The sequence below is a fragment of the Acidovorax sp. GW460-11-11-14-LB4 genome, assembly GCF_059423685.1.
This window is the reverse complement of the sequence record NZ_JBWKYJ010000040.1, coordinates 1-41,236: the sequence shown is the minus strand read 5'-3', so window position 1 is coordinate 41,236 and position 41,236 is coordinate 1. Positions and strand designations below refer to the sequence as shown.

37 protein-coding genes are annotated in these 41,236 nt (G+C 66.2%); 19 read left to right on the top strand and 18 right to left on the bottom strand.

Translation table 11 applies throughout. The annotated features are described in order from the left end of the window. The 10 genes from AC07X4_RS14990 to AC07X4_RS14945 all read left to right on the top strand — a co-directional run. The coding region (locus tag AC07X4_RS14990) for a carbon-phosphorus lyase complex subunit PhnI (RefSeq protein WP_494740525.1) at window positions 1-593 on the top strand (593 nt) is incomplete at its 5' end. Continuing rightward, window positions 590-1,510, top strand: a complete 921-nt coding sequence (locus AC07X4_RS14985) for an alpha-D-ribose 1-methylphosphonate 5-phosphate C-P-lyase PhnJ (RefSeq protein ID WP_146870138.1) — start codon at window positions 590-592, stop codon at window positions 1,508-1,510. The genes AC07X4_RS14990 and AC07X4_RS14985, both read left to right, overlap by 4 nt. Then, window positions 1,507-1,968 (top strand): GNAT family N-acetyltransferase, encoded by a 462-nt coding sequence (locus tag AC07X4_RS14980; protein ID WP_494740524.1) that lies wholly within the window; start codon window positions 1,507-1,509, stop codon window positions 1,966-1,968. The genes AC07X4_RS14985 and AC07X4_RS14980 overlap by 4 nt, the downstream gene beginning before the upstream one ends. Further along, window positions 1,965-2,753 carry a phosphonate C-P lyase system protein PhnK gene (phnK, locus tag AC07X4_RS14975; RefSeq protein ID WP_494740523.1) on the top strand — a complete coding sequence of 263 codons (789 nt, stop codon included), beginning with the start codon at window positions 1,965-1,967 and terminating at the stop codon, window positions 2,751-2,753. Before AC07X4_RS14980 ends, phnK begins: the two co-directional genes overlap by 4 nt. After that, window positions 2,750-3,484 carry a phosphonate C-P lyase system protein PhnL gene (gene phnL / locus AC07X4_RS14970; RefSeq protein ID WP_494740522.1) on the top strand — a complete coding sequence of 245 codons (735 nt, stop codon included), beginning with the start codon at window positions 2,750-2,752 and terminating at the stop codon, window positions 3,482-3,484. Before phnK ends, phnL begins: the two co-directional genes overlap by 4 nt. Then, the gene (locus AC07X4_RS14965) at window positions 3,481-4,635 is read left to right on the top strand and encodes an alpha-D-ribose 1-methylphosphonate 5-triphosphate diphosphatase (protein ID WP_494740521.1); all 1,155 of its coding nucleotides are present in this window, start codon (window positions 3,481-3,483) and stop codon (window positions 4,633-4,635) included. The genes phnL and AC07X4_RS14965 overlap by 4 nt, the downstream gene beginning before the upstream one ends. 216 nt (window positions 4,636-4,851) lie before the next feature. Then, window positions 4,852-5,712, top strand: coding sequence for a phosphonate ABC transporter ATP-binding protein (phnC, locus tag AC07X4_RS14960; RefSeq protein WP_494740520.1), 861 nt, complete (start codon window positions 4,852-4,854; stop codon window positions 5,710-5,712). A gap of 45 nt (window positions 5,713-5,757) precedes the next feature. Further along, complete coding sequence (gene phnD, locus AC07X4_RS14955) at window positions 5,758-6,705, top strand: phosphonate ABC transporter substrate-binding protein (RefSeq protein WP_056059741.1); 948 nt, start codon at window positions 5,758-5,760, stop codon at window positions 6,703-6,705. Between the two features lie 34 nt (window positions 6,706-6,739). Beyond that, window positions 6,740-7,546 (top strand): phosphonate ABC transporter, permease protein PhnE, encoded by an 807-nt coding sequence (gene phnE, locus AC07X4_RS14950; protein WP_494740519.1) that lies wholly within the window; start codon window positions 6,740-6,742, stop codon window positions 7,544-7,546. 13 nt (window positions 7,547-7,559) lie between these two features. Next, the gene (locus AC07X4_RS14945; protein ID WP_494740518.1) at window positions 7,560-8,144 is read left to right on the top strand and encodes a phosphonate degradation HD-domain oxygenase; all 585 of its coding nucleotides are present in this window, start codon (window positions 7,560-7,562) and stop codon (window positions 8,142-8,144) included. Between the two features lie 36 nt (window positions 8,145-8,180). Here the strand turns inward: AC07X4_RS14945 and AC07X4_RS14940 are convergent, their stop codons facing one another. Further along, window positions 8,181-8,642 (bottom strand): Lrp/AsnC family transcriptional regulator, encoded by a 462-nt coding sequence (locus tag AC07X4_RS14940; protein ID WP_056059735.1) that lies wholly within the window; start codon window positions 8,640-8,642, stop codon window positions 8,181-8,183. 97 nt (window positions 8,643-8,739) lie between these two features. On the opposite strand from AC07X4_RS14940, the gene AC07X4_RS14935 reads away from it, so the two are divergent. Further along, window positions 8,740-9,708, top strand: a complete 969-nt coding sequence (locus AC07X4_RS14935) for an EamA family transporter (protein WP_494740517.1) — start codon at window positions 8,740-8,742, stop codon at window positions 9,706-9,708. On the opposite strand, the gene AC07X4_RS14930 is transcribed toward AC07X4_RS14935, so the two are convergent. Genes AC07X4_RS14930 through AC07X4_RS14905 form a run of 6 tightly spaced genes read right to left on the bottom strand, consistent with a single transcriptional unit; the run spans window position 9,653 to window position 16,626 of the window. Continuing rightward, window positions 9,653-10,051 carry a RidA family protein gene (locus AC07X4_RS14930; protein WP_055400021.1) on the bottom strand — a complete coding sequence of 133 codons (399 nt, stop codon included), beginning with the start codon at window positions 10,049-10,051 and terminating at the stop codon, window positions 9,653-9,655. The two genes, AC07X4_RS14935 and AC07X4_RS14930, sit on opposite strands and share 56 nt — an antisense overlap. A gap of 2 nt (window positions 10,052-10,053) precedes the next feature. After that, window positions 10,054-11,721, bottom strand: a complete 1,668-nt coding sequence (locus AC07X4_RS14925; protein ID WP_494740516.1) for an AMP-binding protein — start codon at window positions 11,719-11,721, stop codon at window positions 10,054-10,056. Window positions 11,722-11,725: 4 nt separating this feature from the next. Beyond that, entirely contained in the window at window positions 11,726-12,922 is a 1,197-nt protein-coding gene (locus tag AC07X4_RS14920; protein WP_494740515.1) for an acyl-CoA dehydrogenase family protein, read from the bottom strand. Window positions 12,923-12,925: 3 nt separating this feature from the next. Further along, the gene (locus AC07X4_RS14915; protein ID WP_015012340.1) at window positions 12,926-13,780 is read right to left on the bottom strand and encodes an enoyl-CoA hydratase family protein; all 855 of its coding nucleotides are present in this window, start codon (window positions 13,778-13,780) and stop codon (window positions 12,926-12,928) included. Continuing rightward, entirely contained in the window at window positions 13,777-14,268 is a 492-nt protein-coding gene (locus tag AC07X4_RS14910) for a MarR family winged helix-turn-helix transcriptional regulator (RefSeq protein WP_228897525.1), read from the bottom strand. The genes AC07X4_RS14915 and AC07X4_RS14910 overlap by 4 nt, the downstream gene beginning before the upstream one ends. A 6-nt stretch (window positions 14,269-14,274) precedes the next feature. Continuing rightward, window positions 14,275-16,626: a bifunctional salicylyl-CoA 5-hydroxylase/oxidoreductase gene (locus AC07X4_RS14905; protein WP_494740514.1), complete on the bottom strand. Its 2,352-nt coding sequence runs from the start codon at window positions 16,624-16,626 to the stop codon at window positions 14,275-14,277. A gap of 113 nt (window positions 16,627-16,739) precedes the next feature. Between AC07X4_RS14905 and AC07X4_RS14900 the strand changes: the two genes are divergently transcribed. Together AC07X4_RS14900 and AC07X4_RS14895 are read left to right on the top strand one after the other, a co-directional pair. Beyond that, window positions 16,740-18,026: a class I SAM-dependent methyltransferase gene (locus tag AC07X4_RS14900; RefSeq protein WP_494740513.1), complete on the top strand. Its 1,287-nt coding sequence runs from the start codon at window positions 16,740-16,742 to the stop codon at window positions 18,024-18,026. Between the two features lie 9 nt (window positions 18,027-18,035). Next, window positions 18,036-18,350, top strand: coding sequence for a DUF1840 domain-containing protein (locus AC07X4_RS14895; protein WP_056059719.1), 315 nt, complete (start codon window positions 18,036-18,038; stop codon window positions 18,348-18,350). 112 nt (window positions 18,351-18,462) lie between these two features. On the opposite strand, the gene AC07X4_RS14890 is transcribed toward AC07X4_RS14895, so the two are convergent. The 9 genes from AC07X4_RS14890 to AC07X4_RS14850 all read right to left on the bottom strand — a co-directional run bounded on the left by AC07X4_RS14890 (window position 18,463) and on the right by AC07X4_RS14850 (window position 29,892). Continuing rightward, window positions 18,463-19,536, bottom strand: a complete 1,074-nt coding sequence (locus AC07X4_RS14890; protein ID WP_369804342.1) for a Bug family tripartite tricarboxylate transporter substrate binding protein — start codon at window positions 19,534-19,536, stop codon at window positions 18,463-18,465. 247 nt (window positions 19,537-19,783) lie between these two features. Next, a complete protein-coding gene (locus AC07X4_RS14885; RefSeq protein WP_056059714.1) occupies window positions 19,784-20,770 on the bottom strand; it encodes a tripartite tricarboxylate transporter substrate-binding protein in 987 nt (328 codons plus the stop codon). A 347-nt stretch (window positions 20,771-21,117) separates the two neighbouring features. Continuing rightward, entirely contained in the window at window positions 21,118-22,365 is a 1,248-nt protein-coding gene (locus AC07X4_RS14880) for a phenylacetate--CoA ligase family protein (protein ID WP_494740512.1), read from the bottom strand. A 223-nt stretch (window positions 22,366-22,588) separates the two neighbouring features. Further along, window positions 22,589-23,401, bottom strand: a complete 813-nt coding sequence (locus tag AC07X4_RS14875) for an ABC transporter ATP-binding protein (RefSeq protein WP_056060067.1) — start codon at window positions 23,399-23,401, stop codon at window positions 22,589-22,591. Between the two features lie 221 nt (window positions 23,402-23,622). Further along, window positions 23,623-24,951, bottom strand: a complete 1,329-nt coding sequence (locus AC07X4_RS14870; RefSeq protein ID WP_056059709.1) for an ABC transporter substrate-binding protein — start codon at window positions 24,949-24,951, stop codon at window positions 23,623-23,625. Window positions 24,952-25,077: 126 nt separating this feature from the next. Next, a complete protein-coding gene (locus tag AC07X4_RS14865) occupies window positions 25,078-26,154 on the bottom strand; it encodes a branched-chain amino acid ABC transporter permease (protein WP_056059708.1) in 1,077 nt (358 codons plus the stop codon). 25 nt (window positions 26,155-26,179) lie between these two features. Continuing rightward, the gene (locus tag AC07X4_RS14860) at window positions 26,180-27,109 is read right to left on the bottom strand and encodes a branched-chain amino acid ABC transporter permease (RefSeq protein WP_494740511.1); all 930 of its coding nucleotides are present in this window, start codon (window positions 27,107-27,109) and stop codon (window positions 26,180-26,182) included. 15 nt (window positions 27,110-27,124) lie between these two features. After that, entirely contained in the window at window positions 27,125-27,910 is a 786-nt protein-coding gene (locus AC07X4_RS14855; protein WP_056060064.1) for an ABC transporter ATP-binding protein, read from the bottom strand. A 35-nt stretch (window positions 27,911-27,945) separates the two neighbouring features. Beyond that, complete coding sequence (locus tag AC07X4_RS14850) at window positions 27,946-29,892, bottom strand: AMP-dependent synthetase/ligase (protein ID WP_494740510.1); 1,947 nt, start codon at window positions 29,890-29,892, stop codon at window positions 27,946-27,948. 181 nt (window positions 29,893-30,073) lie between these two features. On the opposite strand from AC07X4_RS14850, the gene AC07X4_RS14845 reads away from it, so the two are divergent. Beyond that, the gene (locus AC07X4_RS14845) at window positions 30,074-31,816 is read left to right on the top strand and encodes an ExeA family protein (protein WP_494740509.1); all 1,743 of its coding nucleotides are present in this window, start codon (window positions 30,074-30,076) and stop codon (window positions 31,814-31,816) included. A gap of 5 nt (window positions 31,817-31,821) precedes the next feature. After that, the gene (locus AC07X4_RS14840; RefSeq protein WP_494740508.1) at window positions 31,822-32,637 is read left to right on the top strand and encodes a general secretion pathway protein GspB; all 816 of its coding nucleotides are present in this window, start codon (window positions 31,822-31,824) and stop codon (window positions 32,635-32,637) included. A 134-nt stretch (window positions 32,638-32,771) separates the two neighbouring features. Here AC07X4_RS14840 and AC07X4_RS14835 read toward each other — a convergent pair whose 3' ends face one another. Continuing rightward, window positions 32,772-33,983 carry an ABC transporter substrate-binding protein gene (locus AC07X4_RS14835; protein WP_494740507.1) on the bottom strand — a complete coding sequence of 404 codons (1,212 nt, stop codon included), beginning with the start codon at window positions 33,981-33,983 and terminating at the stop codon, window positions 32,772-32,774. A 166-nt stretch (window positions 33,984-34,149) separates the two neighbouring features. Between AC07X4_RS14835 and AC07X4_RS14830 the strand changes: the two genes are divergently transcribed. Then, window positions 34,150-34,875: a Crp/Fnr family transcriptional regulator gene (locus tag AC07X4_RS14830; RefSeq protein ID WP_056059696.1), complete on the top strand. Its 726-nt coding sequence runs from the start codon at window positions 34,150-34,152 to the stop codon at window positions 34,873-34,875. Between the two features lie 98 nt (window positions 34,876-34,973). Here the strand turns inward: AC07X4_RS14830 and AC07X4_RS14825 are convergent, their stop codons facing one another. Further along, window positions 34,974-36,689: a methyl-accepting chemotaxis protein gene (locus AC07X4_RS14825; protein ID WP_494740506.1), complete on the bottom strand. Its 1,716-nt coding sequence runs from the start codon at window positions 36,687-36,689 to the stop codon at window positions 34,974-34,976. Between the two features lie 405 nt (window positions 36,690-37,094). Here AC07X4_RS14825 and AC07X4_RS14820 point away from each other — a divergent pair, with 405 nt between their 5' ends. From AC07X4_RS14820 to AC07X4_RS14810, 3 genes are read left to right on the top strand one after another with little or no spacing between them, the layout of a single operon-like run. Continuing rightward, on the top strand, window positions 37,095-37,988 hold the full coding sequence (locus tag AC07X4_RS14820) for a DUF4394 domain-containing protein (RefSeq protein WP_494740505.1): 894 nt from the start codon (window positions 37,095-37,097) through the stop codon (window positions 37,986-37,988). Window positions 37,989-38,047: 59 nt separating this feature from the next. Continuing rightward, the gene (locus tag AC07X4_RS14815) at window positions 38,048-38,656 is read left to right on the top strand and encodes a methylamine utilization protein (protein WP_056060061.1); all 609 of its coding nucleotides are present in this window, start codon (window positions 38,048-38,050) and stop codon (window positions 38,654-38,656) included. Further along, window positions 38,653-40,989 carry a putative bifunctional diguanylate cyclase/phosphodiesterase gene (locus tag AC07X4_RS14810; RefSeq protein WP_494740504.1) on the top strand — a complete coding sequence of 779 codons (2,337 nt, stop codon included), beginning with the start codon at window positions 38,653-38,655 and terminating at the stop codon, window positions 40,987-40,989. Before AC07X4_RS14815 ends, AC07X4_RS14810 begins: the two co-directional genes overlap by 4 nt. The last annotated feature ends 247 nt before the right edge of the window (window positions 40,990-41,236 follow it).

Sequence of the window (41,236 nt, the reverse complement as noted above, 5' to 3'; positions counted from 1 at the left end):
CCGTGCCCCCGGGCGACCCCGCGCCCACGGACCTGACCCGCGAGCCGCTGCGCTTCCCCGCCAACCGGGCCACGCGCCTGCAAAACCTGGCGCGCGGCGACGAGGGCTTCCTGCTCGCCATGGCGTATTCCACGCAGCGCGGCTATTCGCACTCGCACCCGTTTGTGGGTGAGGTGCGCTTGGGCACGGTAGCGGTGGAGGTCGTACCCGAAGAGCTGGGCTTTGCCATCGAGATCGGTGACATCGAGATCACCGAATGCGAGATGGTGAACCAGTTTGCGGGCAGCAAGAGCCAGCCCCCGCAGTTCACGCGCGGCTACGGTCTGGCTTTTGGCCACAGCGAGCGCAAGGCGATGGCCATGAGCTTGGTGGACCGAGCCCTACGTGCCGATGAGCTGGGTGAACCGGTGGAGTCGCCCGCGCAGATGCAGGAATTTGTGCTGGGCCACAGCGACAGCCTGGAGGCGTCTGGCTTCGTGCAGCACCTGAAGTTGCCGCACTACGTGGACTTTCAGTCCGAGCTGGAGCTGGTGCGCAAGATGCGCGCCGCTGCCGCCCACCCCACCACCCCCGCCGAGGAGGATGCCGCATGAACGCGCCCATGGAACCCGCCGTGATGGGCTTGCCCGCCGACGCCGCACCGGTGGACGGCCACTTCAACTTTGCCTACCTGGACGAGCGCACCAAGCGCATGATCCGCCGCGCCATCCTCAAGGCCGTGGCCATCCCCGGCTACCAGGTGCCGTTTGGCTCCCGCGAAATGCCGCTGCCCTATGGCTGGGGCACGGGCGGCATCCAGGTCACCGCGTCCATCATCGGCCCGCAGGACTGCCTCAAGGTCATCGACCAGGGATCGGACGACACGGTCAACGCGGTCAACATCCGCCGCTTCTTCGAGCGCACCACGGCCGTGGCGACCACCACCCGCACGCGCGAGGCCACGCTGATCCAGACGCGCCACCGCATCCCCGAGACACCGCTGGCCGAAGGCCAGGTCATCGTCTACCAGGTGCCAGTGCCCGAGCCCATGCAGCGCCTGGAGCCGCGGGAGACCGAAACGCGCACTCTGCATGGCCTGGCCGAGTACGGGCTCATGCACGTCAAGCTCTACGAAGACATCGCGCGCTACGGCCACATTGCCACCACCTACGACTACCCCGTGCTGGTCAACGGCCGCTATGTGATGGCGCCGTCGCCCATCCCCAAGTTCGACAACCCCAAGATGCACATGAACCCCGCGCTGCAGCTGTTTGGCGCGGGCCGCGAAAAGCGCATCTACGCCGTGCCGCCCTATACACCGGTGGAGAGCCTGGGTTTTGAGGACCACCCGTTCGAGGTGCAGCGCTGGGATGCTGCCTGCGCGCTGTGCGGCGCCACCGACAGCTTTCTCGACGAGGTCATCACCGACGACCAGGGCGGGCGCATGCATGTCTGTTCCGATTCGGACTACTGCCACGAGCGCCAGGCGCAGCAGGCCGAAACGGCGCAGGTGGAAGGCGGCGCGGCATGAGCGCCGTGCACATTCGCGAAGCCCGGCAGGCCGACCTGGAGAGCGTGCTGGTGCTGTATGCCGCCATTGAAGACAGCCCGGCCGACGTGCTGACCCTGGAAGAAGCCCAGGCCGTGTGGGCCCAGTTCGCACGTTACCCCAGCTACCGCCTGTGGGTGGCCTGCGACCCCGCGCAGCACGGCGCTGTGGTGGGCACCTATGCGCTGCTCGTCATGCACAACCTGGCGCACCGGGGCACGCCCTCGGCCATCGTCGAAGACGTGGTGGTGGCACAGGACCAGCAGGGCCGAGGCATTGGCCGCCAGATGATGGCCCACGCCATGCAGCAGGCGCGCGACGCGGGCTGCTACAAGCTCGCGCTCTCGTCCAACGCCCGCCGCAAGGGCGCGCATGCCTTCTATGAATCCCTGGGCTTTGCGCAGCACGGCCTGAGCTTTGTTGTCGAGACTCTCACATGAATCACCCCGAACCTTCTGCGCCGCTGCTGAGCGTGCGCAACGTCAGCAAGCGCTATGGCGACCGCGTGGCGCTGCAAGGCGCGTCCTTTGACCTGTGGCCCGGCGAGGTACTCGCCGTGGTGGGCGAGTCGGGCTCCGGCAAGTCCACGCTGCTCAACGCCATTGCGGCGCGCAGCGCCCCGGACGAAGGCTCGGTGCAGTTCCGCCAGCGCAGCGGAGAGCTGCAGGACATCTATGCCATGACCGAAGCGCAGCAGCGTCTGCTGGCGCGCACCGACTGGGGCTTTGTGCACCAGAACGCGGCAGACGGCCTGCGCATGGATGTGTCCGCCGGTGCCAACGTGGGCGAGCGCCTCATGGGCCTGGGCGAGCGCCACTACGGCCGCCTGCGCGCCACGGCCATGGAGTGGCTGCAGCGCGTGGAGATTGATGCCGCGCGCATCGACGACGCGCCGCGCACGTTCTCGGGCGGCATGCGCCAGCGCCTGCAGATTGCGCGCAACCTGGTCACCCAGCCCCGCCTGGTGTTCATGGACGAACCCACCTCGGGCCTCGATGTATCGGTGCAGGCGCGCCTGCTGGACCTGCTGCGCCAGCTCACGCGGCAGATGCAGTTGGCGGCCATTGTGGTCACGCACGACCTGGCCGTGGCACGCCTGCTGGCCCACCGCATGGTGGTCATGCAACGCGGCCGCGTGGTGGAGGCGGGCCTGACCGACCAGGTGCTCGACGACCCGCAACACCCTTACACCCAGCTCCTCGTTTCTTCGGTACTGCAGCCATGAACCAGCCCCCTTCCATTGCGCCCATTCTCCAGATGCAAGGGGTGGCCAAGCGCTTCACCCTGCACCACCAGAACGGCATCGAACTGCCCGTGCTCGCCCAGGTGGACCTGGCCGTGCAGCCCGGTGAATGTGTGGTGCTGGACGGCCCCTCGGGCATGGGCAAGAGCACGCTGCTCAAGATGATCTACGCCAACTACCGGGTCAATGCAGGGAGCATCACCGTGCGCTCGGCCGATGGCGCCGTGGTGGATGTGACGCAGGCCACGCCGCGTGCGCTGGTGCAGCTGCGGCGCGACACCGTGGGCTATGTGAGCCAGTTCCTGCGGGTCATCCCACGGGTGTCGGCCCTGGATGTGGTGGCCGAGCCACTGGCTGAAGACGCGGGCGGCGACCCTGCGGGCATCGAGGCCGCGCGCGAGGCCGCCCGGCAGTGGCTGACCCGCCTGCGCATCCCCGAGCGGCTGTGGCACCTTCCGCCCGCCACCTTCTCGGGCGGGGAGCAGCAGCGCATCAACATTGCCCGCAACATGATCAAGCCCAAGCCGTTGCTGTTGCTGGACGAGCCCACCGCATCGCTCGATGCGGCCAACACCGAGACCGTGATCGCCATGATCCGCGAGGCGGTGGCGCGCGGGGCGGCCCTGGTGGGCATTTTTCACGACGCGCAGGTGGGCGCCGCGGTGGCCACGCGCCGCGTGAATGTGGGCGACTTTCGGGGAGCATCGGCATGACCGCGACCGTGTTCAAGAACGCCCGTATGGTGCTGCCAGGCGAAGTGGTGTTGGGCAGCCTGCAGGTGGATGGCGGGCGCATTGCGTCGCTGGATAGTGGGGGCACTGCGGCCTTGCAAGGCATCGACCTGGGGGGCGACTACCTGCTGCCGGGCTTGGTCGAAATCCACACCGACAACTTCGAGCGCCACCTGATGCCGCGACCCAAGGTGCAATGGGCCGAGATGCCCGCACTGCTGGCGCACGACGCCGAGATCGCGGCCGCAGGCATCACCACGGTGCTGGATGCGCTGGGCGTGGGCGAGGCCGATGTGGACAGCCTGCGTGGCAGCGCCTGGAACCGCGTGCTCGACACCATCGACACCTGCACCGAGCGCAAACTGCTGCGGGCCGACCACCACCTGCATGTGCGCTGCGAGCTGCCTGCGCCCAACACCATCGACCTGTTCGAACCGTTCCACGGGCACCCGCGCCTGTCGTTGATCTCGCTGATGGACCACACCCCAGGTCAGCGCCAGTGGGAGAACATCGAGCAGGCGCGCACCTACTACACCGGCAAGAAGGGCTGGAGCGCCGAGAAATTCGAGCTCCAGGTGGCGCACGCGGCCACGCTGCAGGCGCAGTACGCCGAGCCACACCGTGCGTATTTTGTGGATTACTGCCGCACACACGGCATCTCGCTGGCCAGCCACGATGACACCACGGTGGCCCATGTGGAGCAGGCCCATGCCGAAGGGGCCGCGATGTCGGAGTTCCCGACCACACTGGCCGCAGCCCAGGCTGCGCACGAGCGTGGCTTGCTCACCGTGATGGGCGGGCCCAACGTGGTGCGTGGCGGTTCGCACTCGGGCAATGTAGCGGCGGCCGACTTGGCGCGCCGGGGGCTCTTGGACATCCTCTCGTCCGACTACGTGCCCGGCAGCCTGCTGAGCGCGGTGATGCGGCTGGTGCAGGACGACATCCTGCCCCTGCCACAGGCTGTGGCCACCGTCACCTGCAACCCCGCCAAGGCCGCGGGCATGGCCGACCGGGGCGCGCTGGCGCCCGGCCTGCGCGGCGACCTGGTGCAGGTGCACATGGCCGAGCTGCCCGATGGCGGTCGCCAGGCCGTGGTGCGTGGGGTGTGGCGTGAAGGGCAGCGGGTGCTGTAAGAGCGGCTAAAAAACTCCCCTGCCGTCGTTGTATCGCCTTGTCGTACTACTTGTACTGCCTGCGGCGAAACGCCTAGCCAGGGCCGCTTCGCTGAGTTTTGTTAGCCGCTCTAAATCGGCCTCTGACATCCAAACTTCTCCCAACTGTCAAAGCACTGTCACGCCCGGCAACCACACTCCGGTTGTCTAGACGACTTAACCCATCAGGAGGCTGCCATGACTGCCGCACTGCACATCCACCAACTCAACAAGCACTTCGCCAACGGCAAACACGCTCTGCGCGACATCAACCTCACCGTGCAGCGCGGCGAGATGGTGGCGCTGATTGGTGCCTCGGGCTCGGGCAAGTCCACCCTGCTGCGTCATGTGGCGGGCCTGGTGGTGGCCGATGCGTCCAGCGATTCGCTGATCGAGGTGGACGGCCGCTGCGTGCAGCAGGGCGGGCGCATCCACAGCGACATCCGCAAGGTGCGTTCGCAGGTGGGCTTTGTGTTCCAGCAGTTCAATCTGGTGGACCGCTTGCCGGTGTTGATGAACGTGCTGGTGGGCCTGCTGCACCGCACGCCCTGGTGGCGCGGCTGGCTGCGCATGTTCAAGCCGCAGGAGCGCGCGCTGGCGCTGGAAGCGCTCCACCGCGTGGGCATTGCCGAATGCCATGCACAACGTGCTTCCACCCTGTCCGGCGGGCAGCAGCAGCGCGCGGCCATTGCCCGCACGCTGGTGCAGGGTGCCAAGGTGGTGCTGGCCGACGAGCCCATCGCCTCGCTCGACCCGGAGTCCTCGCGCAAGGTCATGGACATCCTGGCGCGCATCAACCGCGAGGACCGCTGCACCGTCATCGTGTCGCTGCACCAGGTGGATGTGGCCATCAAATACTGCCCCCGCGTGGTGGCCTTGCACCACGGCCAGGTGGTGTACGACGGCCCCTCGGCGGCCCTCACGCCCGCACTGCTGCGCAGCCTGTATGGCGTGCACGCCGACGAAATTCTGTCGGATGCAGCGGGTGCCCCACCCGCACCCGTGCATGCCCCAACACCCGTCCCACAGTGGGCGCCCGCCATGGTCCAGGCCGCCTGAACGGCCTTTTGTTTCTTTTCAATTCCTTTCTCTGGAGTTTTCAACATGTTCAAGAAACTGTGTGCCGCCCTGACGATCGGGCTGGGTTTGACCACGGGCGCGTTGGCCCAGGACATCAACTTCGGCATGATCTCGACCGAGGCCTCGCAAAACCTCAAGGCCGACTGGCAGCCCCTGCTGGATGACATGGCCAAGCAGACCGGTCTGAAGATCAATGCCTTCTTTGCATCCGACTACGCAGGCCTCATCGAAGCCATGCGCTTCAACAAGATGCAGGTGGCTTGGCTGGGCAACAAGTCGGCCATGGAAGCCGTGGACCGCGCCAACGGCGAAGTCTTTGCACAAATGGTGAATGCCGACGGCACCCAGGGCTACTACTCGCACCTGATCGTGCACAAGGACAGCCCCCTGGCCACCCTGGATGACGTGCTCAAGAACGGCAAGTCGCTGAGCTTTGGCAACGGCGACCCCAACTCCACCTCGGGCTTCCTGGTACCCGGCTACTACGCCTTTGCACAGAACAAGATCGACGCGAAGACGCACTTCAAGATCACGCGCAGTGCCAACCACGAGACCAACGCGCTGGCCGTGGCCAACAAGCAGGTGGATGTGGCCACCAACAACAGCGAGAACCTGGAGAAGATCAAGGAGCGCCAGCCCGAGAAGTTCAAGGACATCAAGATCGTCTGGACCTCGCCCCTGATTCCTCTGGACCCGCTGGTGATGCGCAAGGACTTGCCCGAGGCCACCAAGACCAAGATCCGCGACTTCTTCTACAACTACGCCAAGACCGATGCGCGCGAGAAGGAGATCGTGATGAAGATCTCCAAGCTCTCGGGCTTCAAACCATCGACCAATGCCCAGCTCACCCCCATCCGCCAGCTAGACCTCTTCGGCAAGCGCAACAAGATCGAGGCCGACGCGACGCTGGCTGATTCTGACAAGAAGACCCGCCTGGCCGAGATCGACCAGCAGCTGGCGTCGTTGAAGTAATTCGTAGGTTTCTTGTTGCGGCCCGGGTGTCTCCATGTCCTCTGCTTTGAATCCCTCGCTGGCCACACTGGCCAGCACCTCGTCGCCCAAGCGCAGCCTGGCCTGGTACCTGTCGTGGGGCATCCTGCTGGTGTTGCTGGCGGCGTCCTGGAAGGGCGCCGACATGCGCCCGCTCGATCTGTGGAACGACTCGGGCAACATGGTCAGCTACGCGGCAGAGTTCTTTCCGCCCAATTTCTCGCAGTGGCAGATCTATGTGCAGGAGATGCTGGTCACCCTGCAGATCGCTTTGTGGGGCACGGCTCTGGCAGTGCTCACCGCCGTGCCGCTGGCACTGCTGGCCTCGTCCAACATCGTGCCCTGGTGGGTGTACCAACCAGTGCGCCGCGTGCTGGACGCGTGCCGCGCCATCAACGAAATGGTGTTTGCCATGCTGTTTGTGGTGGCCGTGGGCCTGGGGCCTTTTGCGGGCGTGCTGGCGCTGTGGATCCACACCTCGGGCACCTTGGCCAAGCTGTTCTCCGAAGCCGTGGAGGCGATTGACCCACAGCCGGTGGAAGGCATCCGTTCCACCGGTGCGAGCGCACTGCACGAAATCATCTACGGCGTGATTCCGCAGGTCATGCCGCTGTGGATCTCGTACACGCTGTACCGCTTTGAAGCCAACGTGCGTTCGGCTTCGGTGGTGGGCATGGTGGGCGCTGGAGGCATTGGGGTGGTGCTGTGGGAAATCATCCGGGGCTTCCAGTACGCCGAGACCTGCGCGGTCATGCTCATCATCGTGGTCACGGTGAGCGTGATCGACCTGGTGTCGGCCCGCATCCGCAAGGCACTGGTCTGACAAGGAGCACACCATGGCATTGAGCCTTGAAGACATTGCCCACCTGCTCGCTACCCGGGGCGTGAACCAGTACGGCCGCGAGGCGGTCAGCCAGCTCGAGCACGCTCTGCAGTGCGCGCAGTGGGCCGAAAAATCGGGTGAAACCCCGGCCACTGTCGTCGCTGCCCTGCTGCACGACCTGGGCCACCTGCTGGCGCCCGGGGGCGACACGGCCGAGCAAGACGACCTGCACCAGTACATGGCCATCCCGTTCTTGCGGGGCCTGCTGCCCGACGCGGTGCTGGAGCCCATACGCCTGCATGTGGATGCCAAGCGCTACCTGTGCACGATGGAGCCGGGGTACTGGGAGACACTGTCGCCCGCATCGCAGCACAGCCTGGTGCTGCAGGGCGGGCCCTTCACGCCCAAAGAGGCGATGCAGTTTGCGGCCCAGCCCTTTGCGCAGGAGGCCATCCGCCTGCGCCGCTATGACGACCATGCCAAGGTGCCGGGGTTGGTCACGCCCCCGCTGGGCTACTACATGGCGCTGGTGCAGCGGCTGGCGCCAGTTCCAGCGGCGGTTGCCGCTGCGGCTGAACTCGCCCCGGTGGCTGCGTAAACAGCCGCGCGACCAAGCCGAGGCCGCCCCTACGCATCAACCTCCCTTGTCGCCATTCACCCAGCCCAGGTCCAGCGGCCGGTCTTCAAACTCGGTATTCAGGACCACGGTGCTCGTGGTGCGCGCCACGCCGGGAATCGCCTTGATCTGGTAGAGCACGTCCTCCAGCCCGCGCGCGTGCGTGGTGCGGATCTTGGCCAGGAAGTCGTGCTCGCCAGCCACGCTGTGCAACTCCTCCACCTGGGGGATACCGCGCAGGCGCGGCGCAATGTCGCGGCAGTGCGCGCCGCCATCGTTGCGGATCGCCACAAACGCGGTGAAGTTCAGCCCCACACGCTCCGGGTCCACGCTGATCGAGAAGCGGCGGATCACGCCCTTGTCCAGCAGCTTCTTCACGCGCTCGTGCACGGCAGCGGTGGACAGTCCCACCTCGGCCCCTACATCGGCGTACGAACGTCGGCCATCTGCGCCCAGTGCCGAAATAATTCTGGCGTCCATGTCATCTGTCTGAATATTTGCTTGCATAGCCGCTTGTTTTTGGTAAAAATTCCGAAAACCTTGCGGTTTCCATAAATTATTCGGTCAGGTGGAGAATATGCCGACAATTTTCAATGCGCAAGCCCGCGCACAACGCAACGGGGCGGTGGCCATGGCACTGCTGCTGGTCTACATCGTCTGGGGCACTACCTATTTCGCCATTGGTATTGCGCTGCAGAGCATGCCGCCACTGCTGATGAATGCCATCCGTTTTTTGTGCGCCGGTAGCGTGATGCTGGTGATTGCGTTGTGGCAAGGCCATGAATTGCCCACGAGGGTGCAATGGCGCAACTCGGCGGTGGTGGGCGGCTGCATGGTGTTTTTGGCCATGAATTTGATGGGCTTTGCGCAAAAGCTCGGCATCGGCTCGGGCCTGATGGCCACGGTGGTCACCACCATGCCCATGTGGTTGGCGCTGTGGTCGCGCTGGGGCGGCGAGCGCGTGCCGTTCACCAGTTGGATTGGCCTGGCGCTGGGCGTGGTGGGCGCACTGCTGCTGGCGCGGGAGGGCGATTTTTCAGCCACCTGGCTCGGTGCGCTGCTGGCCTTTGGTGCTCCGCTGTGCTGGAGCGTGGGCTCGTATGCATCGCGCAAGCTGTCGCTACCCGCGCCCGCCATGGCATCGGCCGCGCAGTGGTTTGCGGGGGGCGCCATGGGGCTGGTGGTGGCGTTGTGGTTTGAGCCTTTGAGCGCCCTGGGCCAGGTCACTGCCAAGTCGTGGGTGGCATGGGTGTACCTGCTGGTGTTTGGCACCTTGGTGGCGCTCAATGCATATCTATGGCTGCTGCAGAACACGTCGGCCGCACTGGCGGGCAGCTATTCGTTTGTGAACCCTGCGGTGGCTTTACTGGTGGGCGTGGCGCTGGGGGGCGAGCTGCTCACGGGCTGGGTGTTTGCCGCGCTGCCGTTGATTGGGGCGGCGCTGGCGTTCATTCTGTACGGGCAAGCGCTGCAGCGGTGGCTGGAAAAGCTCAGTCCGGGATTACAGCGGTTGCTTCAATCTCGATCTTCGCGCGCTCTTCCATAAGCCCCGCCACCTGCACACACGCCATGGCCGGAAAGTTCTTGCCCAGCACCTCACGGTAGACCGCCCCCAGCTCCTTCAAGCGGCTGTTGTATTCGTTGCGGTCGGTCACGTACCAGGTCAGGCGCACCAGGTGCTCGGGGCCCGCGCCGCCAGCCTCCAGCACCGCCCGCACGTTCAGCAGCGTCTGCCTCGTCTGGTCGATGAAGTCGTCGCTCTCAAACTGCTGCTGCGCGTTCCAGCCGATCTGGCCGCCGGTAAAGACCATGGTGCCGCGCGCGGCCACGCCGTTGGCGTAGCCTTTGGGGGTGACCCAGCCTTCGGGCTGCAAAAGGGTGTTTTTCATCGTCATGTTGTTTTTGTGGAAGTGGGCGACGCGGCGGAGGGTGATGCGGCCGCACACTGGCGCAGCTTGAAACGCTGCAGCTTGCCGGTTTCGGTGCGGGGCAGGGCCGTGACGAACTCCACCACGCGCGGGTATTTGAACGGGGCGATGGTGGCTTTCACATGGTCCTGCAGCGTCTTGACCATGGCGGCATCGCCTGTGTGGCCGGGCTTCAAGACGCAGATGGCTTTGACCACCATGCCGCGCTCCTCGTCGGGCACGCCGATCACGCCGCACTCGGCCACGGCCGGGTGGCGCAGCAGGGCGTCTTCCACCTCAGGGCCGCCCACGTTGTAGCCGGCGGTGATGATCATGTCGTCATCGCGTGCCTGGTAGAAAAAGTAGCCGTCAGCGTCTTGCGTGAACGCATCGCCCGGGTAGTTCCAGCCGTCCTTCACGTACTTGGCCTGGCGCGGGTCGTCGAGGTACTTGCAGCCCGTGGGGCCGATCACCGCGAGCTTGCCCACGGTGCCGCGTGGCACTTCACGGCCGTCGTCGTCCACCACCTTGGCGGTGTAGCCGGGCACCACCTTGCCGATGGCGCCGCGCCGGCTCTCACCGCCGGGCGAGGAAATGAAGATGTGGAACATTTCGGTGGCGCCAATGCCGTCCGTCATGTCGAGGCCGGTCGCGTCTTTCCACAGCTGGCGCGTCGCGTCCGGCAGGCCTTCGCCCGCGCTCACGCTGGTGCGCAGCTGGGGCAGGCCGATCTGCTTGGCAAAGGGGGCCATCTGCCGGTAGAAAGTGGGCGCGGTGTAGCAGATGGTCACGCCCGCATCGCGCATCAGGCGCACCATGGTTTCGGGCGTGTAGGGCTGGTCGGGGAAGTACACGCTGGCGCCGGCCCACATCGGAAACACCAGCAAGCCGCCCAGCCCAAAGGTGAACGCCAGCGGTGGCGAGCCCGCCACGATGTCATCGGGCGTGGCCTGGAGTACATGGCGCGGCCAGGCCTCGCAGCCTGCCAGCACATCGCGGTGCGTGTGCACGGCCGCCTTGGGGGAGCCTGTGGTGCCCGAGGTGAACGCCATCAGCGCGATGTCGTCCGCCGACGTGGGGCATGGCGGCGTGGTGCCGGGCTTGCCCTGCGCACGCTGCAGCAGGTCGGCCGCATCGGGCGCGGTGTGAAACGGCACGACGATAGCCAGCACCGGGTGCTGTGTTTGCGCCGTCTGCAGTTCGGCCAGCAGGCGGCCGTCGCACAGCGCCAGCGTAGGCTGGGCGCGGTCGATGATGCTGCCCAGCTCCACCGCGCGCAGCAGCGGCATGGTGGCCACCGCGATCAGCCCCGCGTAGACGGTGCCCAGCCAGGCCAGCGCCATCTCCACCGTGTTGCCGCCGCGCAGCAGCACGCGGTTGCCAGGCACCAGGCCGTGGTCCTGCGTCAGCACCTCGGCAATGCGCGCGGCCTCGGTGCGGGCGTCGCGGTAGGTGTAGGTGCGGTGCGGGCCGCGCAGCAGGGGGCGGTCGATGTGGCCCGCACGTTCGGCCTGGTCGAACAGCGCCTGCACCAGATTGGCCTGGTTGGCGATCTGCAGCTCCGGCAGGTCGTAGCGCAGCGTGGGCCAGGCCTCGGGCGGCGGCAGGCGGTCGTGCACGAAATGGTCGGGCTGGGCGGAGGGGGCTTTCATGCGTTTACTCCTGCAGAACGGCCTTGCCGATGATCAGTTGCTGCACCTCGGTCGCGCCTTCGTAAATGCGCAGCGAGCGGATGTCGCGGTACAGCGATTCGACCTTGCTGCCCACTTCCACGCCGCGCCCGCCGTGCAGCTGCAGCGCCATGTCGATGACGCGCTGGGCGTTTTCAGTGGCGGTCATCTTGGCCATCGCGGCTTCGGCAGTCACGCGCGCCTGGCCCGTGTCGCGCAGCCAGGCCGCGCGGTAGGTGAGCAGCGCGGCGCTGTCCACCAGCGCGGCCATCTCGCCGATCTTGGCTTGGGTGAGCTGGAAGTCCGCCAGCGTCTGGCCGAACATGCGGCGCTGGCGGGCGTGGTGCACGGCCTCGGCCAGTGCGCGGCGCGCCATGCCCAGTGCGGCGGCGGCCACCGATGCGCGGAAGATGTCGAGCGTGCGCATGGCCAGCTTGAAGCCGCCGTTCTCGTCGCCCAGCAGCGCGGTGGCGGGCACGTTGCAGTTGGTGAACTGCAGCGTGGCCAGCGGGTGGGGCGCCATCACATGGATATGGCGCGAGGCGTCCAGGCCCGGCGTGTTCGCATCGACGATGAAGGCGCTGATGCCTCGCGTGCCGCCGCTCGGGTTGGTCTTGGCGAACACGCAGTAGAAGTCGGCGATGCCGCCGTTGCTGATCCAGGTTTTGGTGCCGTTCAAGCAAAAAGTGCCTGTAGCGCTAGTCGAATCTGTGCTGGCAGCTATGGTTTGCATAGCGCCCACATCTGACCCCGCCTCGGGCTCGCTCAGCGCAAACGCTGCAATCAGTTCGCCACGCGCCACGCCTTGCAGGTAGTGCGCCTGCTGCGCGGGGCTACCCGCCAGCGTGATCGCACCGCTGCCCAGTCCTTGCATCGCAAACGCAAAGTCCGCCAGCGGCGAGTGGTAGGCCAGCGTCTCGCGCAGCAGCACCAGCGCGCGCGAGTCGAGCGCCGGCAGCGCGCCGCCGTGCGCGGCGGGCACGCAGTAGCGCAGCCAGCCGCCCGCGCCCAGGCGCTTCACCCAGTCGCGGCAAGCGGCGCGGTCGTCGGTTTCATCGACCTCTTGCGTGGCCGCCCAGGGCACCAGGCCCTCGGCCAGCGCGCGGTGGGCGTCGTCAAAAAAAGGCAGAGCCAGGTGCGCCGTGGAGGGCGGGCAAGGGGCGGGGGGCGTGGCGACATGCATGCATCAATCTCCCTGGAACACGGGCTTTTGCTTGGCGGCGAAGGCCTCGTACGCGCGTCGGAAGTCCTCCGTTTGCATGCAGATAGCCTGCGCCTGTGCCTCGGCCTCGATGGCCTGTTCGATGGTCATGCTCCACTCCTGGCTCAGCATGGTCTTGGTCATGCCATGGGCAAAGGTGGGGCCGTCGGCCAGTGCCCGCGCCGTGGCCTGCACGTTGGCCAGCAGGTCGGCGCTTTCATACAGGTCGTTGAAGAAGCCCCAGGCCAGGCCTTCGTGCGCGGTCATCGCGCGGCCGGTGAACAGCAGTTCGCTGGCGCGACCCTGGCCGATCATGCGGGGCAGCAGCGCGCAGGCGCCCATGTCGGCACCGGCCAGGCCCACGCGGGTGAACAGGAACGCGGTCTTGGTGGCCTCGGTGCCGTAGCGCATGTCGCAGGCCAGCGCCATCATTGCGCCCGCACCGGCGCAGATGCCGTCGATGGCGCCCAGCACGGGCTGTGGGCAGGCGCGCATGGCCTTCACCAGGTCGCCCGTCATGCGCGTGAACTCCAGCAGTTCGGGCATGGTCATGGTGGTCAGCGGGCCGATGATCTCGTGTACATCGCCGCCCGAGCAAAAGTTGCCGCCCGCGCCGGTGACCACGATGGCCTTCACATCGGTGGCAAAGCGCAGCGCGTAGAAGAAGTCGCGCAGCTCGGCATAGCTTTGGAAGGTGAGCGGGTTCTTGCGGTCTGGCCGGTTGAGCGTGACGGTGCCCACGCCATCGGCAAAGCTCCAGGCAAAGTGCTCAGCCACGTAGCTGGCCTGCGGGTTGAACTGCTCGCGCATGGGGTTGCTCGCCCCGATGTAGTGCTTCATTCCGTTGTCTCCAGAGAATTATTTTGTGTGTGTTCCTTGACCTTGCCCAGCAGGCGGTACAAGGTGGCGATGTCGCGCTCGCCCAGCGTGGCGAAGGCTTCGACGATCCATTGCTCGTGCTGGCGCGCCATGGTGTTGAACTGCTCGCGGCCTTGGGGTGTGAGGCGCACCAGGTACGCACGGCGGTCGCCCTCCACGTCCATGCGCTCAACCAGCCCTTCGGCCACCAGCTGGTCGGTGATGCCGGTGATGTTGCCGCTCGTCACCATCATGCGGCGCGAGAGTTCTTTCATCTTCATGCCGTCCGGTGCACGCTCCAGCTGCGCCATCAGGTCGAAGCGCGGCAGCGTGGTGTCGAACTGCGCGCGCAGGTGGCTGCGCACCTGCTTTTCGATGAGCTGGGTGCAGGTGAGCAGGCGCAGCCACAGGCGCAGGGCCTCGGGGTGTTCGCTGGGTGCAGCGCCGTGCAGGCGGGCTTCGAGGTCCATGGTGGCTTACTCGATGGCTGCGGGTTTGCTGGATTCCTGCGCCGGTGCGGCCAGTGCAGCCATCTGCTTTTGCTTGGCGATCTCGCGCAGCATCTGGTCGCGGCCGCTGTGGTATTGCGCGGGCCAGTCGGTGTGCGCTGCGGCCACGGGGCCCAGTTGCGCGGCGGCGTGCAGCGTCCAGGCCGGGTCGGCCAGGTGGGGGCGCGCGATGGCACACAGGTCGGCACGGCCGGCGGCGATGATGCTGTTGGCGTGGTCAGCCTCGGTGATCGCGCCCACCGCCATGGTGGCAATGCCCACCTCGTTGCGGATGCGGTCGGCAAACGGCGTCTGGTACATGCGTCCATACACCGGGCGCGAGTCGCGTGTGGTCTGGCCGGAGGACACGTCGATCAGGTCTGCGCCTGCCGCCTTGAAGAGGCGCGCAATGGCGATGGCGTCGTCGGCAGTATTTCCGTCAGGGAGCCAGTCGTGCGCAGAGATACGCACGCTCAGCGGCTTGTCGGCCGGCCACACGGCGCGCAGCGCGGTCAGCACCTCCAGCGGGTAGCGGCAGCGGTTCTCCAGGCTGCCGCCGTATGCATCGGTACGCTGGTTGGTGGCGGGGCTCAAAAAGCTGGCCAGCAGGTAGCCGTGGGCGCAGTGCAGCTCCAGCCAGTCAAAGCCGCAGGCCACGGCGCGGCGGGCGCTGTCCGCAAAGGCGGCAGTCACGCGGTCCATGTCGGCGCGGGTCATGGCGGCAGGTGTCTGGTTTTGCGCGCCATAGGCGATGGGGCTGGCGGCCAGCAGGGGCCAGTTGCCCGCCTCCAGCGGCTCGTCCGTGCCCTCCCAGCCCACGCGGGTGGAACCCTTGGGGCCGCTGTGGCCGAGCTGCAGGCCGATCTTGGCCGTGCTGCTGCCGTGCACAAAGTTGACAACGCGCGCAAAGGCGGCTTGCTGTGCGTCGTTCCACAGGCCGGGGCAGGCGGGGGTGATGCGACCCTCGGGTGTGGGGCTGGTCATCTCCACCATCACCAGCGCCGCGCCGCCGAGGGCGCGCGCGCCCAGGTGCACCAGGTGAAAGTCCTGCGGCACGCCCTCGACTGCGCTGTAGGTGGCCATGGGCGAGACAACGATGCGGTTCTTGAGCGTGAGGCCTTTGAGCGTGAAGGGCGTGAGCATGGGCGGAATCGCGGCCTTGCCACCCGCGAGCCAGGCCTCGTAGCCCTCCAGCCACGCGGCATCGCGCAGCCGCAGGTTCTCGTGGCTGATGCGCTGGCTGCGCGTGAGCAGCGAGTACGTGAACTGCTCCACGGGCATGCCGGCGTAGCGCGCCACGTTCTCAAACCACTCGGTGCTGTTGCGCGCGGCGTTCTGGATCTTGAGCACCTCCACGCTGCGGCGCGCTTCATAGTGCTGCAGCACTTCGTCGATGGGCAGGCCGGTGGCGAACTCGTTAGCGAGGTCGATGGCGTCTTCCAGTGCGAGCTTGGTGCCGCTGCCAATCGAGAAATGCGCCGTGTGCGCTGCGTCGCCCATCAGCACGATGGGCACCTGCTTGCTGTCGATGGCTTCGCGGTGCACCCAGGTGTTGCAGATCACACGCGGAAAACGGATCCAGTTGGCCGAGCCGCGCAGGTGCGTGGCGTTGCTGATGAGCGCGTTGCCTTCCAAGTATTGGGCAAACAGCTTTTCGCAGAATGCAATGGCCTCGGGCTGCTCCATCTGGTCCAGGCCGTGGGCCTTCCACACGGCCTCGGGCGTTTCGACGATGAAGGTGGAGGTGTCGGCGTCAAACTGGTAGGCGTGGGCCTGGAACCAGCCATGCTCGGTCTGCTCGAAAGCAAACGTAAAAGCGTCGAACTTTTTCTTGGTGCCCAGCCATACGAAGCGGCACTGGCGCAGATCGATGTCTGGCTGGTAGGTGGCTGCGTAGCGGGTGCGGATGCGGCTGTTGAGGCCGTCGCTGGCGATGACCAGGTCGGCGTTGTACTGCGCAGCCAGCGCCTGGTCGTCGACCACGTCGGTTTCGAACACCAGCTCCACGCCCACCGCCAGGCACCGGTCCTGCAGGATGTTGAGCAGGCGCTTGCGGCCAATGCCGCAGAAGCCGTGGCCGGTGGAGCGCACGCTGCGCCCCTTGAAGAACACCTCGATATCGTCCCAGTGGTTGAACGCGTCGCCGATCAGGGCTGCCGTGGGCGCGTCGGCCGCCTGCAGGTTGGCCAGCGTCTGGTCCGACAGCACCACCCCCCATCCGAAGGTGTCGAACGGCCGGTTGCGTTCGACCACCGTGACGCGGTGCGCGGGGGTTTGCTGCTTCATGAGCAGGGCGAAGTAGAGACCGGCGGGCCCACCGCCAATGCAGAGGATGTTCATGCCAAAATAGTTTAGGCTTAAACAAAAAGCTGTCAATGGGGCCTTCCCGGCGAAACCCCTGATGCCATTGCGGGGTGTTGACGCAGTGCAGCAAATTTTTCAAGATGCGCCGCATGAAGCACTTGCTGCACACCTTGGAGGGGCGGCTGGCGGCCTTGCCGGTGCCGATGGCAGTCCAGTTGCCTGCGGGCCAGCAACTGGGCGCGCCCGAGCCCGCCGTCACCTTGCGCTTTCGTGACCGCATGGCACTGGTGGCGCTGGCCACGGGCGAGATCGGCAATGTGGGGGCTGCCATCGTCGAGGGGCGCGTGGCGCTGGAAGGCGGCATGCGCGACCTGATGGCCGCCGCTGCAGGCCTGCTGACCCGCGACCCGGCCCGCGACCAGCACCATGGTTGGTGGCAGAGGGTGCTGGCAAGGGCGCGGTCCATGGCTGCGCATACGCTGGCGCACGACGCGCGCCATGTGCAGTTTCACTACGACCTGTCGGACGACTTCTACGCGCTGTGGCTGGATCCGCGCCGCGTCTACTCGTGCGCCTATTACCGTTCACCGGACCTGACGCTCGCCCAGGCCCAGGAGGCCAAGCTCGACCACATCTGCCGCAAGCTGCAGCTGCAGCCCGGCGACCGGTTCCTGGACATTGGCGCGGGCTGGGGTGGCCTGCTGTTGTGGGCGGCCGAACACTACGGCGTGGATGCCACAGGCATCACGCTGTCGCGCAACCAGCATGCGCATGTGCAGCAGCGCATTGAAGAGCGTGGGCTGCAGGGGCGCGTGCGCATGCAATTGGTGGATTACCGCGAGCTGCAGGTGGAGCAGCCCTTCGACAAGATCGCGTCGGTGGGCATGTTCGAGCATGTGGGCCGCGCACAGATGCTGCGTTACTTTGAAACCGTGGCCCGCCTGCTGCGCCCGGGCGGGCTGGTGCTGAACCACGGCATCACGGCCGGGGGCGCAGACAACGCGCAGCTGGGCGCAGGCATGGGTGACTTTATCGAGCAGTACATCTTCCCCGGCGGCGAGCTTTTGCATGTGAGCGCGGTGTTGCACGACATGGCGCGCGCGGGCCTGGAGATGGTGGACACCGAGAACCTGCGCCCGCACTATGCGCGCACGCTGTGGGCGTGGTCCGACGGGCTCGAAGCCCGATTGCCTGCAGCCCGTGAGGTGCTGGTCGCACAAGGAGGGGAGGAGCAGGGTGATAAGGTCTTGCGTGCGTACCGCCTGTACCTTGCGGGCAGCGCCCTGGGTTTTGAACGTGGCTGGATGGCGCTGCACCAGATGCTGGCCATCAAGCCGGATGGCGACACGGCCAGAGGCCTTTTGTCCGGCGCACAATCGAGCTATCCGTTCACCCGCGACTACATGTATGCGGACCCTGGCAACCTCTTCCGATAGGCCTTGACCATGCTCTACAAATTCAAATCCCGCGCCACCGCCGACCTGATCATGCTCGAACCCCAGGGGCGCCAGATCGTGACCATCATCGGCAAGACACCCGGCGCCAGCGGCATCGTGACCGCTGCCCAGATTCCCGGCGCCATTGCCGCGCTGGAGGCGGCCGTGATCGCCGACGAAGCCCAGCCCGAAGCCCAGGAAAACGATGAGGCCGCGGCTGAAGAAATCAACGAGGCCGTGCGCCTGCGCCAGCGTGCTGCGCCGTTCATCGAGATGCTCAAGCGCAGTGCTGCGGCGGACGTGGATGTGGTGTGGGGTGTGTGACCTGATCGCAGGTGCGTCTGCCGCTCACCAGCCGTTGTCATGCTTGGCTGCGTGCGGTCCGCAGGCGCCGCAGTCCATGCTCGTGCCACGGCTGATGCGGTGGCGCCAACCATCAATCCACCTTGGCCCCCGACGTCTTCACCACCTGCGCCCACTTCTTGTGCTCGTTGTCGATGTGCTTGGCAAATTCGGCCGGGGTGTTGCCGCCGGGGATGGCGCCTTGCGCCAGCAGCCGCTCCTTCATGGCGGGCGTGGCCAGTGACTTGGCGACCTCCTGCTGGATGCGGTTGACGATGTCGGCGGGTGTGCCCGCCGGGGCCAGCAGACCGAACCAGGAGCTGGCCTCGTAGCCCTTGAGTGTGGGGCCGCCCGCTTGCTCCACGGTGGGCACATCGGGCAGTGCGCCCGAGCGCTCGGAGCTGGTCACGGCCAGCGCGGTGAGCTTGCCGGCCTTGATCTGTGCCATGGACGAGGGCAGGTTGTCGAACATCACGTCCGCATTGCCCGCCACCATGTCCATGAGCGCAGGGCCCGAGCCACGGTAGGGCAGGTGCAGCATGAAGGTGCCGGTCATGCTCTTGAACAGCTCGCCGGCCAGATGGATCGACGTGCCGTTGCCGCTGGAGGCCATGTTCATCTTGCCGGGGTTGGCCTTGGCCACCCGGATGAAATCCTGCACGTTGTGAATGCCCTGGGCCTTGGCCTTGTCGGCATTCATCACCATCACATTGGGAACAGCCGCCACCATGGTGATGGGCACAAAGTCCTTGATGGGGTCGTACGGCAGCTTCGCGTACAGCGCACGGTTGATGCCGTGGGTGCCCACGGTGCCCATCAACAGCGTGTAGCCGTCGCCGGGCGACTTGGCGACGATCTCCGCGCCCACATTGCCGCCGGCGCCGGCACGGTTGTCCACGATGAACTGCTGGCCGAAGGCCTTGGACAGCTCGGGCGCCATGGCGCGGGCCAGGATGTCGGTCGTGCCACCGGGCGCAAAGGGCACGACGATGCGCACCGGCTTGGTGGGCCATGCCCCCTGGGCGCGCGCCATGGTGGGCAGCAGCGCCGCCGCGCAGGCCAGTGCCAGCGCACTGGCCGCCAGGGTCAGCGCCTGGCGACGTCGCGCACGAAGTGGGTGCACGGCGACTGTCGCTCCGGATGGGCGAGTGGGGGCGTGGAGGGGAATGCGTGCCATGGAGATCAATCCTTGATGTCGGGGAGAGGAGAAAGGTCTGCCCTGGTTCTACGCGCGTTGGCGCAGTGGGGGCAGATGGATAACCCCAATCCTGTCGGCGCATGGGATTTGCCAGGCGCTATGTCTTGCGCATGGTGCGAGTAACACCCCACCACACACCCATGAAAAAAGCCGCAACGCGGCGGCTTTTTTGGGGGCTGACAGGGCTGCGTTCAGAGCCCTGCCGGGTGCGGGAGCATCAGTCCGCGTAGGTGCCAGCGGCCTTGATGACGGCGCCCCACTTGTCGATCTCAGCCGCCACAAACTTCTTGTGTTCCGGGCCATCGATGCGCTTGTCGGTGATGACCACAGCGCCCAGGGCTTCCTGCTTCTTGATGAACTCAGGGTCCTTCAGCGCGACCTTGAGGGCTTCGTTGATCTTCTTCTGCACATCGGCTGGCGTGCCCTTGGGGGCGTACAGGCCGTGCCAGATGCTCACGTTGAAGTCCTTCAGACCGGATTCGGCCAGGGTGGGCAGGTCCTTGAGCGCGGGCGTGGTCAGGCGCTTGGCGGTGGTCACGGCATAGGCCTTGACCTTCTTGCCTTCGATCTGGCTGGTGGTGTTGGTGGTCTGGTCGCACAGCAGGTCGATCTGGCCGCCGATCAGGTCGGTGATGGCAGGGGCCGTGCCCTTGTAAGGCACATCCGTCATGTCCGTCTGCAGGGCGGACTTGAACATCAGTCCGCACAGGTGCGAGGCCGCGCCCAGGCCCGCGTTGCCCAGGTTGATCTTGCCCTTGTTCTGCTGGATCCAGGCGGTCAACTCCTTGAAGTTGTTGGCGGGCATGGTGGGGCGAGCGATCAGCGTCATGGGCACTTCGTTGACCATGCCCAGGTATTCAAAGTCGTTGGGTACGCTGAACGACAGCTTGCGGTACAGCGCAGGCATGGTGGACATGCCGATGTGGTTGAGCAGCAGCGTGTAGCCATCGGGTGTGGCGCGGGCTACACGGGCGGCACCGATCGAGCTGCCTGCGCCGGCGGTGTTGTCCACCACAACGGTCGCGCCCAAAGGCTTGCGCAGCGCCTCGGCCAGGTCGCGCGCCACGCGGTCGGTGGGGCCACCCGCCGCAAAGGGCACCACCAGGGTGACTGTCTTGTCCTTGGCGGGGAAATCCTGCGCATGGGCGCCAAAGGCGGCCACTGCAGCGGCAGCGACGAGGGCGAGTTTCAGCGTTGTTTTCATGGGGGCTCCTGTAAATGACGGGCCATGATAGCGAGGGGTATTTCCGGCAACATTGCGGATAGTACGTAGCACACAAGCCATATGGTCTTTAAGCCAAAGAGGCCTGTAGCGTAGATATTTATTGGTTTAAATGCTATTCAAAAGATAGCATTTGTAAGGGTAAACACTGCGGTACCCCGGCGCGCAAAGTGGACATGTTTTGCGCTGTCGCAAGGGCTGGCGCGATGTCCTGGCCATTGATGTGCATGCACATCTTTTGGGCGCCAGCATGCGTTGCCGGCGCTGCCAGCACCGGCTCACGCAGCGCTCCTGCGGCCCCTGCGAGAACGTCAGCGGGCTCTCAGGGGCTACTTGTAGCTGCGCGCGTCTTCGATGACCTTGCCATCGTTGGGCAGTGTGCCCGGGGGCACCATCTGCACCTCGCCGCGCAGCTTGGTCACTTCGCGGATGGCGTCGCTGAGCTGGTGGGCCAGGCCCTCGGCGGTTTCGGTGGTCTCCACCTGCAGCACCATCTGGTCGTTGGCCATCTCGCCGCTGACCACGAGCCGAGCGCGCTGCACCTGTGGAAACCGCCGCGCGATGGTGGCGATCTGGCCGGGGTGCACGAACATGCCGCGCACCTTGGTGGTCTGGTCGGCCCGGCCCATCCAGCCCTTGATGCGGGTGTTGGTGCGACCGGTGGGGCACTGGCCCGGCAGCACCGCTGACAGGTCGCCAGTACCAAAGCGGATCAGCGGGTAGTCAGGGTTGAGCGTGGTGATGACCAGCTCGCCCACCTCACCCTCGGGCACGGGGTCGCCCGTGCCGGGACGCACGATCTCGACGATCACGCCTTCATCCAGCACCAGGCCTTCGCGGGCCGAGGTTTCATACGCAATCAGGCCCAGGTCGGCGGTGGCATAGCACTGGTAGCCCGCGATGCCACGCTCGGCAAACCAGTCGCGCAGCGAGGGCGGAAAGGCCTCGCCCGACACCAGGGCCTTGGTGACGGTGGGCAGCGCCACGCCCATCTCTGCAGCCTTCTCGACGATGATTTTCAGAAAACTGGGCGTGCCGATGTAGCCCGCAGGCTTCAGCTCGGCCATGGCCTGCACTTGCTGCTCGGTCTGGCCCGTGCCACCGGGGAAGACGGTGCAGCCCAGCGCGTGGGCGCCAGTTTCCATCATCGAACCCGCAGGCACAAAGTGATAGCTGAAGCTGTTGTGGATCAACTCGCCGCTGCGAAAGCCCGCTGCGTGGATCGCCCGCGCCATGCGCCAGTAGTCCCGACGCGTGCCCTCGGGCTCGTAAATGGTGCCGGGGCTGGCAAAAACCCGGGTCATACCCGGCCCGAAGCCCAGCGCACTGAACCCGCCAAACACGTTGGCCGCACGGCCTGCCTGCTGGCGCTCCAGCAGCTCGTACTTGCGCGTGACGGGCAGCTGCGCCAGGGCTGCGCGGCCGGTGATGGTGGTGGCATCCACACCAGACAGGATGCCGGCAAAAGCGGGCGATGCCTTTTGGGCATGGGCGATCTGCTGCGGCAGCGCAGCCATCAGCGCCGCTTCGCGCTTTGCGGGGCTGCGTGTTTCCAGGGCGTCATAGAACGTGCTCATGCCTGGGTTTCCTTGTGAGGTTGTTTGAGTGAAATATGCCTCTAGCGCTTTTCGATCAAGCGTAAGCAGCTATGAAATTGAGAGTGATTCCGTTCGAGGTCTGAAAAGGAACACGGCCCTGGTCGCCCGCGCTAACCCACCAGCGCACCCGTGGAACTGGCTTTGCCAAGCCACCGGGTGCGTCCCCCTGAGGGGGAAGGCGCGCAGCGCCACAGGGGGCTCCTCAAGCCAACCAGCGCTTGCGCCGCTTGTAGCTTTTGACATCCTTGAAACTCTTGCGCTCGCCGCCGCCCACGCCCAGGTAGAACTCCTTGACGTCCTCGTTGTTGGCCAGGTCGCTTGCGGCGCCGTCCATCACCACGCGGCCGCTTTCCATGATGTAGCCGTAGTCCGAATACTTGAGGGCCATGTTGGTGTTCTGCTCGGCCAGCAGGAAGGTGACCTTCTCCTTGGTGTTCAGGTCTTTCACGATGTTGAACACTTCTTCCACGATCTGTGGGGCCAGGCCCATGGAGGGTTCGTCCAGCAACACCATGCTGGGGTTGGCCATGAGCGCGCGGCCGATGGCGCACATCTGCTGCTCGCCGCCCGAGGTGTAGGCCGCCTGCGAGGTGCGGCGCGTCTTGAGACGTGGGAAGTAGTTGTAGACCTTCTCCAGGTTGGCCGCGATTTCGGCCTTGCTGGTGCGGGTGTAGGAGCCTGTCATCAGGTTCTCTTCGATCGTCAGGTGGGCAAAGCAGTGCCGCCCCTCCATCACCTGCACCACGCCACGCTGCACCAGGTCGGCGGGCGACAGGTTCTCGATGCGCTCGCCACGCAGCTCGATGGAGCCCTTGGTGACCGCGCCGCGCTCCCCCTGCAGCAGGTTGGAGATGGCCCGCAGTGTGGTGGTCTTGCCTGCGCCATTGCCGCCCAGAATGGCCACGATGGAGCCCTCGCGCACCTGCAGCGAGACGCCCTTGAGCACCAGGATCACGTGGTTGTAGATGACCTCGATGCCGTTGACGTTGAGAACGATATTGCTGTTGGAGTCCATGGTGTTGCCTTCCTGTACCAATCCAAAGGGTTGTTGCACAACCCTTTGGATTGGCGGCTGCCAAAGAGGCAACCGCTGTTCATTAGCCCTTAAGACGGTCGCTGACCCGGCCAGTGCCACCGCGCAAGGGCCGCCCCGCCGCGCTGGTGGCGTCCCCCTTCCCGCAGCGCGCAGCGCTAAGAGAGAAGGGGGAAACGGCAAAGCCGCTCAGGGGGATGTGCTTAGCTCTGGCAATCCGCCGCATCCCGGCGCGTCATCTTCTTGTCGGCCAGGTACTTGTCCGCACCTGCCTTGACCATGGGCTTGAGGATCTGCTCATCGGCCTGGTACCAGTCGGACGAGAAGTTCCACTTGCTGCCATCCCAGGTGTGCACGCGCGCCCAGGTGGAGCCCATGTGGTCGGCGCAGCTGGTGGACAGCGGACGCATCACGCCGCCAAAGCCCAGCGCGTCCAGCTTCTTCTGGTCCAGGGCCAGGTTTTCCATGCCCCAGCGCACTTGTTCGCCAGTCATGACCTTGCCCTTGCCAAAACGCTCCTGCGCGCGGCGCACCGATTCAACGGCCAGCATCTGGATGATCACGCCACGGGTGTACAACACCGAGCCCACTTCGTCCTTGGGTCCCGTGCCCTGGCCCTTGTCGTGCACGTTCTTCAGGATGTCCTGGATCACCTTGGGCTGCTGGCCCGAGGTGTTCAGGGCCAGCGCGTTGTAGCCCTTGGCGCCTTCACCCACGTCACGCACATCGGGCTCGGCACCAGCCCACCACACGCCATACATCTTGTCACGGGGGTAGCCGGTGGCCTGGGCTTCCTTCAGGGCGGTGGAGTTCATCACGCCCCAGCCCCACAGCAGCACGTAGTCGGGGCGGCTCTGGCGCACTTGCAGCCAGGTGGCCTTCTGTTCCACGCCAGGGGCTGTCACAGGCAGCATCTGCAGCTCAAAGCCGTGCATCTTGGCGCGCTCCTGCAGCAGCGGGATAGGCTCCTTGCCAAACGGGCTGTCGTGGTACACCAGCGCAATCTTCTTGCCCTTGAGCTTGTCCAGACCGCCGTTGGCCTTGCCAATGTGCTGGATCAGGATGTCGGCGCCGGTCCAGTAGCTGCCCATGAACGGGAAGTTCCACTTGAATGCCTGGCCGTCCTGCGCCACCGACAGGCCGTAGCCCAGCGTCATCAGCGGAATCTTGTCCACGGGGGCTTTTTCGGTCAGCGCAAACGTGATGCCGGTGGCTTGGGGGTCGAACAGCGACACGCCAGGGCGGCTCTTGAGGCGCTCATAGCATTCCACGCCACGGTCCGTGGCGTAGCCCGTCTCACATTCTTCAAAAGTCAGCTTCACACCATTGATGCCGCCGTCGCGGGCATTGATCATCTTGATGTAATCCTGCTTGCCGTTGGCCCATGGCACGCCGTTGGGCGCATAGGGGCCGGTGCGGTACGACAGCAGCGGGAAGAACTGCTCCTTGGCTTGTGCGAAAGCGCTCGTCGCGATGGACGATGCACCGGCAGCAACCACCGCAGCGGCGATCACGATTTTCGAAAGCTTCATGGATGTCTCCTTTGGATGAATGTGTTGAAGCACGGGAAAAAACAGGACAGATAGACAGTTAACGCGGCAATGCGACAGGCACGTATCGGGACTTGCGAGTAAGGGGTTTCCTGCAATGCCGTCCGGTCAATGGGGGAAGGGCCACAGGCGCAGCTTCTGCTTGGCGGTGGACCACAGCTTGGCCAGGCCGTGGGGCTCGACGATGAGGAACCACACGATCAGCGCACCGAAGATCATCAGCTCGGCATGCGAGACGCCCGCCGTGGACACCTCGATGCCAAAGAGCCCCATGAAGGCCGGCAGGAACTGGTTGAGCACGATGGGCAGCACCACGATGAAGGCCGCACCAAAGAAGCCACCCATGATCGAGCCCAGCCCGCCGATGATCACCATGAACAAGAGGCGGAACGATATTTCCACCGAGAAGGCTGCTGGCTCCCACGCGCCCAGGTGCACAAAGGCCCACAGTGCACCGGCCATGCCCACGATGAACGAGCTGACCGCGAACGCGCTGAGCTTGGCGTACATGGGGCGGATGCCGATCACGGCCGCGGCCACGTCCATGTCGCGAATCGCCATCCACTCGCGGCCAATGGCACCACGCACCAGGTTCTTGGCCAGCAGGGCCACGATGACCAGCAACGCCAGGCAGAAAAGGTATTTGCTGGTGGCGCTTTCGATGGGCATGCCCAGCACCTGCAGGTTGTTGACCGACACCGAGCCCGAGTCGGAGTTGTTGGTGAACCACTTGATGCGCAGGAACATCCAGTCGCTGAAGAACTGCGCGGCCAGCGTCGCCACGGCCAGATACAGCCCCTTGACGCGCAGGCTGGGCAGCCCGAACAGGATGCCGAAGAACGTGGCGCACAGGCCGCCCAGGATCAGTGCAGGGATCAGCGGCATGCCTGGAAAGCGCACGAAGAAGTTGTAGGCGCCGTAGGCTCCCACGGCCATGAAGGCGCCCGAGCCCAGCGAGATCTGCCCGCAGTAGCCCACCAGGATGTTCACCCCCAGGGCCGCCAGCGCCATGATGACAAAGGGGATCAGGATGGCGCGGAAGATGTAGTCGCTGGCCAGCATGGGCACGGCGATGAAGGCAATGGCCAGGATGATGCCGATGGCAATGCGATCCTGCGCGATCGGAAAGATCTGCTGATCGGCGCGGTAGCTCGTCTTGAACTGGCCGTTTTCGCGGTAGAGCATGGAAGTCTCCTGTTGTTCTTATGGGTTACACGCGATCGATGATCTTCTCTCCGAACAACCCCTGAGGGCGGAACAGCAAGAACACCAGCGCCAGCACATACGCAAACCAGATCTCGATGCCCCCGCCCACATACGGGCCAAGGTACACCTCCGACAGCTTCTCGCCCACGCCGATGATCAACCCGCCGATGATGGCGCCGGGCACCGAAGTGAGACCGCCCAGGATCACCACGGGCAGCGCACGCAGCGCCACCGTGGTCAGTGAGAACTGCACACCCAGCTTGCTGCCCCAGATCATCCCGGCCACGAGGGCCACGACACCGGCCACGCACCACACGATCACCCAGATGCGGTTGAGCGGAATGCCGATGGACTGGGCGGCCTGGTGGTCGTCGGCCACGGCGCGCAGCGCGCGGCCGGTGGAAGTCTTCTGGAAGAACACCGACAGCAGGGCCACCAGCGCGGCGGCAATGGCGGCGGCAATCACGTCTTCCTTGTTGATCAGGATGCCGCCCTGAAAGAGGCTGTCGAGCATGAAGATCGGCTCCTTGGGCATGCCCACATCGATCTTGTAGATGTCGCTGCCGAACAGCGTCTGGCCCAGGCCTTCCATGAAGTAGGTAATGCCCAGCGTGGCCATGAGCAGCGTGGCGCCCTCCTGGTTCACGAGGTGGCGCAGCACCAGCTTCTCGATCAGCCAGGCCACCACAAACATGATGGCGCCTGCGATCACAAAGGCCGCCAGGTTGGCCACGATGGGGCTGCTGATGCCCGTCCACTTGGGGATCCACTCGGAAAAACGGGCCATGGCCAGCGCTGCGAACAGCACCATGGCGCCCTGTGCAAAGTTGAACACGCCCGAGGCTTTGTAGATCAGCACAAAGCCCAGCGCCACCAGCGAATACAGCATGCCGGCCATCAGGCCGCCGATCAGTGTTTCAAGAAAGAATGCCATGTTGTCTTCTCCTGATCAGTGCGAGGTGCCGAGATAGGCACTGATCACGTCTTCGTTGCTGCGCACTTCGTCGGGGCTGCCGTCGCCGATCTTCTTGCCGTAGTCCAGCACCACCACGCGGTCGCTGATGTCCATCACCACGCCCATGTCGTGTTCGATCAGCACGATGGTGGTGCCGAACTCGTCGTTCACGTCCAGGATGAAGCGGCACATGTCCTGCTTTTCTTCCACGTTCATGCCGGCCATGGGCTCGTCCAGCAGCAGCACCTGCGGCTCCATGGCCAGGGCGCGGCCCAGGTCCACGCGCTTTTGCAGGCCGTAGGGCAGCTGGCCCACGGGTGTCTTGCGGTAGGCCTGGATTTCCAGGAAGTCAATGATGTGCTCGACGTATTCGCGGTGGCGGATTTCCTCGCGCTCGGCCGGGCCGATGCGCAGCGCCTGCATCAGCAGGTTGCTTTTGATCTTGAGGTTGCGGCCGGTCATGATGTTGTCGATCACGCTCATGCCCTTGAACAGCGCCAGGTTCTGGAACGTGCGCGCCACGCCCATCTCGGCCACCTGGCGCGAGTTCATGTGGTCAAACGTCTTGCCCCGGAAGGTGATGGAGCCCTCGGACGGCGTGTACACGCCGTTGATGCAGTTGAGCATGGAGCTTTTGCCTGCGCCGTTGGGGCCGATGATGGCGCGGATCTCATGCTCCTTGACGTTAAAGGAGATGTCGGTGAGCGCCTTCACGCCGCCAAACCGGAGGCTGATGTTCTTGACGTCGAGGATGACGTCGCCGATCTTTTTAGTGGTCATGGTGGGGGGCTTCTCCAGCGGGTAGAGCGCGGGCTTCATGCGGCACTCTTCACAGGCGCAAATGTCTTCGTGTCCGACAGCTTGAGCGTGGCGCTCACGCTACCGGTGCGGCCGTCCTCGAACTTGACCTGGGTCTCGATGTACTGCTCGGTGCGGCCTGCGTACAGCGCATCCACCAGCACGCCGTACTTGTCGGCAATGAAGCCCCGGCGGACCTTGTTGGTGCGGGTGAGTTCGCCGTCGTCGGCGTCCAGCTCCTTGTGCAGCACCAGGAAGCGGCTGACCTGGCTGCCAGCCAGCATGGTGTCGGTGGCCAAGTCGGCGTTCACCTTCTCGATGCACTCGCGGATCAGTTCGTAGACCTCGGGTTTTTGGGCCAGGTCGGTGTAGCCAGCGTAGGGCAGGTTGCGGCGCTCGGCCCAGTTGCCCACGGCGTCGAAGTCGATGTTGACCATCACGCAGACCTTCTCGCGCTTGTCGCCCAGGGCCACCACTTCCTTGATGTGCGGGAAGAACTTGAGCTTGTTCTCCACGTACTTGGGCGCAAACATGGCACCGTCGTTGGCGCCACCCTGGATGCGGCCCACGTCTTTCACGCGGTCAATGATCTTGAGGTGGCCGTGCGCGTCCAGAAAGCCTGCGTCGCTGGTGTGGTACCAGCCGTCGGCGGTGAGCACTTCTGCGGTCGCAGTGGGGTTCTTGTAGTACTCCTTGAGCAGCCCTGCGGACTTGACCAGGATCTCGCCGTTGTCGGCCACCTTGATCTGCACACCGCGAATGGGCACGCCCACCGTGTCTGCGCGCGCCTGGTTGTCGGGCTGCAGGCAGACAAACACGGCGGTCTCGGTGGAGCCGTACAGCTGCTTGAGGTTGATGCCAATGGAGCGGTAGAACGTGAACAGGTCGGGGCCAATGGCCTCGCCCGCCGTGTAGGCCACGCGCACGCGGCTGAAACCTAGGTTGTTGCGCAGCGGGCCGTACACCAGCACATTGCCCAACGCGTACTTGATGCGGTCGAGGGTGCCCACGGGCTCGCCATCCATGAGCGCCGGGCCCACGCGTTTGGCGACGCGCATGCAGGCCTCGAACATCTTGCGCTTCAAGGCGCCCGCGTCTTCCATGCGGATCATCACGCTGGTGAGCAGACCTTCAAAGATGCGCGGTGGCGCAAAGTAGTAGGTGGGGCCCACTTCCTTCAGATCGATGGTCACCGTGCTGGCCGACTCGGGGCAGTTGACCACGTAGCCGCAGGCCAGCCACTGGGCATAGCTGAAGATGTTCTGCCCGATCCAGGCGGGTGGCAGGTAGGCCAGCACTTCTTCGCTGCTGGTGAGCTTGTCGAACTCGGCGCCCGCACTGGCGCGGTCCAGCAGCGTGCTGTGGGTGTGGACCACGCCCTTGGGGTTGCCCGTGGTGCCGGAGGTGAAGAACATTGCAGCCACGTCGCCGGGCTGGGCCTTGGCCACCTCGGCCTTGAACCAGCCGGGGTTCTTTGCAGCAAAGGCCTTGCCGGACTCGATCAGGGCATCCAGCGATGCCAGGCCGGGCTCTGCGTAATTGCGCAGGCCGCGGGGGTCGTCAAAGAAGATGTTGGAGATTTGCGGGCATTGCTCGCGGATTTCGAGCAGCTTGTCCACCTGCTCCTGGTCTTCCACCAGGCAAAAGCGCACCTCGGCGTTGTTGAGCGGGAAGATGCATTCGGCCGCCACCGCGTCCTGGTACAGCGGCACGGGGATGGCGCCCAGCGACTGGGCGGCCAGCATGGTGGCGTACAGGCGGGGGCGATTCGCGCCCACCACCACCATGTGTTCATGGCGCTTCAGGCCCGCCAGGTGCAGGCCGGCCGCTACCTGTTCCACCAGGCGCACCAGGTCGGCCCAGCTGTGGGTTTGCCAGATGCCATATTCTTTTTCGCGCAGGGCCGGGGCATTGGGGCGCTCGGCGGCATGCTTGAGCAGCAGTTGCGGGAACGTGGTCAACATTGCAGGTTCCTGAAAGTGAGAAGGTGTCAGCCCGGCGACTGCCGGGCGCGCAAGCTTGTGATTGCGCGATGGGGGAATGCTAGGACCCACTTTGACGTCATCTTGTCTTGCCGACGACAATTTAGGGGTAACTCCCGGGTGGGTAAAACCCTGCCCACGGGCGGGCGGTATCCTCCGGGGCATGTACGCCCCGTTCTTCGGCCTTCAGCACCCGCCGTTCTCCATCGCCCCCGACCCCCGCTACCTGTTCATGAGCGAGCGGCACCGCGAGGCGCTGGCGCACCTGCTGTATGGCCTGGATGCAGGCGGCGGTTTTGTGCTGCTGACGGGCGAGGTGGGTGCGGGCAAGACCACGGTGTGCCGCTGTTTTCTGGAGCAAATCCCGTCGCACTGCGATGTGGCCTACATCTTCAACCCCAAGCTCACGGTGGGCGAGCTGCTGCGCTCCATTTGCGACGAATTTGGTGTGCCGCACCAGTCCTCGGTGGCCGGGGTGGAAACGGTCAAGGATTACATCGACCCGCTCAATGCCTCGCTGCTCGCGGCGCATGGCGCCGGGCGCAACACCGTGCTCATCATTGACGAGGCGCAGAACCTGTCGGCCGACGTGCTGGAGCAGCTGCGCCTGTTGACCAACCTGGAAACCAGCGAGCGCAAGCTGCTGCAGATCATCCTGATCGGCCAGCCAGAGCTGCGCACCATGGTCGCCAGCCCGGCCTTGGAGCAACTGGCCCAGCGGGTGATTGCGCGTTTTCACCTCGATGCGCTGAGCGCGCAGGAGACCCAGCAATACATCGCCCACCGCCTGGCCGTGGCGGGCCTGCAAGGCCCGCTGCCCTTTAGTCGCAGCGCCCTGCGGCGGGTGCATGCGCTGTCGCGCGGCATTCCCCGGCGCATCAACCTGCTGTGCGACCGGGCGCTGCTGGGTGCCTATGCCGCCGGGGTGCGCGAGGTCAGCGCCCGCATCGTCCAGCGCGCGGCGGCTGAGGTGTTTGATGCGCCAGCGTCGGCCGCTGCTGCGCGCAACGCCCGTGGCCTGTGGCCGCGCTGGGCGGTTGCGGGCCTGGGCGTGGTGGCGGGAGCAGCCCTGGTGGCGGGCGGATGGGCACTGGGGGCCTGGCCGCAATGGTCTCGGCAAGGCGCCGTGACATCCGCCGTGCCTGCGGGCGCCATGGCCAGCAAAACATCTGCCAGCGCGCCAACGAGCGGCGCTGCCAGCACAGCGGGGGTAATGCCCGCAGCCCCTGCGTCAGGGGCTTCGGCCCCGCGCGGGGCAGCGCCGGTGGCCCTGTCGGACCTGCAGCAGTTTGTGGCCGCACTGCCCGCCAGCGACACCGCCGCCTGGCAGGCGCTGGCCTCGGCCTGGGGTGCCAGTGTGGCCGATGGTGCCGACGCCTGCGCCGCATTGCCCCGCGACGGCTTGCGCTGTTATCGCAACCGCCGCGCCGGCCTGAACCTGGTGCGGCAGATCGATCGCCCAGTGCTGCTCACGCTGTTCCCGTCCGAAGAGGGCGACGTGGCGGTGTCGGCCGTGCTGCGCCGCCTGGACGGCGACACGGCCACGCTGGAAGGCGGGGGCCGCACGGTGCGTGTGCCCGTGGCCGAGCTGGCCCAGGTGTGGCGCGGCGACATCGCCACGCTGTGGCGCACGCCGCCCGATATGCCCGACAAAGGCGACCTGGCGGAGACCCCCGCTGGCGCCGCCTGGCTGGACCAGCAACTGGCCACGGCTGCAGCCGGGGGCACGCGGGCTGCCGTACCTGCAGCCGGCCGCGCGACCACGCCGGCCCAGCGCCAGTCCCGCATCCAGCGCTTCCAGCTGGCCCAGGGGGTGACCCCGGACGGCCGGGCGGGCCCCTTGACCCTCATGCTGCTCAACCGTGTCAACGGCGTGAGCGAACCGCGCTTGCGCACCGGAGGCTGAACCCAGTGTCTTACATCCTTGATGCGCTGCGGCGCGCAGAAGCTGAGCGCGGCCGCGGCGCTGTGCCCGGCATCCATACCCCGGCGGTGCCCGTCCCCGGTGCCGTGCCGGTGGCAGGGGGATCGGCCATCAGCCCGGTGCTGGTGGCCGTGGCGGTGGTGGTTGTGGCTGCTGTGGCGGCCGGTGGTACCTGGTGGTTTATGCAGCGGCCGGTGCCTGCGGGCGCCGTGGTTGTTGCTGCAGCGCCCGCCACATCCGCCGCTGTGGCGCCGTCCATGCCGGCGGTAGCGTCCACGGCGCCGCCCGCAGCGCCTGCAGCTCTGCCGACAGCCCCCGAAGCGGCCCCTGCGGTGGTGGCGGCGGTGGCGCCCCCTCCGGCAGCCGCGCCTCGCGCGGCGGCACCGCAGCGGGAGCGGCCCGCGCCGGTGTCCAGCAGCTCGGTCGCGCCGCGCTCCCCCGCCACAGACTCTGAACGGTCACGCCCTGCAGAGCCCGCCCCCCGTGAGCGCGTGCCTGCGGCCCCAGCGCCGCGTGTACCCGACATGGCTGCGGCCAGTCCAGCTCCTTCAGCAGCACCGGCGGCTACGGGCACCGTGTTTGCCCAGGCCGACCTGCCCGAGGCTGTGCGGGCGCAGTTGCCGTCGCTCAAGATCTCTGGCGTTACCTATTCCAGCAATCCGGTGTACCGCATGGCCATCGTCAACGGACAGGTGCTGCACGAGGGCGACCCAGCCGGGCCAGGCCTGCTGCTGGAGAAGATCGAGCCCGGCCGGACCATCTGGTCGTTCAAGGGCTACCGGTACGGGTTGGCTTCGCAATAACAAAATTTGGGCGAAATCGGCCAGTAGCGCTAGTGCAATATGCGCCGATAGCTATTTAATTGATAGCAATTGTGTGGGTGTCCGCTGCGCCACCTGCGCCGCTCACATCAGCGCAGAACTGGCGGGACCCAGGGCTATCGCAAGAACCGCCCGTCGCGCCCCACCAGCGTGAGCTCCACAAAGCGCGAGGCGTTGCGGTCCGGCGTGCTGGCGCTGATCTCGAACCCGCCCAGGTCCCACTTTTTCAGGTTCCAGGTGGCGTCGATGAAGGCCGCGCGCGTGGGGTTGCGGCCTGCGCGCTGCAGGGCCTCGGCAAACACGCGGGCGTTGATGTAGCCCTCCAGCGCCAGGTGCGAGGGCTCGGCCGTGGCGCCGGAGGCCTTCCAGGCGGCCTGGAATTCGCGCACCACGGGCATCACCACGTTGGAGGGCAGGGGCACCACCTGCGAAATCGCCATGCCCGTGGCGTCCGCGCCCAGTGACTTGACGGTGGCCGGGGTGCCCATGACCGACAGCGCGTACAGCGTCACGCCCCGCTTGAGCGCGCGGAACGCCTTCACGAACTCCAGCGTGGGCTTGCCTGCGAGGCCAATCACGATGGCCTCCAGGTTACCGCCAGCCAGCTTGGCCGCTGCGCTGCCCGCGTCCGAGGCGTTGTTCTCCACCGTCACCGTGGTGGCTTCGGGCAGTTTCAGCCGGTCCATCGACTGCTTGGCGGCGTTGAACACCTCTTTGCCGAACGAGTTGTTCTGGTAGACGATGCCAATGCGCTGGATGCCGATGGTGGACAGGTGCTGCACCAGCTTCTCGGCCTCGTCGGCATAGCTGGCGCGGATGTTGAACACGTTGCGGGCGTTCTTGGTGCGGCTGAGCTGCGCGCCGGTGAAGGGTGCAAAAAACGGGATGCCGCTCTCGATCACCTTGGGCAGCATGGCGTCGATCATGGGCGTGCCCATGCAGTTGAACAGCGCGAAATATCCGGGGTCGGCCAGAAACTGCTCCACATTGGCCAGTGCCTTGGGCACGTCGTAGGTGTCGTCCTGGGTGACGAGTTCAATGGCCTTGCCATGCACGCCGCCGCGCGCGTTGATGCCCGCAAATGCGGCCTTGGCGCCCTGGTGCATGGCCGAGCCCAGGTCGCCCAGCGGGCCGGTGAGGGCGGTGGATTGCGCAATCTTGATTGCGCCCTCCTGCGCGCGGGCCGCGCCGCTCCAGCCCAGCCCGGGCAGGCCGACGGCCGCTGCGGTGGCGGCTGCGGCGGCCAGCACCTGGCGGCGGGCCAGGGGGCGCGGCGCGGTGGGCGCGGGTGGGACGGTGCGTGCGGTGATGGAAGGGTGTTGGGTCATGGTGCTTGTCTCCTCGGGGGCTCCGGCCCTGTACGGGCGGGGCGCGAGGCGACATCATCCCGTCACGATTGGCATTTTTTTGTCGGTCTGGCGACAATTGGGATCGTGGTATTCCCGCATGCCGGGGCGGCTGCGGGACGCCCTTTTTCGTGAGAACCTTTGCGCCATGGACCCACGCACCCACCAGGACCTGTCGCTGCACCAGCGGCGCCGTTCGCCCACGCCGCAGGAGCTTGACGGTATTCCGTGGCTCGACTTGCTGCTGCCCGCCGAGCGAGAGCGCGCCGTGGCCTCGTTGCTGGTGGGGGACGCCAAGGCGGGCGACTATGTGTGCCGCGTGGGGCGCCCGGTGACCTACTGGTTTGGGGTGGTGGAGGGCCTGCTCAAGATGAGCACCGACAACGCCCAGGGCCAGACCATGACCTATGCGGGCCTGCCACCTGGCGGCTGGTTTGGCGAGGGCACGACCATCAAACGCGAGCCCTACCGCTACAACATCCAGGCCCTGCGCAAGAGCGTGGTGGCCGGGCTGCCGATTGACAGCTTTCACTGGCTGCTGGACCACTCCATCGGCTTCAACCGCTTTGTGATGAACCAGCTCAACGAGCGCCTGGGCCAGTTCATTGCAGCCCGCGAGATCGACCGCCTGAACAACCCCGATGTGCGTGTGGCGCGCAGCCTGGCGTCGCTGTTCAACCCCGTGCTGTACCCGGGCGTGGGCGAGGTGCTGCGCATCACGCAGCAAGAGCTGGCTTATCTGGTGGGGCTGTCGCGTCAGCGGGTGAACGAGGCGCTGGCGGCGCTGGAGGCGCAAGGGGCGATCCGGGTGGAGTACGGCGGTCTGCGGGTGCTGGACCTGGCGGCGCTGCGATCGAGTGTGACACCCCCCTGAGGCGCTGTGCGCCTTCCCCTTGAGGGGGCGACGCCCTCGCTGCGGGGCGGTCCTTGCTTGGCGCCCCTGGCGTGGAGTGCGCCCGATTGAAAGTCCCGTCAGCTACGCGGCAGTGCGGGAGCGCGGGATGATGGGGCTGAGGCCAGGTGGCGCGGGGCTGCCGTGCGCGTGGGCGCTGGCACTGCGGTGGGCGATGCGGAGGCGCTGGCCATGCCCCAGCTGTTTTCGTCGCCGCCGTCGCGCGTCAGGCGGAAGGTGCCCACCATCTGTGTCAGGCGTCCGGCCTGGTCCTTGAGGCTGTCGGCAGCGGCTGCGCCTTCCTCCACCAGGGCGGCGTTCTGCTGGGTCATTTCTTCCAGCGCACCCACCGACTGGCTCACATGCCCGATGCGCTGGCTTTGCTCCTGCGTGGCCGCCGTGATCTCGCCCATGATGTCGGAGACGCGGCGCACCGACTGCACCAGTTCTTCAATCGTCTTGCCGGCGTGGTTGACGAGCGTGCTGCCCTCTTGCACCTGGTCCACGCTGGTTCCGATCAGCGCCTTGATTTCGCGCGCGGCCTGGGCCGAGCGCCCCGCCAGGTTGCGCACCTCGCCCGCCACCACCGCAAAGCCACGGCCTTGCTCGCCCGCGCGAGCGGCTTCCACCGCCGCGTTCAGCGCGAGGATGTTGGTCTGGAACGCGATGCCATCGATCACGCTGATGATGTCGGCGATCTTGCGCGAGCTGGCGCTGATGGTGTCCATGGTGCGCACCACCTGGCCTACCACTTCGCCGCCGCGTGTGGCCGCATCGGACGCGGTGGACGCGAGCTGGTTGGCCTGGCGGGCCGAGTCGGCGCTTTGCGACACCGTGCCGGTCAGGTCCACCAGCGCTGTCGCGGCGCCCTGCAGGTTGTGCGAGGTCTGTTCGGTGCGCTGGCTCAGGTCCAGGTTGCCCGAAGCCACTTCGGAGCTGGCCACCAGGATGGAGTCGGCGGTCTGGCCGATTTCGCCCACCAGGGTGCGCAGGCGCTCCTGCATGGCGGCAATGGCTTCGAGCAGGCGGCCGGTTTCGTCGTGGATGCGCACTTCGACCTGCGAGGTGAGGTCGCCGCGTGCAATGCGCTCGGCCACCACGACTGCGCGGCCAATGGGGGCGGTGATGCTGGCCGTGATGCGCCAGGCAATCAGCGCGCCCAGCCCGATGGCCAGCAGCACCAGCAGCCCACCCACCACGCGGGCGCTGCTCTGGGTTTGCTCTGCCGAGACTGTGGCCTCGGCATTCAAGGTGTTTTGCAGCTCGATCAGCTCACGCAGCTTGGCGCGCCAGGCAGTTTCTGCAGGGGCCACGCGGGTCATCAGCGCCAGCGTGGCGCTCACGGTGTCGCCGTCGTCAGCGGCCTTGATGGCGCTGTCCAGTTCGGGGCGGGTCTTGCCGCCCAGGGTCTGCACCTCGGTCAGCAGCTTGAGTTCTGCGGGGGTGGCCGTGGCAGGGGTGAGCAGCTGGGTCAAAGCGGCTTCTTGCGTGGCGTATTCCTTGAGCGTCTTGCCCACGGCCACGATCTGCTCGCGCGCTTGCTTGGGGTCGATGTCGTTGAGCATGGCGGCGGAGCGGCTCTGGATGCCGATGGCGCTCACGCTTTCCAGCATGCCGTTGACCAGCTTGGCCTTATTGGCGCCCACGCCGGTGATCTGCGTCATCTGATCGTGCACTTTGCCCACGGACAGCTGGCCCACTGCCGCCACCGCCACCAGGAGCACCAGCATGCAGCCAAACCCTAGGCTGAGCCGGCTGGAAATCGACAGGGATTTGAAGGTGGAAGCAGCCGACATGGGGGTCCTTGGGTATCGAAAAGGATCAAAGCGTGATCAAACGGGGGCCTCTGCGCAAAGCAATAACGGTGCCCACCGGCCGCCGCGCGTCCGTTGAACGGGCGCGGGAGTCGGTGCAGTGTAGGCAATATCAACAAAATGTGTCATGAGCGTTGAGGATGGTCCCATGCCCGATCTGCATAGCTGTGCTTGTTACAAATACGGCACCGCACGACCCTGGTGCACTGGCGCCAAAGTGCAACAGAAGGTGGCGCTGAAATTATTCGCAAAACCGTCGCAGGCGCCGGTAATGAATGCCTGTGTTGCTATCAAAAACAAAGTGAATGTGGGGCTTGGGGTTTGCCCTTGCCCCCGCCACGGGTGCAAGCGATCAGGTATAAACCTGTAACACTTGCGAGGCCTTTCATGCATCCGTTTTTTCCCTCCTCCACGCTGCGCACCACCTTCGCTGCAGCCGCCCTGGCCTTGCTGGCCGGCTGTGCGGCACCCCAGGCTGATACCGGTTTGCGCGAAACCCTGGTGGCCGTGACGGCCTCGCATGAGCTCATTACCTTCCAGGCCGCGCAGCCCGAGCGCATCCTGGAGCGGCGCCCCGTGACGGGCCTGGCGCCCGGCGAGCGGCTGGTGGGCATCGACTTCCGCGTGGCCAAGGGCGTGCTCTATGCGCTGTCGCAGGCGGGTCGCCTGTACACGCTCGACATCCCCACCGGCGCGCTGCGCCCGGTGGGCCCCGCACCCACCGCGCTGGCGCTGCAAGGCGCAGTCTTCGGCTTTGATTTCAACCCGGCAGCCGACCGTATCCGGGTGGTGTCGAACACCGGCCAGAACCTGCGTCTGCACCCCGACACCGGGGCGGTGGTCGATGGCGACACTGCGGTGGAAGGGGTGCAGCCCGACCCCAGCCTGCGCTACGCCTGGGGCGACGTCAACGCCCGCCGTAGGCCCGACATTGCCGGTGCCGCCTACACCTACAACCCCAACGACAGCAAGATCACCACCAACTACGCCATCGACCGTGCGCTGGGCGTGCTGGTGATGCAGGGCTCGCGCGAGGGCACCCAGCCCGTGGTGTCGCCCAACGCCGGGCAGCTGCGCACCGTGGGCCCGCTGGGGCTGGGGCCGCTCACGGACGTGGGTTTTGACATCGCCGACGTGGGCAACACCGCCCTCATCGCCGTGCGCACCGCCGCCGATACCCAGACCCGGCTGCACCAGGTGGACCTGGCAACCGGCGCCACCCGCCCCCTGGGCCTGGTGGGCGATGGCGCGCCCCTGGTGGGCCTGGCGATCGAACCATGAGGCCGGACGGCCTGCCGACGCTGCGGCCGCGCGCGGTGCACCAAGCCTTGCGTCACGCCATGCGTACCTCGTCAGCGGCACTCGCTGCGCTGGCGTTGGTGGCCGGCGGCGCGCAGGCAGGCACCGTGCAGGTGGATGTGTCCGACGCTGCGGGCAAGCCTGTGGCCGATGCGGTGGTGTTCCTGGACTCGGCCGAGGCGCGCAAGCAGGTCAAACCGCTGACCGGTGTGGAGATGGCGCAGGAGAAACGGCAGTTTGTGCCCGGCCTGCTGGTGGTGCCGGTGGGCACCGAGGTGCTGTTCCCCAACCGCGACTCGGTGCGGCACCATGTGTACTCCTTCTCGCCGGCCAAGAAGTTCGAACTCAAGCTCTACAGCGGCACGCCATCCAACCCGGTGCTGTTTGACAAGGCCGGTGTGGTGGCCCTGGGCTGCAACATCCATGACCAGATGGTGGGCTGGGTGCTGGTGGTGGACACGCCGTACTACGCCCGTACCCCCGCCGCCACGGGCAAGGCGCAGCTCGACAATGTGCCGCCCGGCACCTACACGCTGCGCACCTGGCACACCCGCCTGCCGGTGGGTGCCCCAGCCCTGGAGCAGGCGCTGACCGTGCCCGCTACAGGCTCCGCCACGGCGTCGGTGCGCATGACGGGGTTGCAACCTTGAAGCGGCTGCGCCTGGCCCGGCGCAGCCTGATCCTGCGGTTGGTGGGGTTGTCGCTGCTGCTGCTGCTCATCGTGCAGGCGGCAGGGTTTGCCGTGGTGCGGGCCTCCATCGACCGCAATGCCCGCGCCCAGATCGCGCGAGCCCTGGACCTGGACGAAAACATCTGGCGCCGCCTGCTCGACCAGAATGCCGAGCAGCTGCGCCAGGGATCGGCCCTGCTCGCGGCTGACTATGGCTTTCGCTCGGCGGTCAACTCGGGGGACGAGGAAACCATCCAGTCGGTGCTGGAGAACCATGGCAGCCGCATCGGCGCAGCCGTGACTGCGCTGCTCGGAACGGACCTGGAGCTGCGCGCGGTCAGCCTGTCCGACAGCATGGAGCAATTCCCGGCCACACTGCGGCAGGTGGTGCCGCGCCTGGCGCAGCAGCCCCAGGGCAGCCAGATTGCGGTGATGGATGGCGTGCCCTACCAGTTCGTGATGGTGCCCATGCGTGCCCCTGTGGTCATTGGCTGGGTGTTGATGGGTTTTCGCATCGACCAGTCGCGTGCCGACGAAATGCGGCAGCTCTTGTCGGTGCATGTGGCCCTGATGATCAAGTCCCCGGAGGGGGCGATGACCCTGTCGGTCAGCACCTTGCCCGCGGATGCGCGGGCCTTGCTGCTGAGCACCGGTGGCGCGGCAGGCGAGCTGCAGACAGTCGAGGGCACCTTGCTCGCGCGGTCCAGCAAGCTCGACAGCGTGGGGGGGGAGGTGCACTCGCTGCTGCTGCGGTCGGTGGACGAGGTGGTGGCGCCCTACCGCCAGCTGCAGGTGTTGCTGGCCATCATCACCGTGGCGGGTGTGCTGCTGTTTGCGGCAGGCACGGGCCTGGTGGCGCAACGGCTCACCACGCCCCTGCGCTCGCTGCTGGCGGCCACGCAGCGGCTTTCGCGCGGTGAATACGATGTTCCGCTGGAGCACACCGACCGCACGGACGAGATCGGCAATCTGGCGCGTTCGTTCGACCACATGCGCGTGGACATCGGCGCGCAGCAAACCGAAATCCGCCGCCTGGCCTACTGGGACCGCCTGACGGGCCTGCCCAACCGGGAGCGCTTTCGTGACGCCGTGGTGCAGGCCATCGCCGCAAGTGCCGATCCTGCGCAGCCGCTGGCCGTGCTCACGCTGGACCTGGACCGCTTCAAGCATGTCAACGACGTGCTGGGCTACGCCTTTGGCGACCGCCTGCTGCAGGCCGTGGCCGAGCGTCTGAGCCAGCAGGTGCGTTCGCCCGATGACATGGTGGCGCGCCTGGGGGGCAATGAGTTCGCCATCCTGCTGCAGCGCGCCGACGCCGCTGCGGCACACGAGATTGCCCAGCGCATCAACCAGTCGTTCGAGCAACCGCTGGCCTTTGAGGACCAGACGGTGGACCTGAGCGCAGGCATTGGTTTTGCCTGTTGGCCGGGCAATGCGGGTGACGCCGACACGCTGCTCAGCCGCTCTGAAATCGCCATGTATGCCGCCAAGCGCAAGCTCAGCGGAGCCCTGCAGTACGACGCAGCGTTTGATTCGTCCAGTGCGCAGACCCTGTCGCTGCTGACCGAGCTGCGCCACGCCGTGGAGCACCATGAGCTGCGCCTGTACCTGCAGCCCAAGGTGCCCTTGCACGGGCAGCCGGGCCTGGCGGCCGAGGCGCTGGTGCGCTGGCAGCACCCGCAGCGCGGGCTGGTGCCGCCCATGCAGTTCATCCCGTTTGCCGAGCAGACCGGGTTTGTGCGCCACCTCACGCTGTGGATGTTTGAAGAAGTCGCGCGCCTGCTGGCCGACCCGCGCACGCAGGGCCTGCCGCTCAGGGTGTCGGTCAACCTCTCCACCCGCGACCTTCTCGACCCCGAGCTGAGCCACCGATTGGCTGACATCCTGGCGCGCCACGGAGTGGCGGCCAGTGCCTTTTGCCTGGAGATCACCGAAAGCGCGATCATGGACGATCCGCAGCGCGCCGAGGCCATGCTCAACCGCCTGTCGGAGCAGGGTTTCAAGCTGTCCATCGACGATTTCGGCACGGGCTATTCGTCGCTGGCCTACCTCAAGCGCCTGCCGGTCGATGAGCTCAAGATCGACAAGTCGTTTGTGATGGGCATGGAGACGGGCGAAGACGACGCGATGATCGTGCGCTCGACCATCGACCTGGCGCACAACCTCGGGCTCACCGTGGTGGCCGAAGGCGTGGAGACCGCCGCCATCCTGGAGCGCCTGCGCCTCCTGACCTGCGACGAGGCACAGGGGTATCACATTGCGCGGCCCCTGCCGGTGGATGATTTCCTGGCCTGGCAGGCCCGCCAGGGGTAGCTGGCGCCAGGTCGTTGCATCTCAGGTTTGGGGGCTAAGAACCTGTTCAAAGCAGTTCACAGGCGAAAATACACGCAATGTCTTCCTCCTCCTCTCGCCCGCCCGCGGACTCCGCTGCTGCCCCAGCCTCTGACGCTGGCGGCTCCACGCCTGTTTCTTCCTCTGCGCCTGCCGCGCGTCCTGTGCTGCGCCGCCCGACCCTGGCGGCCAAGCCTGCGCCTGCACGGCCTGCGCCCCCACCCAGGGC

Excerpts from the sequence above, each read along its gene's own strand:
- AC07X4_RS14985 (WP_146870138.1), top strand. The coding sequence starts at position 590 with ATGAACGCGCCCATGGAACCCGCCGTGATGGGCTTGCCCGCCGACGCC.
- AC07X4_RS14980 (WP_494740524.1), top strand. The coding sequence starts at position 1,507 with ATGAGCGCCGTGCACATTCGCGAAGCCCGGCAGGCCGACCTGGAGAGC.
- phnK (WP_494740523.1), top strand. The coding sequence starts at position 1,965 with ATGAATCACCCCGAACCTTCTGCGCCGCTGCTGAGCGTGCGCAACGTC.
- phnL (WP_494740522.1), top strand. The coding sequence starts at position 2,750 with ATGAACCAGCCCCCTTCCATTGCGCCCATTCTCCAGATGCAAGGGGTG.
- AC07X4_RS14965 (WP_494740521.1), top strand. The coding sequence starts at position 3,481 with ATGACCGCGACCGTGTTCAAGAACGCCCGTATGGTGCTGCCAGGCGAA.
- phnC (WP_494740520.1), top strand. The coding sequence starts at position 4,852 with ATGACTGCCGCACTGCACATCCACCAACTCAACAAGCACTTCGCCAAC.
- phnD (WP_056059741.1), top strand. The coding sequence starts at position 5,758 with ATGTTCAAGAAACTGTGTGCCGCCCTGACGATCGGGCTGGGTTTGACC.
- phnE (WP_494740519.1), top strand. The coding sequence starts at position 6,740 with ATGTCCTCTGCTTTGAATCCCTCGCTGGCCACACTGGCCAGCACCTCG.
- AC07X4_RS14945 (WP_494740518.1), top strand. The coding sequence starts at position 7,560 with ATGGCATTGAGCCTTGAAGACATTGCCCACCTGCTCGCTACCCGGGGC.
- AC07X4_RS14940 (WP_056059735.1), bottom strand. The coding sequence starts at position 8,642 with ATGGACGCCAGAATTATTTCGGCACTGGGCGCAGATGGCCGACGTTCG.
- AC07X4_RS14935 (WP_494740517.1), top strand. The coding sequence starts at position 8,740 with ATGCCGACAATTTTCAATGCGCAAGCCCGCGCACAACGCAACGGGGCG.
- AC07X4_RS14930 (WP_055400021.1), bottom strand. The coding sequence starts at position 10,051 with ATGAAAAACACCCTTTTGCAGCCCGAAGGCTGGGTCACCCCCAAAGGC.
- AC07X4_RS14925 (WP_494740516.1), bottom strand. The coding sequence starts at position 11,721 with ATGAAAGCCCCCTCCGCCCAGCCCGACCATTTCGTGCACGACCGCCTG.
- AC07X4_RS14920 (WP_494740515.1), bottom strand. The coding sequence starts at position 12,922 with ATGCATGTCGCCACGCCCCCCGCCCCTTGCCCGCCCTCCACGGCGCAC.
- AC07X4_RS14915 (WP_015012340.1), bottom strand. The coding sequence starts at position 13,780 with ATGAAGCACTACATCGGGGCGAGCAACCCCATGCGCGAGCAGTTCAAC.
- AC07X4_RS14910 (WP_228897525.1), bottom strand. The coding sequence starts at position 14,268 with ATGGACCTCGAAGCCCGCCTGCACGGCGCTGCACCCAGCGAACACCCC.
- AC07X4_RS14905 (WP_494740514.1), bottom strand. The coding sequence starts at position 16,626 with ATGAACATCCTCTGCATTGGCGGTGGGCCCGCCGGTCTCTACTTCGCC.
- AC07X4_RS14900 (WP_494740513.1), top strand. The coding sequence starts at position 16,740 with ATGAAGCACTTGCTGCACACCTTGGAGGGGCGGCTGGCGGCCTTGCCG.
- AC07X4_RS14895 (WP_056059719.1), top strand. The coding sequence starts at position 18,036 with ATGCTCTACAAATTCAAATCCCGCGCCACCGCCGACCTGATCATGCTC.
- AC07X4_RS14885 (WP_056059714.1), bottom strand. The coding sequence starts at position 20,770 with ATGAAAACAACGCTGAAACTCGCCCTCGTCGCTGCCGCTGCAGTGGCC.
- AC07X4_RS14880 (WP_494740512.1), bottom strand. The coding sequence starts at position 22,365 with ATGAGCACGTTCTATGACGCCCTGGAAACACGCAGCCCCGCAAAGCGC.
- AC07X4_RS14875 (WP_056060067.1), bottom strand. The coding sequence starts at position 23,401 with ATGGACTCCAACAGCAATATCGTTCTCAACGTCAACGGCATCGAGGTC.
- AC07X4_RS14870 (WP_056059709.1), bottom strand. The coding sequence starts at position 24,951 with ATGAAGCTTTCGAAAATCGTGATCGCCGCTGCGGTGGTTGCTGCCGGT.
- AC07X4_RS14865 (WP_056059708.1), bottom strand. The coding sequence starts at position 26,154 with ATGCTCTACCGCGAAAACGGCCAGTTCAAGACGAGCTACCGCGCCGAT.
- AC07X4_RS14860 (WP_494740511.1), bottom strand. The coding sequence starts at position 27,109 with ATGGCATTCTTTCTTGAAACACTGATCGGCGGCCTGATGGCCGGCATG.
- AC07X4_RS14855 (WP_056060064.1), bottom strand. The coding sequence starts at position 27,910 with ATGACCACTAAAAAGATCGGCGACGTCATCCTCGACGTCAAGAACATC.
- AC07X4_RS14850 (WP_494740510.1), bottom strand. The coding sequence starts at position 29,892 with ATGTTGACCACGTTCCCGCAACTGCTGCTCAAGCATGCCGCCGAGCGC.
- AC07X4_RS14845 (WP_494740509.1), top strand. The coding sequence starts at position 30,074 with ATGTACGCCCCGTTCTTCGGCCTTCAGCACCCGCCGTTCTCCATCGCC.
- AC07X4_RS14835 (WP_494740507.1), bottom strand. The coding sequence starts at position 33,983 with ATGACCCAACACCCTTCCATCACCGCACGCACCGTCCCACCCGCGCCC.
- AC07X4_RS14830 (WP_056059696.1), top strand. The coding sequence starts at position 34,150 with ATGGACCCACGCACCCACCAGGACCTGTCGCTGCACCAGCGGCGCCGT.
- AC07X4_RS14825 (WP_494740506.1), bottom strand. The coding sequence starts at position 36,689 with ATGTCGGCTGCTTCCACCTTCAAATCCCTGTCGATTTCCAGCCGGCTC.
- AC07X4_RS14820 (WP_494740505.1), top strand. The coding sequence starts at position 37,095 with ATGCATCCGTTTTTTCCCTCCTCCACGCTGCGCACCACCTTCGCTGCA.
- AC07X4_RS14815 (WP_056060061.1), top strand. The coding sequence starts at position 38,048 with ATGCGTACCTCGTCAGCGGCACTCGCTGCGCTGGCGTTGGTGGCCGGC.